50 protein-coding genes (1 of these 50 running past the window's edge) are annotated in these 57,671 nt (G+C 57.6%); 26 read left to right on the plus strand and 24 right to left on the minus strand.

From position 1 onward, the window contains the following. Nucleotides 1-33 precede the first annotated feature (33 nt). Both B2590_RS08845 and B2590_RS08850 read right to left on the minus strand, forming a co-directional pair. A complete protein-coding gene (locus B2590_RS08845) occupies nt 34-1,785 on the minus strand; it encodes an ATP-binding response regulator (protein WP_091643986.1) in 1,752 nt (583 codons plus the stop codon). A gap of 20 nt (nt 1,786-1,805) precedes the next feature. Continuing rightward, complete coding sequence (locus tag B2590_RS08850; RefSeq protein WP_075194613.1) at nt 1,806-2,435, minus strand: response regulator; 630 nt, start codon at nt 2,433-2,435, stop codon at nt 1,806-1,808. A gap of 259 nt (nt 2,436-2,694) precedes the next feature. Between B2590_RS08850 and B2590_RS08855 the strand changes: the two genes are divergently transcribed. The 7 genes from B2590_RS08855 (at nt 2,695) to B2590_RS08885 (ending at nt 14,144) form a co-directional block, all read left to right on the plus strand. Further along, entirely contained in the window at nt 2,695-7,860 is a 5,166-nt protein-coding gene (locus tag B2590_RS08855; RefSeq protein ID WP_127401991.1) for a hypothetical protein, read from the plus strand. 191 nt (nt 7,861-8,051) lie between these two features. Next, entirely contained in the window at nt 8,052-8,645 is a 594-nt protein-coding gene (gene betI, locus B2590_RS08860) for a transcriptional regulator BetI (RefSeq protein WP_036211644.1), read from the plus strand. Nucleotides 8,646-8,676: 31 nt separating this feature from the next. Then, nucleotides 8,677-10,143 (plus strand): betaine-aldehyde dehydrogenase, encoded by a 1,467-nt coding sequence (gene betB / locus B2590_RS08865; protein ID WP_091643991.1) that lies wholly within the window; start codon nt 8,677-8,679, stop codon nt 10,141-10,143. 21 nt (nt 10,144-10,164) lie between these two features. Then, a complete protein-coding gene (gene betA / locus B2590_RS08870) occupies nt 10,165-11,850 on the plus strand; it encodes a choline dehydrogenase (RefSeq protein WP_091643993.1) in 1,686 nt (561 codons plus the stop codon). A gap of 226 nt (nt 11,851-12,076) precedes the next feature. After that, nucleotides 12,077-13,294 (plus strand): choline transporter, encoded by a 1,218-nt coding sequence (locus B2590_RS08875; protein ID WP_091643996.1) that lies wholly within the window; start codon nt 12,077-12,079, stop codon nt 13,292-13,294. A 40-nt stretch (nt 13,295-13,334) separates the two neighbouring features. Next, a complete protein-coding gene (locus B2590_RS08880) occupies nt 13,335-13,544 on the plus strand; it encodes an acetyltransferase (protein WP_286811863.1) in 210 nt (69 codons plus the stop codon). 45 nt (nt 13,545-13,589) lie between these two features. Continuing rightward, nucleotides 13,590-14,144 (plus strand): YgjV family protein, encoded by a 555-nt coding sequence (locus B2590_RS08885; RefSeq protein ID WP_036211628.1) that lies wholly within the window; start codon nt 13,590-13,592, stop codon nt 14,142-14,144. Here the strand turns inward: B2590_RS08885 and B2590_RS08890 are convergent. Beyond that, the gene (locus B2590_RS08890) at nt 14,139-15,173 is read right to left on the minus strand and encodes a histone deacetylase family protein (protein ID WP_286811864.1); all 1,035 of its coding nucleotides are present in this window, start codon (nt 15,171-15,173) and stop codon (nt 14,139-14,141) included. The two genes, B2590_RS08885 and B2590_RS08890, sit on opposite strands and share 6 nt — an antisense overlap. 112 nt (nt 15,174-15,285) lie before the next feature. Here B2590_RS08890 and B2590_RS08895 point away from each other — a divergent pair, with 112 nt between their 5' ends. Continuing rightward, on the plus strand, nt 15,286-15,846 hold the full coding sequence (locus tag B2590_RS08895; RefSeq protein ID WP_286811865.1) for a TIGR00730 family Rossman fold protein: 561 nt from the start codon (nt 15,286-15,288) through the stop codon (nt 15,844-15,846). Here B2590_RS08895 and B2590_RS08900 read toward each other — a convergent pair. Next, nucleotides 15,819-16,709 carry a carbohydrate kinase family protein gene (locus B2590_RS08900; RefSeq protein ID WP_286811866.1) on the minus strand — a complete coding sequence of 297 codons (891 nt, stop codon included), beginning with the start codon at nt 16,707-16,709 and terminating at the stop codon, nt 15,819-15,821. The genes B2590_RS08895 and B2590_RS08900 overlap by 28 nt on opposite strands. Before the next feature lie 262 nt (nt 16,710-16,971). Here B2590_RS08900 and B2590_RS08905 point away from each other — a divergent pair, with 262 nt between their 5' ends. Next, complete coding sequence (locus B2590_RS08905) at nt 16,972-17,394, plus strand: RidA family protein (protein WP_286811867.1); 423 nt, start codon at nt 16,972-16,974, stop codon at nt 17,392-17,394. Between the two features lie 82 nt (nt 17,395-17,476). Here B2590_RS08905 and B2590_RS08910 read toward each other — a convergent pair whose 3' ends face one another. Both B2590_RS08910 and B2590_RS08915 read right to left on the minus strand, forming a co-directional pair. Then, entirely contained in the window at nt 17,477-17,731 is a 255-nt protein-coding gene (locus tag B2590_RS08910) for a Txe/YoeB family addiction module toxin (RefSeq protein WP_008938367.1), read from the minus strand. Continuing rightward, entirely contained in the window at nt 17,728-17,979 is a 252-nt protein-coding gene (locus B2590_RS08915) for a type II toxin-antitoxin system Phd/YefM family antitoxin (RefSeq protein WP_286811881.1), read from the minus strand. The genes B2590_RS08910 and B2590_RS08915 overlap by 4 nt, the downstream gene beginning before the upstream one ends. A gap of 200 nt (nt 17,980-18,179) precedes the next feature. Here B2590_RS08915 and B2590_RS08920 point away from each other — a divergent pair, with 200 nt between their 5' ends. From B2590_RS08920 to B2590_RS08930, 3 genes are all read left to right on the plus strand, one after another. Further along, nucleotides 18,180-18,797: a flavin reductase family protein gene (locus B2590_RS08920; protein ID WP_286811868.1), complete on the plus strand. Its 618-nt coding sequence runs from the start codon at nt 18,180-18,182 to the stop codon at nt 18,795-18,797. A gap of 169 nt (nt 18,798-18,966) precedes the next feature. Further along, nucleotides 18,967-20,493, plus strand: a complete 1,527-nt coding sequence (locus B2590_RS08925) for a flavin-containing monooxygenase (protein ID WP_151983061.1) — start codon at nt 18,967-18,969, stop codon at nt 20,491-20,493. Nucleotides 20,494-20,587: 94 nt separating this feature from the next. Beyond that, nucleotides 20,588-21,508 carry a lysophospholipid acyltransferase family protein gene (locus B2590_RS08930; protein WP_036211605.1) on the plus strand — a complete coding sequence of 307 codons (921 nt, stop codon included), beginning with the start codon at nt 20,588-20,590 and terminating at the stop codon, nt 21,506-21,508. A gap of 21 nt (nt 21,509-21,529) precedes the next feature. On the opposite strand, the gene B2590_RS08935 is transcribed toward B2590_RS08930, so the two are convergent. After that, nucleotides 21,530-22,597 (minus strand): transporter substrate-binding domain-containing protein, encoded by a 1,068-nt coding sequence (locus tag B2590_RS08935; RefSeq protein WP_269400238.1) that lies wholly within the window; start codon nt 22,595-22,597, stop codon nt 21,530-21,532. Between the two features lie 24 nt (nt 22,598-22,621). After that, nucleotides 22,622-23,998, minus strand: coding sequence for a membrane-bound lytic murein transglycosylase MltF (mltF, locus tag B2590_RS08940; protein ID WP_269400237.1), 1,377 nt, complete (start codon nt 23,996-23,998; stop codon nt 22,622-22,624). A gap of 146 nt (nt 23,999-24,144) precedes the next feature. Here mltF and B2590_RS08945 point away from each other — a divergent pair, with 146 nt between their 5' ends. After that, on the plus strand, nt 24,145-24,609 hold the full coding sequence (locus B2590_RS08945) for a DUF302 domain-containing protein (protein ID WP_228210594.1): 465 nt from the start codon (nt 24,145-24,147) through the stop codon (nt 24,607-24,609). A gap of 43 nt (nt 24,610-24,652) precedes the next feature. Here B2590_RS08945 and B2590_RS08950 read toward each other — a convergent pair whose 3' ends face one another. The 4 genes from B2590_RS08950 to B2590_RS08965 all read right to left on the minus strand — a co-directional run bounded on the left by B2590_RS08950 (nt 24,653) and on the right by B2590_RS08965 (nt 27,811). Continuing rightward, complete coding sequence (locus B2590_RS08950; RefSeq protein WP_286811870.1) at nt 24,653-25,969, minus strand: tetratricopeptide repeat protein; 1,317 nt, start codon at nt 25,967-25,969, stop codon at nt 24,653-24,655. 102 nt (nt 25,970-26,071) lie between these two features. Next, nucleotides 26,072-26,536: a hypothetical protein gene (locus tag B2590_RS08955; protein WP_041332918.1), complete on the minus strand. Its 465-nt coding sequence runs from the start codon at nt 26,534-26,536 to the stop codon at nt 26,072-26,074. Then, a complete protein-coding gene (locus tag B2590_RS08960) occupies nt 26,533-27,213 on the minus strand; it encodes an anti-sigma factor family protein (protein ID WP_041336465.1) in 681 nt (226 codons plus the stop codon). Before B2590_RS08960 ends, B2590_RS08955 begins: the two co-directional genes overlap by 4 nt. 13 nt (nt 27,214-27,226) lie before the next feature. Beyond that, the gene (locus B2590_RS08965) at nt 27,227-27,811 is read right to left on the minus strand and encodes an RNA polymerase sigma factor (RefSeq protein WP_227662332.1); all 585 of its coding nucleotides are present in this window, start codon (nt 27,809-27,811) and stop codon (nt 27,227-27,229) included. Nucleotides 27,812-28,088: 277 nt separating this feature from the next. Here B2590_RS08965 and B2590_RS08970 point away from each other — a divergent pair, with 277 nt between their 5' ends. The 4 genes from B2590_RS08970 to B2590_RS08985 all read left to right on the plus strand — a co-directional run bounded on the left by B2590_RS08970 (nt 28,089) and on the right by B2590_RS08985 (nt 36,124). Next, entirely contained in the window at nt 28,089-31,064 is a 2,976-nt protein-coding gene (locus tag B2590_RS08970; protein WP_278366655.1) for a hypothetical protein, read from the plus strand. 130 nt (nt 31,065-31,194) lie between these two features. After that, nucleotides 31,195-33,084 carry a DUF1302 domain-containing protein gene (locus tag B2590_RS08975; RefSeq protein ID WP_041332926.1) on the plus strand — a complete coding sequence of 630 codons (1,890 nt, stop codon included), beginning with the start codon at nt 31,195-31,197 and terminating at the stop codon, nt 33,082-33,084. A 29-nt stretch (nt 33,085-33,113) separates the two neighbouring features. Beyond that, nucleotides 33,114-34,475 (plus strand): DUF1329 domain-containing protein, encoded by a 1,362-nt coding sequence (locus tag B2590_RS08980; RefSeq protein ID WP_041332928.1) that lies wholly within the window; start codon nt 33,114-33,116, stop codon nt 34,473-34,475. A gap of 323 nt (nt 34,476-34,798) precedes the next feature. Continuing rightward, on the plus strand, nt 34,799-36,124 hold the full coding sequence (locus B2590_RS08985) for a DEAD/DEAH box helicase (protein WP_036211594.1): 1,326 nt from the start codon (nt 34,799-34,801) through the stop codon (nt 36,122-36,124). Between the two features lie 52 nt (nt 36,125-36,176). Here B2590_RS08985 and B2590_RS08990 read toward each other — a convergent pair whose 3' ends face one another. Beyond that, complete coding sequence (locus B2590_RS08990; protein WP_126810962.1) at nt 36,177-36,665, minus strand: winged helix-turn-helix transcriptional regulator; 489 nt, start codon at nt 36,663-36,665, stop codon at nt 36,177-36,179. A gap of 90 nt (nt 36,666-36,755) precedes the next feature. Between B2590_RS08990 and B2590_RS08995 the strand changes: the two genes are divergently transcribed. The 5 genes from B2590_RS08995 to B2590_RS09015 all read left to right on the plus strand — a co-directional run bounded on the left by B2590_RS08995 (nt 36,756) and on the right by B2590_RS09015 (nt 40,742). Beyond that, nucleotides 36,756-37,868, plus strand: coding sequence for an NADH:flavin oxidoreductase (locus tag B2590_RS08995; protein WP_041332930.1), 1,113 nt, complete (start codon nt 36,756-36,758; stop codon nt 37,866-37,868). Between the two features lie 129 nt (nt 37,869-37,997). Then, nucleotides 37,998-38,309: an outer membrane protein assembly factor BamE domain-containing protein gene (gene bamE, locus B2590_RS09000; protein WP_041332932.1), complete on the plus strand. Its 312-nt coding sequence runs from the start codon at nt 37,998-38,000 to the stop codon at nt 38,307-38,309. A gap of 25 nt (nt 38,310-38,334) precedes the next feature. After that, entirely contained in the window at nt 38,335-38,928 is a 594-nt protein-coding gene (locus B2590_RS09005) for an exopolysaccharide biosynthesis protein (RefSeq protein WP_075194639.1), read from the plus strand. 88 nt (nt 38,929-39,016) lie between these two features. Next, complete coding sequence (locus B2590_RS09010; protein WP_036211583.1) at nt 39,017-39,559, plus strand: hypothetical protein; 543 nt, start codon at nt 39,017-39,019, stop codon at nt 39,557-39,559. A 31-nt stretch (nt 39,560-39,590) separates the two neighbouring features. Next, complete coding sequence (locus B2590_RS09015; RefSeq protein WP_091644050.1) at nt 39,591-40,742, plus strand: patatin-like phospholipase family protein; 1,152 nt, start codon at nt 39,591-39,593, stop codon at nt 40,740-40,742. Here B2590_RS09015 and pntB read toward each other — a convergent pair. The 3 genes from pntB to B2590_RS09030 all read right to left on the minus strand — a co-directional run bounded on the left by pntB (nt 40,731) and on the right by B2590_RS09030 (nt 44,489). Continuing rightward, on the minus strand, nt 40,731-42,122 hold the full coding sequence (gene pntB / locus B2590_RS09020) for a Re/Si-specific NAD(P)(+) transhydrogenase subunit beta (protein ID WP_075194641.1): 1,392 nt from the start codon (nt 42,120-42,122) through the stop codon (nt 40,731-40,733). The two genes, B2590_RS09015 and pntB, sit on opposite strands and share 12 nt — an antisense overlap. Before the next feature lie 12 nt (nt 42,123-42,134). Further along, nucleotides 42,135-43,712 (minus strand): Re/Si-specific NAD(P)(+) transhydrogenase subunit alpha, encoded by a 1,578-nt coding sequence (locus B2590_RS09025; protein WP_286847926.1) that lies wholly within the window; start codon nt 43,710-43,712, stop codon nt 42,135-42,137. Between the two features lie 144 nt (nt 43,713-43,856). Beyond that, on the minus strand, nt 43,857-44,489 hold the full coding sequence (locus B2590_RS09030; protein WP_075194643.1) for a TetR family transcriptional regulator: 633 nt from the start codon (nt 44,487-44,489) through the stop codon (nt 43,857-43,859). A 315-nt stretch (nt 44,490-44,804) separates the two neighbouring features. On the opposite strand from B2590_RS09030, the gene B2590_RS09035 reads away from it, so the two are divergent. Further along, nucleotides 44,805-46,382: a flavin-containing monooxygenase gene (locus tag B2590_RS09035; protein ID WP_286847927.1), complete on the plus strand. Its 1,578-nt coding sequence runs from the start codon at nt 44,805-44,807 to the stop codon at nt 46,380-46,382. Between the two features lie 60 nt (nt 46,383-46,442). Here B2590_RS09035 and B2590_RS09040 read toward each other — a convergent pair whose 3' ends face one another. Further along, nucleotides 46,443-46,868: a hypothetical protein gene (locus B2590_RS09040; protein WP_036211569.1), complete on the minus strand. Its 426-nt coding sequence runs from the start codon at nt 46,866-46,868 to the stop codon at nt 46,443-46,445. Continuing rightward, nucleotides 46,849-47,352 (minus strand): nucleotidyltransferase domain-containing protein, encoded by a 504-nt coding sequence (locus tag B2590_RS09045; protein WP_273064687.1) that lies wholly within the window; start codon nt 47,350-47,352, stop codon nt 46,849-46,851. The genes B2590_RS09040 and B2590_RS09045 overlap by 20 nt, the downstream gene beginning before the upstream one ends. A 265-nt stretch (nt 47,353-47,617) precedes the next feature. On the opposite strand from B2590_RS09045, the gene B2590_RS09050 reads away from it, so the two are divergent. Then, complete coding sequence (locus tag B2590_RS09050; RefSeq protein ID WP_286811874.1) at nt 47,618-48,583, plus strand: threonine ammonia-lyase; 966 nt, start codon at nt 47,618-47,620, stop codon at nt 48,581-48,583. Nucleotides 48,584-48,601: 18 nt separating this feature from the next. Here the strand turns inward: B2590_RS09050 and B2590_RS09055 are convergent, their stop codons facing one another. The 5 genes from B2590_RS09055 to B2590_RS09075 all read right to left on the minus strand — a co-directional run bounded on the left by B2590_RS09055 (nt 48,602) and on the right by B2590_RS09075 (nt 55,566). Further along, nucleotides 48,602-49,375: an SDR family oxidoreductase gene (locus B2590_RS09055; protein ID WP_286811875.1), complete on the minus strand. Its 774-nt coding sequence runs from the start codon at nt 49,373-49,375 to the stop codon at nt 48,602-48,604. Nucleotides 49,376-49,404: 29 nt separating this feature from the next. Further along, complete coding sequence (locus B2590_RS09060) at nt 49,405-50,553, minus strand: acyl-CoA dehydrogenase family protein (protein WP_136634075.1); 1,149 nt, start codon at nt 50,551-50,553, stop codon at nt 49,405-49,407. Nucleotides 50,554-50,566: 13 nt separating this feature from the next. After that, nucleotides 50,567-51,754 carry an acyl-CoA dehydrogenase family protein gene (locus B2590_RS09065; RefSeq protein WP_286811876.1) on the minus strand — a complete coding sequence of 396 codons (1,188 nt, stop codon included), beginning with the start codon at nt 51,752-51,754 and terminating at the stop codon, nt 50,567-50,569. Nucleotides 51,755-52,215: 461 nt separating this feature from the next. Further along, nucleotides 52,216-53,397: an acetyl-CoA C-acyltransferase gene (locus B2590_RS09070; protein ID WP_278366649.1), complete on the minus strand. Its 1,182-nt coding sequence runs from the start codon at nt 53,395-53,397 to the stop codon at nt 52,216-52,218. A 72-nt stretch (nt 53,398-53,469) separates the two neighbouring features. After that, nucleotides 53,470-55,566, minus strand: a complete 2,097-nt coding sequence (locus tag B2590_RS09075) for a 3-hydroxyacyl-CoA dehydrogenase NAD-binding domain-containing protein (protein ID WP_278366648.1) — start codon at nt 55,564-55,566, stop codon at nt 53,470-53,472. 190 nt (nt 55,567-55,756) lie between these two features. On the opposite strand from B2590_RS09075, the gene B2590_RS09080 reads away from it, so the two are divergent. Together B2590_RS09080 and B2590_RS09085 are read left to right on the plus strand one after the other, a co-directional pair. Then, on the plus strand, nt 55,757-56,377 hold the full coding sequence (locus tag B2590_RS09080; protein ID WP_036211544.1) for a TetR/AcrR family transcriptional regulator: 621 nt from the start codon (nt 55,757-55,759) through the stop codon (nt 56,375-56,377). Further along, on the plus strand, nt 56,367-57,185 hold the full coding sequence (locus B2590_RS09085; protein WP_286811877.1) for a hypothetical protein: 819 nt from the start codon (nt 56,367-56,369) through the stop codon (nt 57,183-57,185). Before B2590_RS09080 ends, B2590_RS09085 begins: the two co-directional genes overlap by 11 nt. A gap of 4 nt (nt 57,186-57,189) precedes the next feature. Here B2590_RS09085 and B2590_RS09090 read toward each other — a convergent pair whose 3' ends face one another. Next, on the minus strand, nt 57,190-57,671 hold the 3' portion of the coding sequence (locus B2590_RS09090) for an alpha/beta fold hydrolase (RefSeq protein ID WP_041332957.1). 391 nt of this gene lie beyond the right edge of the window; 482 of the gene's 873 nt are visible here — the last part of the coding sequence; its start codon lies off the right edge, out of view; it ends in the stop codon at nt 57,190-57,192.

Below are 57,671 nucleotides of genomic sequence, written 5' to 3' on the forward strand. Positions count from 1 at the left end.
GCGATGAACCTTTTTTATGGGCGTCCCGAAACGTCAGTTGTGAGCGTATAACTGATGTTGAACAAGGCTGCGCAACTCACTGGGATTAATGGGCTTCTGCACCAGCCGGTAACCACTGGATCTGGCCTGCTTCAGTTTATCCGGATCGGTGGTGCCGCTGATAAGCACGCCGGGGATATTGGTGCGAAAATGATCTCTCAACTGGCTAATGATTCCAATGCCGTCGGGTCCTTTAAGCAGGCTCAGGTCGGTCAGGATGAGATCCGGAGCGGTTTGTGATTCGGGCATTTTTTGAAGCATATCAACGAGTGATTCAGCCACAATCACGGTGAGACCCCAGCGGGATAGCAGTGTGTGCATGGCATCCAGAACGCTAGGGTCATCGTCGATGACAAGCACGAGTTTCTGCCTGTCGTGCGCGTGGGGATGGTTGGCATCGTGCTTGACATGATTCTCTGCCTGGGCCTCGCTTCCTAGAGGGCAGCGGATTTCGAATGTGGATCCGTACCCCACCCTGGATCGTAGTGAAAGCGGGAGGCCCAGCAATTCACACAACCTGCGTACGATGGCCAGGCCGAACCCGAGTCCTTTTTCCTGTTCCTGGCCTGCATTGTCCAGTTGCTGAAACTCGATGAACGCCGTTTCCTGCTTATCCGGCGGTATCCCTGAGCCGGTGTCGATCACCTGGATGAGGACGTGGTCTTTGCGTCGTCGGGAGGCAATGAGTACGCCACCGGTGTTGGTGTAGCGCAGAGCGTTTGTTATCAGGTTTCGCAGGATGCGCTCCAGCAGCGCGCGGTCGGAATAAACGACGGTTCTTGATGAATGCATACGCAGGCTAAGGTGCCTGTTCCTGGCTTCCTCCCGGTATTCGCGCTCTAATCCTTCGAGACACTCTGCAATGTCAAAGTGATAGGGTTCCGGCTGCACGGCGTTGGCGTCCAGTCTCGAAATATCAAGAATGCCGTCAAACTGTTTTCTCAGTATGCCCAGACAGGTATCCAGGCGTCGAAAAATCCGATTGCCTTCCTGTCGGTTGTGTTTTGGCGTATCTCTTAGTGCATCAATGTACAGCGAGATGGCGTGTAATGGCTGGCGCAGATCATGGCTTGCTGTAGCGAGGATTCGCGATTTGGCGAACACAGCCTCCTGGGCCTCTCTGGTCTTGTGTTGCAGCTCACGGGCGAGATCAGCGCTGGAATAGTGCAATCGCATTTCCGAGCGAACGGTGGCGTTGAGCTGCTTTGCGATGTTTATCGCCGTCAGCAAGGCCAGCACCATAAGGCACGCGAGTGCAAGGTAAGGCAGGCTGCCGACGAAGGCCAATCTCAGTATCAATGCGATCAGAATGGGGACGCCGTACACATAGTATAGCGGCAGCCAGTGCGTACCGGAGGTAATGGAACCGATGCCAAGCGTCACAGCAACGGTAATCATGAACACCTGGTGAGGAGCAGAATGTTCATCAAAAAACGCAAAAGTCGCAATTACCCAAAGCGAACCCATGAAGGCGGTGCTCAGAAGCAGCCCCACGTGCCACTTGCTGGCGCTCTTGTCTCGTGAGGCGTGTAACTGGTAGTGCCGGGATAACAGGTATTTCGCGTAAATGCCCGCCATTGCAGCCAAAAACCAGCCAATCAAGAGCGTTGCTTCATTGCGGGGCCATAGAACGATCACGACTGTGAGTGGCACGATCGCGGTTACGATCGACCACCTGCGCAGACTTGGAAAATACGGAGAGAGCGACTCAAACGTAATGCGTTCCTCAATGTCCAGTGCAGACATAGCGGCCTGGCTCCTGCGGTTCAGCGTTCGATAAGATCCCGTGTTCTGGCGATATGAACGCAATCGGTGCGGTTGACCGCATTCAGCTCAAGTAGCAGGGAGCCCACATGGGCTTTGACGGTGTGTTCGGTCAGGAAAAGCGCGGTGGCAATCTGGCGATTGGAATAGCCCCTGGCCATCAGTTCCAGAACCTGGCGCTGGCGTCTGGTGATATTGCCGGCGAGCGGCGTCCGTCTTGGTTTCAGGGTATCGATCTGTTTCTGGATGCCGGGTGGAATGTAGGTGTCACCTGACAGTACGCAGGCCAGCGCGGCCAGCATTTTCTGGCTGCTGTAGCTCTTGGGAATAAACCCGAGGATGCCCATTTCCAATGCCGTCTTGATGGTTCGGGCGCATTCCTCGCCGGATACCACGACGACGGGATACCAGATCCCCTGCTCATGCATTCTCTGAATAATCGATAGGCCATTAAGTCCCGGCATCACAAGATCAATCAGTACCAGATCAAATGATTCGTCAGACTCGAGTTGCGCAATGGCCTGCTCGGCACGGCTTGCTTCGGTGATATCAGGCTGGGGATGAATTTTCTGGAGAACGTGCCAGATGCCGTCGATAAAGAGCTGGTGGTCGTCCACGACGAGTATCTTCATAGCAATCGCCTGATCTGGGCCATCGAAACTGAGCAGAAGTGTAGCAAATACGCTGGCAAATACCCCTATTCCGTTGAAATTAGCGCTTATGGCTAATGATTCGTTCGCGCTCCTTACGGATACTTGTTTAGTTACAAATTGTTAACAACAACCATAAACACGAAGGTATCGTTCAGTCTGTTGAGCTTGGTCTGCCGTAATTATGGCTGCATCAGCTCCGAACCATACCAGCGTACGCTGAACGGAACTCGGAGCGATGATGAACACCCCCACTGTGAATAGCGGCAACGGATCAATGCAGGCCGGGTATGCCCGGTCTGGCCCTGTTTTATCCCCTGGAGTCTGGAAGAAACTGTCCCGCCTGACGGTTCTGGCGTTTGTGCTCCTGCTCGGCGCCTGCGGTGGCAGCAGTAGCGATGATGACACAGATTCAGCAAGCCAGATTGAACCGAATGCCGAGGAGCTTCCACCGGTCAGCGACGTCAAATCGCTCAGCCAGCGGTATGTTGAGGTGACGTTTGAACGGGCGGCCTCCGAAGACGCGGCTGAAAACATAAAAAACTACAACGTTGTACTCTCCAACGGAAACTCTGCGCCGGTTGTTGCGGCAAACATGGCGGCAGATGGCAGAACGGTGCTTCTTGAGATTGCCCCCGCCCGGTCAGACCTCCAGTTGGTGCCCAACGGCACCCTGGAGTTCGATCTGGTGGGCGTGGATGATCCGGCAACGGTGTTCACCGGCAACGGCACAAATGAGCCGATCATTGAGTCCGTCGCCTCCCTGAGCGATACGGTGGTCGAGGTGCTGTTCAATGAGCCGGTGTCAGACAATGCGGGCTTTCTGGAAAACTACCGGATTGAAACGCCAGGGGGCGAAACGCTGGAGATTCTGGCGGCCACTATGGGCGCTTCCGGTGATAGCGTGATTCTGACCACCGGGCCGCAGGACGATGTGCCCTACACCGTCACGCTGACCGGCGTTTCTGGCAAGGTGAGCGCTCTACCACTGCTTGCGTCCGCCAGTAACCTGAATTTCTCAGGCCTTTCCCGCAATACGGCAGCGTCCACGGCTCCTGCAGTGACCAGCGCGCGCTCGTCTGGCAATACTGGTGTGGTGATTGACTTCAACAAGCCAATGGGAATAAGCGCCATCAACCCGGCCAACTATGCGATTGGCCAGGAAAACGTTAATCCTGAAGCCAGTGGCCTGACGGTTGTCTCTGCTGAATTCTCCGGCGCTGATCGCAGTGCCGTTGTGCTGACCACCCGTTCCCAGAATTCGCTGACCTACCGGGTGACGGTGGGCAACGTCCGGGATATTAACGGCCAGTCGTTCAGTGTCGCTAATGGCACCCTCGATGTGATTGTCGCCAACAGTACCACCTTTGCCGGCACCGGGCCGGACGCCGGTACGCTGGTTGATACCGACGGCGATGGCCTCTACGACAACGAAGAACAGAGCGGTTATACCGTGATCATTGAGATGGCCAACGGCGACATCGTAGAACGCCAGGTCACCAGTGACCCGGACGTGGCCGACACCGATGGCGACGGTGTCAGTGATGGCGCGGAACTGCAGTACGGCATGAACCCCCGCGCCACCGACACCGATGGCGACGGCCTCGATGATAACCTCGAACTCAACACTATTTTCAGCAACCCGTTTGCGCAGGACTCTGACAACGATGGCTTGCAGGATGGCTTCGAACACTTCGACTTGAAGACATCGCCACTGCTTGCTGATACCGACGGTGACCAACTCTCTGACTATACCGAACTGTTTGAGTTGAACCGGAACCCACTGCTTGCGGACCTGCCCAAACTGCGCATTGATGTGGGGAATGTTCGACTGCAGATTGACGAGCGCTACAGCTACACGGACGAGACCGGCGAAGTGATCTCCCAGGAGTCAAGCTCCAATTCGACGCTGGCGACCAGCGAGAGCACTTCGTTTACAAGTTCAAGCAGTGATACCACGGAGTGGGGCGTCGAGGCGTCACTTCGGGCGGGACTTGGAAGTGGCAATTTCTTCGGCGGGAGTAGCAATAACTTAAGTGGTGGCGCTGAGCTGACGGTTACTGGCGGTTACAGTGCGTCCAGCACGGTGGCCACGGACGACGAGTCGGCGCAGGAAAGCCAGGAAGTTTACGAGAACTCCCTGGTCAAGGGGGCAGAGCTGTCCACTACCAATACGGTAGCGAGGGAAGTCGTCGGGGCCCGGATTGATGTTGATCTGTCGATTCTCAATCTTGGCAACGTTCCTTTTAACGTGAGCGATATTGAAATTACGGTGTTGCAACAAGTCGGTAGTAGGACCAACTTCCTGCCGGTCGCTACGCTGGTGTCGAACTCAGAGCTAATTTCAGGGACGCCACTGAGTGTTAGCCTGGGGGCGTTCAGCACCGAGCGCGGACCATTTTTGTTCGCCAGCCGTGAAGTGTTCCCGAACCTAGTTGAGGACATAATGCGCAAGCCGGACGGCTTGGTCTTTCGAGTGGCCAATTACCGGGTGACCGATGAACTGGGCCGTACCTATACCTTTATCAACCAAGTGGCCCGCGACCGCACCGCCCGTATCGCGCTAGATTTTGGCGATGCAGATTCAGCAACGGATTATCTGGTCGCAACCAGCGGTGTGTTGGATGATGGGGGGGTCTCCGGTGGCGGGTATCTGGGAGGTTATGCCCCAAATGGCGACGCGATCGGTTTGCCGATTGGTTATGTGCTGGAGGCTATCATGGACGTTCCGCGGCACGACACCACGCTTGACCGAATCGTTTCCGGTGTTAATGGTCTTCTTGACACCGATAATCCGACATCGGTGGGCGGCGACGACATCGTCACCCAGTTTAATGGAGAGGCGGTGGTTACTGTTGGTCCGAATGGGTGGTTGGACAGCCGACCTGCAGGCGATGATTTAATCCTCAACCCTGATGTCGCCAGCGGCATTGTTGCAGGTTTGAACAAACGCGCCGACAGTCTGGCTCAGGGGGACGATGTCCAGATTGTGCCCCGAGATACCACCGGTTTAAGTATCGGAACGCTGGTGATCGGTCCAGGAGCCAACGGCAGATTGGACACGGGGCGCTTCGGCGACGATCAAGTTGAGTTTGTGAGTGGCTATGAGACCAGTCGCACTTGTGCGGTTAGCTCCAACAAAGCGGGTGACGTGTGTCGGGTCGCTGCAGACTGCGGGTGCGAGGCAGGCGACTCAGACGTTCGGTGCCTGGTTCCGGTTGTGGAACCGGTCAATGCCTGTAGCGGACCGGAACAACTGGTGCGCATTAACACCATGCGCAATGGTGACTTGAACCGGGGCTGGGTCGTACTGACGGCTGAAAGCCTACCGCCTGCAGCGGATTTCAATGAAATTCTGGTGGAAGCGGGCAACGACCTGTTTCTGGCGTTTCTGCAAGACTTGGACGGGGATGGTCTGTTTGCCCGCAACGAGTTCCTGTCAGGATCCACGGACAGCGGAACGGACAACTACGTCAACGGTTCCTTTGGGGAAGGTTTTGATCCGGATGTGGCCGGAGGGTGCCCGCTGCCGGAGCCTTTCTGCGACGGCATCCCGGATTCCAGGGATACCGACCGGGATGGCCTGGGAGATTTCGCAGAAATCAATGTGGGCTGGAAGGTTGCAGTGGACGGCGGCAACCTGAGGCAAACCTTCTCATCACCGCGCTTTCGGGATACCGATGGCGACGGGTTGCTCGACCCAGTTGAGCAGGACTTGCGTCGTTACTGCGAGGCGAATGACTCCCGAACGGACGCTTTGTGTGCATTTTTACAACGAGACCCTGTGGTCATAGATCAGGCCATTGGCATTATTGCCGGCAGAAATGGTGTAGCAGAGAGCCAGGCGAGCGATACCGATGAGCAGTTGGTGCCGGTGGGGGCCATCGTGGCGTATGGTACGGCGGTGGTTGGTCCTGGTACGGATAACATTCTGACAACCAGCCTGGCGGGCGACGATCTTTACGAATCGATCAACAGCATCCCGCCGGCGACGGACCCGACTCAGCGGGATACCGACCGGGATGCCATTTCGGACTTCATCGAGCTTGAGGGGTTTGATGCTGGACTGGCGATCGTGGATGGTGGCAACGGAATTGCCGATTCGTTAAAGAATGGTGACGATATTCAGCGCGTGTTTTCAGGCAACCCTGTCTATCCGGAAAGTGTTGTTATTCTTCCTGGAAACAATCAGTTGATTGATAGTGTCACCAAAGGTGATGACAGAGTTCGCCCTGCTATTGAGGGCCTGGTCAGTGACCCGTTGCGACGGGATACTGATGCGGATACTTTTGTAGACGGCCTGGAGCTGGCGCTGGGGTCGAACCCGACCGAGTTTGACGGTTCTGACTTCATCGATTCCGATCTCGATGGTCTTTCAGATCGGGAAGAAGACACGCTGGGATGGGTGGTGAGCGTGAACGGAGCCATAGGCCGTCAGGTTAATTCGAGCCCGTCGCTGCCCGATACCGATTTCGACGGCTTGCCGGATGTGATTGAGCGGGACCTGCGGACCGACCCCAATAATCAGGATACTGATGGTGACGGACTGTCTGACTACGAGGAAGTGAATGACCTGAGAAAGTATGCCGAGCTTGGGCAGCTCTATCCGGTTCTGGATTTCCCGAGCTCGACCGGGGGCCTGGGAACCAATCCGTTACTTTCCGACAGCGATTCGGATGGCTTGTCGGATAAAGCAGAAACGCAAGAGGGTTTTCTCCTGCTTATCCCTGGCCGCTCGACCGCAAGTACGTTTTACACCAACCCATTGCTGGCTGATACCGATCTTGATGGCGTGAACGATGGTGACGAGGTGAATCGCGGCGGATTGAATCCTGAGCCAACGGATCCGACAGATCCCGATACGGATGATGACAATCGTAATGACGGTCAGGAAAGGGCAGCGAGCAGCAATCCGTTTGTTCCCGATGCAGTGGTCACTCTTCGCTACACTTTCTTATCGTTGAATGCTGCTGGCAGTGACAACGAATGGGATTGGACATTTTATGCCCAGGGAGGCGGCGATCGTTATCCAGGTAGAGTTGTCGTAAACACAAGAGAATTCACCGATAACTCTTCTTTCGTGTTAGTGGAAGCACCGGCCTGCAATTACATTGAAGTCGGGAACCTTGCGACTCTCTACTTTAGCGGCAGTTATGCAGACCAGACGTTTGTGATGCAGGCGGGGGATGCCATTGTGTTAAACGGGACAGTCAGAGAGATCGACGGGAGCGGTGGATTTTGCCCTGCTGGAGCTCCTGTAGAGGTCGATGAGCTAGCTACTTTCGAAAAGGTTCTGACCTTTGAAGACATTGTTGGTAGTGCTGCAGGTCGAAACGGGACTATTACAACGGTTGCATTAACGGGTAGCGCGACGCCGAATGTTGGCTGGCAGGTGCTGGTCGAGTAGCAGTCAGTCCGAAGTCGAGAGCTTCTCGAAACAGACTGGCTACAAATTCCGCCCGTTGTCCAGCTTCTGGATAGCGGGTTTTTTTTGTGGACGTCTATTCCGTGCACATAGGCCAGGTTGAATGGTTCGATTACTTTCTGTACACTTTATTTTAATTGAACGTTCAATTAATAAAACGGACAGGAAGCGCGATGCCGATTGTTGGCGTGAAAGACACCCGAAAGCAGCAACTGATTGATGCCACCATGGCGTCTATTGCCGAGCTGGGGCTGCAGAACACCACCATCATCTCCATCAGCCGTCGTGCCGGCATGTCGTCCGGCATCATCAGCCACTATTTCGGCGGTAAGCAGGGGCTGATCGAAGCCGCGTTGCGTTATTTGCTGGACCAGTTGGGGAAGGAGCTGCGGGAGCGGATGGCTCGCACCGACGGGTCGCCGGAACAACGCCTTCAGTGCATCGTGGAAGCCAACTTTTCCGAGTTCCAGCGTACCGATCTGGCGGCAAAGACCTGGCTCAGCTTCTGGGCCCGCTCCATGCACGAGCCGGGTTTGCAGCGCCTGCAGCAGATCAACAACGCCAGGCTGTACAGCAATCTCCGTTACTCCTTCGCCCAGCGTTTGCCAAAACAGGCCGCCACCGAAGCCGCCCGCCAGCTGGCGTCGATGATCGACGGCTTCTGGCTGCGAAGTGCCCTGAGCACCGATCCCCAGGAAGGCTTCTCGGCGGCGGAAACGCTGTGTAAACGATTTGCGTTGAACGCACTCGAATCCGCCCTTAATTAACCCCGAATTCACACGATCAGGTTTGAATCCCATGACTGAATTGCCCCGTTATCAGAACTTTATCAACGGCCAGCCCATGGCCAATGCCTCCGGTGAAACCTTCCCGGTTGTGAATCCGGCCACGGGCGAAGTGATCTATGAAATGGAAATCGCCGATGAAGCTGTCCAAAAGGCCGCGATAGACAGCGCCCAGGACGGCTTCAAGGTCTGGTCTGCGATGACCGGTGCCCAGCGTGGCCGTATTCTCCAGCGTGCCGTGGCGTTGCTGCGGGAGCGTAATGACGAACTGGCTGCCCTGGAAGTTCAGGACACCGGCAAACCCTGGCAGGAAGCCCAGGTCGTAGACGTGGTAACCGGTGCAGACACCCTGGAGTATTTTGCGGGGCTGGCGCCCTCGGTAGAGGGCAACCAGCAGGACCTTGGCGGGGATTTCTATTACACCCGTCGTGAGCCGCTGGGCGTGTGCGCTGGTATCGGTGCGTGGAACTACCCGCTGCAGATTGCCTGCTGGAAGTCCGCCCCGGCCCTGGCTACCGGCAACAGCATGATCTTCAAGCCCTCGGAGGAAACGCCAATGGGCGCCCTCAAGCTGGCGGAGATCTTTGTCGAAGCCGGCGTACCGGCCGGCGTGTTCAACGTGGTCCAGGGCGCGGGTGATGTCGGTGCCTGGCTGACCCACAGCCCCGATATCGCCAAGGTGTCGTTCACCGGGGAAGTCGGCACTGGCCGGAAGGTAATGACCGCGGCTGCCTCCACCCTGAAAGACGTCACCATGGAACTTGGTGGTAAATCACCGCTGATCGTTTTCGACGATGCAGACATCGATAACGCAGTGTCCGCAGCCATGCTGGGTAACTTCTATACCCAGGGCGAGGTCTGCACCAACGGGACGCGCGTGTTTGTGCATGAAGACATCTATTCGGAGTTCATGGACCGCCTGCTGGAGCGGACACTGAACAATATACGTATGGGCGATCCCACCGATCCGGACACCAACTTTGGCGCATTGATCTCGCAGAAGCACCAGCAACTGGTGCTGGATTACATCGAGAAAGGCATTGCCGAGGGCGCCACCCTCAGCCACGGCGGTAAGGCCGCGAAGCCGGCCTCCGCGCCCGGGGGTTACTTTGTGGAGCCCACGATCTTCACCGACTGTACCGATGACATGACCATCTGCCGCGAGGAAATTTTCGGGCCGGTGATGTCGGTACTGACCTTCTCCGACGAGGAGGAAGTGATCGACCGTGCAAATAGCACGGATACGGGCCTGGCAGCCGGGGTATTCACCAGCGACATTCGTCGGGCCCACCGTGTCATTCATCGCATCCAGGCTGGCATCTGCTGGATCAACAGCTACGGAGCATCGCCTGCGGAAATGCCGGTGGGTGGCTACAAGCTCTCCGGTGTTGGCCGCGAGAACGGCCGAGTCACACTCGACCACTACACCCAACTGAAGGCGGTGTACGTGGGCATGGAAGACATAGACAGCCCTTTTTAAGCGGGTTGTCAGGAGTTGCGTATGAAAGAAGTGAACTACGATTACATCATTGTCGGCGCGGGGTCTGCAGGCTGTGTGCTGGCCAACCGGCTTACCGAGGATGGCCGCCACCGGGTGCTGCTGCTGGAAACCGGCGGCAGCGACAAGAGCATCTTTATCCAGATGCCCACGGCGCTGTCCATCCCCATGAACACCAAAAAATACGCCTGGCAGTTTGAGACCGAGCCGGAACCCTACCTGGATAACCGCCGCATGCACTGCCCCCGGGGCAAGGTGCTGGGCGGCTCTTCCTCCATCAACGGCATGGTATACGTACGTGGCCATGCCCGTGATTTCGACGAGTGGCAGGAGCAGGGCGCCGAGGGCTGGGACTATCGCCACTGCCTGCCCTATTTCAAGAAGGCGGAAACCTGGGCCTTTGGCGCTGATGACTACCGTGGTGACCAGGGCCCGCTGGGCGTGAATAACGGCAACAACATGCAGAACCCGCTCTACAAGGCCTTTGTGGATGCGGGCGTGGATGCCGGTTATTTCGCCACCGACGACTACAACGGCGAGCGCCAGGAAGGTTTCGGCGCCATGCACATGACCGTCAAGAATGGTCGCCGCTGGTCTACTGCTAATGCTTACCTGCGCCCCGCCATGGCGCGGGACAATCTGACCGTGGTCACCCACGCGCTGGTGCACAAGGTGTTGCTGGAAGGCAAACAGGCCACCGGTGTGCGCTACGAGAAAGACGGCAAGCTGGTGGACGTTACGGCGTCAGAGGAAGTGATCCTGTCCGCCGGGTCTATCGGTTCGCCTCATCTGTTGCAGCTTTCCGGCATTGGCAATCGCGGCGTACTGGAGCAGGCCGAAATCCCCGTCAATCACGAACTGCCCGGTGTCGGCGGTAACCTGCAGGATCATTTGGAGTTTTACTTCCAGTTCCGCTGCAAGCAGCCGGTCTCTCTCAATGGCAAGCTCGACTGGTGGAACAAGCTCAAGATCGGTGTTCGCTGGTTGCTTAAGAAAGACGGCCTGGGCGCCACCAATCACTTCGAGTCCTGCGGCTTTATCCGCTCCAAGGCGGGCGTCGAGTGGCCGGACCTGCAATATCACTTTTTGCCAGCGGCCATGCGCTATGACGGCAAAGAAGCCTTCGATGGCGACGGCTTTCAGTTGCACGTTGGCCACAACAAGCCGAAAAGCCGCGGCTCGGTATATGTGCAGTCAGACGATCCCCGTCAGCCGCCGCGCATCCAGTTCAACTACCTGCAGCACGAGGATGACCGCGAAGGCTTCCGTGATTGCGTGCGCCTGACTCGTGAGATTGTCAGCCAGCCGGCGATGGACGCCTATCGAGGCTCCGAAATCCAGCCCGGCGTTGATGTGCAGAGTGACGAAGACATAGACGCCTTTGTCCGCCAGGCGGTGGAAAGCGCCTATCATCCATCCTGCACCTGCAAGATGGGTATGGATGACCAGGCAGTGGTAGGTCCCGACACACGGGTTCATGGCCTCACCGGCCTGCGGGTAGTGGACTCGTCCATCTTCCCCACCATCCCCAACGGCAATCTCAATGCCCCCACCATCATGGTGGCGGAGCGTGCCGCTGACCTTATTCGTGGCGTCGAGCCACTGAATCCGTCCGATGCCGCAGTGGCGATGGACGGGCAATGGCGTGATCGTCAACGCCCCGGAGGGGCCAGACGCGGGACCGCCTAGTACCTTTCCCGGCGGCACAATGGCCGCCGGTAGTTATGCAAACCATCAGGACTTACCTATCGTCGCTGCGGCGCGATAACCGTGCCGTTCCGAGCGCGCGATAGTTAAGTGTTGACCCGTCAACGCGGGGGTTTGTGTCCGATTCGAATGAACACGTGCTTCAAAGTAGAGGAGGAACACCCATGTTGTCCCATATAATAAGTAATGCCAGAAACTGGAGGCATGTATGACACTCTGGTTATCCACAGGCCTGATTTTCACTTTCGCGGCTATCGCGCTGATCCTGTTCAAATGGTGGGACCTGAAAGTCATCGGCGTAACGCCGGTACGCACCTTCACGTTTATCGCCATTCTGTTTACCTCGGGCCTGGACGTCGGCCTGATCATGTTTCCGCTGACGGAATTTGCCGGTTACGGCAACCTGACGGAAAGCCCCGAATACGGCTTTGCTAACCCACTGGCGATTGAGTTCGGGTTCTGGGCCTTTCTGATCTGGGGGTTCTACTTCCTTACCTGCTTCTACTTCTGTGTGATCGAGCCGCGGGTGAAGTTCTTCGACATACCGCTGGTGCGAGTGGTCAACAATGTGGTGATCATCGGCACCTGTGCCTTTACTGCGTTCCTGTTGCTGGTCAACCTGCCCTGGTATCTGCCGGAAATTGGTGACGGCGAAACCGTCGTGCCTACGTTCTACCTGATCGTCTTCGCGGCGATTGCGGCGGCGGTTTATTCCAGCAGTAAAATCAAGTATGTGCGCATACTCAGCCTGGGTTCCAGTTGGCTGTTTATCGCGCTGATTGCGGTAATGTGGGGCCGTGCCTTCCTGACGGGCAACGGCAGTGTCGGCGACTTCTTTGGCACGGCAGGGTTGATTGGTGAGTACTTCAGCAACCTGCATCACTTCATGTTGCCGTTGAACGACTACCACGAGTTTTATCTGTTCTGGTGGTTCTCCTGGAGCATCATGATCGGCCAGTTCACTGCGCGCTTTGTCAGTGGCCTGCGCACCTGGCAGTTGATGATCGCCATGCTGGTGTTTCCGTCGATTGCCATCGGTACCTGGTTCTCGGTGCTCTACCATTACCACGCTGAGGGCCTGAACATCGCCAGCTACATCAACATAGCCATGATCACGGTGGGTATCCTGATGGTGATCAACTCTCTGGACTCGCTGATCCGGCTCTACACCGACAATCTCAACCTGACCGCAAGCCGGCTGGGCCAGTGGAAATATTACTTCGGTAACCTGATTGCGATGTGTGGTTTGACGCTGCTGTTCCAGTTGGACTTCCTGCGCATTCAGTGGGTGGGCGCGCTGGTGATTGCGCTGTACTTCGGCTGCTTCGTATACATTGTCACGAAACGTCGTGCTGAGGTGATGGGCATTGAAGGTTCGCCCAAAGAGAATACACTCGACTTCAGGAAGATTGAGTTAGCGAGCTAGATAGCTTTACACATCATCAGGGGAAACCCGGGAGGGCTTTATGTTTCTCGCCGAAAAATCGACCGGACACATGATCGAGGTGTTGGATACCAGAACGCTGTTTGATCCTAACGAGTCCACCGTGAAGGGCAGTCTGCATTTTGGTGAAGAAGCCCAGGACCCGGAGTTTTTCGACAAGGCCGGCCTGAATTTCCCCTCCGGGGAATCCCTGCCGCAGTGCTGGACGGACCCGGATTACCGCAGGCGGTGATCCGGGTTAACCGCAGCCATCAAATGCCAGGTCGGGCTGCCCGCGATGTTTGAGGGAATGAGCCTGACAGAGATGGCGGGCCAGGCGGTCAGCCTGATTGCACTGGGCTTCTGCATTGTCGGCTTTGCCAGCAAGCGGGATGACCGTTTGATGGTGCTGCTGATCTCCGCGAATGTGGCCTTTGCCCTTCAGTTTGCCCTGTTCGGCAGTTGGACGGCGGCGGTGCTGAGTTTGCTGGTGATCGGCCGCATCGTGCTGGCCCGGCGATATCTGGGCAACTGGAAAGTCATGCTGGCGGTGCTCGCGGTAAACCTGCTGGCAGCGGCTCTGACCTGGCGGACGCCCGTCGATTTCTTCGCCATTGGCGCGGCCATGTTCGGTACCGTCGGTATGTTCATGCTGCGCGGCATTCCCATGCGGCTGACGCTGGCCGCTGCTGCGATCTGCTGGATGTTGAACAACCTGCTGATTGGCTCTGTCGGTGGCACGCTGGCAGAGGGTATGGTGGTGGTGACCAATTTCATCACCATCTTCCGCCTGGCGAGAATGAAGCGCCGTTATCCGGAGGCCTTCGCCAAACTGAACGAGCCGGACTCATAGCCGGCCGCGTTCAAAACCCTTCAGTACGTTCACCACATTCACGCCAATGGCATCCACATCGTAGCCTCCTTCCATGGTGAACAGGGTGGGCAGGTTCAGTTTCGCCAGCCGCTCCCCCATCGACAGGTAGTCTGCGGACGTCAGCTTGAAGAAGGAAATCGGATCGTCCTCGAAGGTGTCTACTCCCAGGGCGATCACCAGTGCTTCGGGCTGGTATTCCGTAATGCGCTGACACGCGGTTTCCAGCCCTTCGCGCCAGACCTTGAAGGGCGTGCCGGGTGGATACACCAAGTTCTGGTTATAGCCGTTGCCGTCGCCTTCGCCGGTTTCATCCTCAAACCCGAGAAAATGAGGGAACACCAGGTCTGGGTCGCCGTGCAGGCTGATGGTCAGGACGTCGCTGCGCTGGTAGAAAATGGCCTGGGTACCGTTGCCATGATGGAAGTCGACATCCAATATCGCCACGCGTTTGGCGCCCTGGTCTCGAAATGCCTGGGCGGAAATAGCCGCGTTATTGAAAAAGCAGTAGCCTCCGAACAGGTCGGCATGGGCGTGATGCCCGGGTGGGCGGCATAGTGCAAACGCGGCAGGGTCTCCGTTGGCCACCAGTGACTGTGCGGTCAGCGCTACGTTTGCTGAGGCGCAGGCAGCATCCCAGGTACCCTCGGTGATCGAGGTCTCGGCGGCAAAGCTGTAGTAGCCCAGGCGGCCGTCGATGTCTTTGGGTACCCTTTCCCGCATACCCCGGCCCGGCCAGACGGCGGGAATGGCCTCGCCGGGTTTGTTCTCGGCTTCCCAATCCTCCCAGCAGATTTGAAGGAAGTTCACGTAATCCGGGGTGTGCACGCGCAGAATCGGTTCCAGGCCGAAGTCTTCTGGCGGAAGGACGTCTCCCAGTTGTTCCTGTTTGACCCGGCTCAGTATGGTTTCCGCCCGGGAGGGCTTCTCGTGGGGCGCGATAAGCATGCCACCGTCCAGCTCAGTTGTGGCGGTACGGCGGTTGTGCAGTGGGGAAAAAACGGTCTTCATGGAAAACGATTCAGTGTTGGTTGCAAAGTGTCGTTCGCTGGCGGTCCCTGGCCGATATCTGACAGTATATTACCCATCTAACCAAACAACGAACCTGTTACAGGATGCCGTCATGAAAATCGCTGTCTTCTGTGGCTCCAGCCGGGGCAATGATGTAGGTTTTGCTGAAGCCGCCGAAGTGTTCGGACAGTACATGGCCAGCCAGGGTATGGATCTTGTGTTCGGCGGTGGCAAGGTGGGACTGATGGGGGTGGTGGCCGATGCGGTGCTTGCTGGCGGCGGTCAGGTGTACGGGGTGATCCCCGAGTCTTTACGTGATCGTGAGCTCGCCCACCAGGGGCTGACCCGGCTGGATGTGGTTGGCTCGATGCATGAGCGCAAAGCGCTGATGGCAGACATGGCCGATGCGTTCGTGGCTTTGCCCGGTGGGCCAGGCACCATGGATGAAATCTTCGAGGCCTGGACCTGGGGCCAGCTTGGGTACCACAGCAAGCCGTGTGCCTTCTACAACGTCGATGGCTACTACGATGATTTGCTGGCTTTCATCCGCAAGATGTCGGGCGCCGGCTTCCTGAAACCGGAGTACGCCGAGATGGTCATCGTGGCGGACCAGCCAGTGGATCTGGTAACGGCGCTGAAAAACTATCAGCTGCCGTCCCGCAAATGGTCGTGAAGCTGCTGTAGGCTCAGGTTTTCCGCCGCCAATGAGCGCGAAGATACGCAGAGTGCACCGCAGGCGGCCCCGAGTCGAAGGCAGGTTTGCAGGTTTTCACCGCGCAGGTAGCCGCACAGAAAGCCACTGAAGAATGCATCACCTGCTCCATTGGTATCCTGCACCTGGCGAACCTGAAAAGCCGGTTGTTCAACCCATTGCCCGTCTCGGCTCAACAGCGTGGCGCCGTCACTGCCGTGAGTGCATACTACCAATTCCTTACCATCGCCGATCATCCTTTCCATAAACCCGCGATAGTCCGGCAGGTTGTCACTGGACAGGAAAATCACGCTGGCGGACTCAATAAACGGCTGATGGTGGGGGTTACGGCCGTCGTAGTCGTGAAGGTCCGTCCAGATGGGCTTGTTGGCGTTTTTTGCCAGTGTCATCGCCGGCTTGGTGTAGCCCAGTATATTGATCACCACCAACGTACAGTCGGAGATTGCGGCGGCCACCGGTACCCAGTCAACGACAGCTGGATCAGCCGGTGGCTGTACAAACAGGGAAATCCGGCCACCGTGAGGGTCCATCAGGTTCACGTGCTGCTCTGTCGGCGTGTCGGTGATTTCTGCAAGCAGCTCGATGCCGGGTTTTGCCAGTGCGTGGCGCACCCGATCGGCTTCAGTATCCTTTCCCAGCAGGGTATGGAGGACAACCGGATGCCCCAAAGCTGCCAGATTCAGCGTTTTGCCGGCACCGGTGCTGCCGACGGCTTTGTAACTGTGCCTGGGCCACAGTGTTTGCGGTGTTGGCGTTGGCAGGGCATCCAACTGGACGATGGTATCCAGTGATGCACCACCGATAATCACGATGGAGTTTTTCATGGAGCTGGTCTCTGCAGGAAGATCCGTTCAGCTTACCGGGTGTAAAACTGGTCAGGCTCCTCCCCACGACTACGCCCCTGAACGATCAGCCAGCAGCGTGGTGCGATCTTTGGCCTCCCTTGCCGCCGCGATAAGCCTGACCGACTCATTGAGCTGATCAATAACTTGCATCGCTTCGTCATGGGTAAGCACCACTGAATTTGTGTGGCCGCAGCACCATTGCGATGCACCGCTATCCAAGATTTCCCTATGAGGCGATGAGATGAAACGAGTATTGGTATCGAACGGCAATCCGATGGAATCGATTGTTGGATTTTGTCGCGCTGTGAGAGTCGGCCCTTATATTTCTGTCGGCGGAACGGCACCTGTCGATTCGGAAGGAAAAACTGTCAGCATCGGAGACCCTGCCGCACAGGCTAGACGGTGCCTCGAAATCATCAAAGAAGCATTAGAAAACGCGGGATCTAGAATGGAGGATGTTGTCCGAACGCGAGTAATGCTTACCAATATTGAAGACTGGGAAAAGGTAATTGATGTACGCGCAGAGTATTTCAAAGACATCAAGCCAGTAGACACCATCGTGCAGGTGTCACGATTTGTGAATCCTGAGTGGTTGGTTGAATTTGAAGCAGATGCAGTTGTGTCGGACGGAACAGAGCCTGAAACAGTCGGGCCAAAGAAATGACCGGAGCAGATCGGTATAACAAACGCATGCAGTTGAATGCAGCAAAGCTGCGCTGATCATGCCCCTAAACAAATGCGTTAAATCAGTAGTGGTACCGGAGCTGGGCAATGAGCAAGGCGTCATCCGTGACCTTGTAAACGATGCGGTGTTCTTCGTTAATTCGTCGGGACCAGTAACCAGCGAGGCTGTGTTTGAGGGGTTCCGGTTTGCCCACTCCCTCGAATGGTTCTCGTTTGGTCTCCTTGATAAGCTTGTTGATTCGGTTCAGGATTTTTTTGTCGGTTTTCTGCCAGTACAGATAGTCTTCCCAAGCGTTCTCGGAGAAGATGAGTTTCATTCAAGAAGTTCCTTTTCCTGACCACCGCCTTGCTCCAGCTCGGCAACAGATTCCAGCAAACGTCGAGTGTTTTTGGGTGCGCGCAGAAGGTACGCGGTCTCTTGCAACGCTTCATAGTCCTCAAGAGATATCATCACCACGGATTGTGACTTGCTCCGGGTGATAACCACCGGAGAATGGTCTTCACAGACCTGCTCCATGGTTTTTGCTAGATTGGTTCTAGCGGCTGTGTAGCTGATGGCATCCATAAGGCTGATCCTGTACAGAATATTGTTCATGTTCAGGATACCGTACAACTAAGGATTTAACAATCGGCTGCGCAGCGACCGGTTTTCCGCCGTTTCGCGGCTCCAAACCGGCGCGTGAGCCGGACGCTATAAGTGTCAGTCATTGTCTCCATTTACGGTAGGCTCCTTTCCCTACTTTTCACTGCATGAAGGAAACACGAATGCTTATAGACCTCGAGTCGATCGAAGCAAAGCACATCCACCCGATCCTGACCCAGACCGTAATCCCGCGGCCGGTGGCGTGGGTGTTGTCGCAGAACCCTGGAGATGACTACAACCTGGCGCCCTATTCGTTCTTTACCGTGGTTACCGGTAAACCGCCGATCCTGATGGTATCTGTGGGCAAGAAACCCAGCGACAGCAGCTTCAAAGACACTCGAGTGAATATTGAGGCTCGTAAGCAGTTTGTGGTGCACATTGGGAGCCGCAGCCAGGCTCAGGCCATGACGGAGTCGTCCCGCCATCTGGACCACGGCCAGTCTGAACTGGACCGACTGGATATGAAGTTGGTGCAGGAAGAAGGCTGGCCGATGCCCCGGGTCGAGGGGTGCCTGGTGGCGTTTTACTGCGAGTTGCGAGAGGTCATTGAAATGGGTGACACGCCGCAGTCGCTGGTGTTTGGCAATATCAAGAAGGTGTTTGTGGACGATCAGGTTGCCAGCATTAACGATCAGGGGCGTTACGTTATTGATGCCAAAGGCATCGACCCTATTTCGCGGCTGGGTGGCAGCGAATACGGCACCCTGGGCGATATTCTCAACGTGCCGCGCCCGGACTGAGGCAGACTGCAACAGGCTCAAACGAGCTGACAGAACTGACCGAAACGGCGCCGAATTCATCGCATGGGGCCAATTTCGGCGTTTTCCCTCCTGGGCTATTCTCATCCTGTTGGCGTGTGATCCGCGCTGAAATGTTGATAAAACAACGGCAAATGCCGACAGGGTGGTTATGAGCGAACAACATGTAGACGTACTGATTGTCGGCGCCGGCGTTTCCGGCATTGGCATGGCCTGTCACCTCAAACGAGAGTGCCCGGGTAAGTCTTTCACCATCATTGAGCGCCGTGAGTCCCTTGGAGGCACCTGGGATCTGTTCCGCTACCCGGGTATCCGTTCCGATTCCGACATGTATACCTTTGGCTACAACTTCCGCCCCTGGACCGGGGGCAAGGTGTTGGCGGATGGCCCGTCGATCAAGCAGTACGTTCACGATACAGCCAGGGAAAACAACGTTGAACAGCATATCCAGTATGGCCTGGCGGTTGTTTCCGCTGAGTGGTCAGGCGCAGACAAGTGCTGGACACTGACGGCCCGCAAGGAAGCCACCGGCGAAACCGTTACCTTTACCGCCAGCTTTCTGGTGGGCTGTACAGGGTATTACAACTACGATGCCGGCTATAAGCCTGACTTCCCTGGCGAGGCCGATTTTGGCGGCCAGATAGTGCATCCGCAGCACTGGCCTGAGGACCTGGACTATACCGGCAAACGTGTGGTGGTGATTGGCAGTGGTGCCACGGCCATCACCCTGGTGCCAACGATGGCGGAGAAAACCGCTCACATAACCATGTTGCAGCGTTCGCCCACCTATCTGATGCCGCTGCCATCCCGGGACGCCGTGGCGCTGGGCCTTCAGAAGGTTCTGCCCGCCAATGTCGCCTATCGGCTGACCCGTGCCCGTAACGTCAGCATTGCACGGCTGCTGTTCAATCGTTCCCGCAAGAACCCCAAGGCCATGCGGCGGTTGTTCCTGGCCATGGTACGCCGGCAACTGGATGGCAAGGTCGATATGCGCCATTTCTCACCCAGCTACAACCCCTGGGATCAGCGCCTGTGTGTGGTGAAGGACGGTGATCTGTTTGAGTCTATCAAGGCGGGCAAGGCGTCGGTGGAGACGGACCATATCGAACGCTTTACCAAGAACGGTATTCTGCTGAAATCCGGCAAGGAACTGGAGGCTGACATCATCATTCCGGCGACGGGGCTGGATATCCAGATGCTGGGTGGCATGGACCTGGTGGTGGATGGTCATCCGGTCACGCTGCGGGACAAGGTGATCTACAAGAACGTAATGGTGGAGGGCGTACCCAACGCCGGCATGATTTTCGGGTACACCAACATCTCCTGGACCCTGAAAGCCGATATCGCGGCTGAATACCTGTGCCGCCTGTTCAATCATATGGACAGCAAGGGGCAGAGCGTCTGTATACCCCGTGACACCGGCGACAGTCGCGCCGGAGACACCATGATGGGCGGCCTGGATTCCGGTTATATCCGCCGGGCTGACGACAAGTTGCCAAGGCAGGGAACCCATGGCCCCTGGAAGGTCAGCCAGAACTATCTGGAGGATGTGAAAACCCTCAGGTTTGAGCCTATCGAGGATGGTTACCTGGAGTTCGATGGTCGCCGGCCGGTTCAGCAAACCAAACCGAAACGCGGTTTCATGAGGCCGTTGCGTTCAGCGCTGTTTGGCTCTTGAAGGTGTGACACAGCTCGATCATTGATGAATGCAACTACAAATCTGCCGCAAAATATGGCAGTCTCATTGCCCGTTTTTGAACAGGCAATGATGTATGTCCGGCCGTAAAAATAAGAAGAATATGCCGTTGTGGCATCCGGTTCTCTGGCCTTCGTGGCTTCTGGTCTTCACGCTTTATCTGCTTGCCCTGCTGCCAATGTCGGCCAAACAGCGTTTTGGCCGGCGGCTGGGCTGTTTTCTGGAAGGCAAGCTGACGTCACGGGCCAAGGTGGCCAATACCAATATTGCGACCTGTTTTCCGGAGCTTGATGACGCCGCTCGTGAGCGATTGGTGCGGGATAACTTTGTGGCCTGTACCCGTGGTTTCCTGGAAAGTATTCACGCCTGGTGGCGGGATATGTCGGGTTTTTGCGAGGGCGCCGAGGTTCAGGGGCTGGAGCACCTGCGAGAAGCCCAGGCCAGAGGTAAAGGTGTGCTGTTAATCGGCGGACACTACAGTATTTTCGACTTTGCGCTTCCGCTGATTGCCTGTCACCTGAAGAAACCGGGGTATATGTACCGCCCCAACAATAATCCGGTGATTGACCGGATGATTGAAAACGGTCGCCGGCGTCACTTCGGTATCCGCCCGTTCACCAAGCGTGAGTTGAGGCCGTTGGTGTCGTTCCTCAAAAAAGGCGGGGAAGTCTGGTTTGCCTGCGATCAGGACTTTGGCAAGAAAACCGAGCTGTTTGTGCCGTTTTTTGGCACCGAGGCCGGGTGTATTACCTCACCCAGCTACATTGCTCGCGTGTCCGGTGCCTCAGTCATCTGTGTGAGCCATCTGCGGATGCCTGATGGTCGTTACCGGGTGATATTCTCGCCAATCCAGGAGGGATTTGGTGTCTGCAAACAGAGCGATACGGAAACCTGGAGTCGTTACATCGAAGACACCGTTCGTGAACAGCCAGACCAGTACCTATGGCTGCACAAGCGCTTCAAAACCCGGCCCGAGGGGTGTGCCAAGGTCTATTGATGCCTCGGGCTGTTTTCAGGATTACTCGCGGCCCAGGTAGCGCCGGACAATGTCCTTCCAGCCTGATGATTCCGTGACCTCAAGAATCTGCTCGGACACCGGCCCACGCAATGGACTTTCGGACGGCAGGGCCAACCCATAGAGTTGCTGCTGGAAAATACCGGGCAGCAGGGTCAACCTCTTGTCCCCCAGTTGCAGGTTGCGGTATTGCAGCAGGGCCCTGTCGTAGACCACGGCATCGGTTTCACCATTGGCGACTGAGAGCATGGCGCTGGTCAGGTCTGGATAGAGTTGGTGCCGAATGCGCTGATCTTGCAGATACTGCTCGCTGGCGGTGTTAGCGATGGTGGCTACGTTGGCGCGGTTGAGGTCGTCGGGGCCCTGAATCTGATATTGCAGGTTGCTGACGGTGAGCGATGAGGTAATCGCTGCGGTAAAACTCGCCACCATGATCAACCCGGCAAACATCCACACCAACGCAACCATTCGGCCCGCCAGCGACACCGGAGCCTTGTCACCATAACCAACAGTGGTCATTGTCACAGCCGCCCACCAGAAGCTCGCTCCTATTCCCTGTACCGCGGTGCCACCAAACTGCTCCGGATTGCGCCGACGCTCAAACAGCCACAGCACAAATCCCACAGCCAGAAGCAAGCCACCCAGGGCGATAACCACGCTCATAAATTGCCAACTGATCAGCGCGCGAAGGCTGGCGAGCAGCCCCTGCTCCGGCGCCGGAGGTACTGCGATGGACAGGCCTGTCTGGTAGAAGGGGTGGGTGAAGTCGAATGCCGCTTCCCGTTCGGCGGTCATGGTGAGAGCGCCCACCGCCACGTCGACTTGTCCGCTTTCGACCTGCGTCAGTAGATCACTGAAGGAGAGAGGAACGAATGTGTATTCCCGGTTCAGGCCATCGGCAACCTGGCGCCACAGATCGATACTGATGCCTTCCCATTCGCGGCTGTTGGTTTCCATGACAAAGGGCGGGACAGTGGTGATGCCGACTTTGATCGGCTCCGGTTGCCCCGCCGCCTGACTGGTAAACAGCAGCAGGAGGGGCAGGGCAAGCCGTGAGATCCATCGTTTCATGGGTAAGTCCGTGTTGTCAGGAAGTTAGTCAAACGCTGAGCTGATCACATCACGGTAGTTCCGGATGCGCTGTACATAGTGTACTGGTTCGTAGCCACGGGCGTAGCCGTAGCGGGTACTCGGGTAGTAGCGCTTGTCGGCTTTCAGTGGCAGGACTTCTTTCATATCGTCCCAGGAGTCAGGGTTTTTGCCCAGCTCGCGCGCAAGCTGGCGGGCATCCAACAGGTGACCACGGCCAATGTTGTAACTGGCCAGGGCAAGGAAGGTGCGGTCTGGCTCAGGAATGGTTTCGGGTAATCGGCGATGGCGATCCGCCAGGTAGCGGGCACCGCCATCAATGGCCGCCACGGGGTCCAGACGGTCCATTACGCCAAGGGATTCGGCGGTGTTCCGGGTCAGCATCATGATGCCGCGAACGCCGGTGGGTGATACGGCAGCCGGGTCCCAGTGGGACTCCTGATAGGACAGCGCCGCCAGCAAGTCAGCCGGCATGCCGGTTGTGGTTTCTGCTTCGGCGAAGCGATCAATAAAGTTGGGAAGTCGCTCATCTATCCGGCGGTTGAGGGCGCGCAGGTCGACGAAATCGAATTCGCCGATGTACGCGTAATAGCGGCTCTCGATATAGCCGATGGCTTCGTCACCGTCAGTGCTGTTCATCCATTCCCGGGTGGTTCCCGCCAGATCGTCGGAACCGGCTGGTAGGTACCAGCCCAGGTTATTGCCCTGGGTGAGGTTCATGGCCACTTCCAGGTGGGGGAAGTGGCGGCGCATGACCTGAACGATGTTGGAGTCAGCGACGGTGCAGTCGATGTCCTGCTCAGCGACTTCAGAAAGCAGAACTTCGGTCGTTCTGCTGTCATCTTCGGTGAACGTGATACCTTCGTGTTTGCTGGCGAGCTTGTTCAGAGTTTCCACGTAGCTGGAATCGGCGGTGACCGCAATGCTGACCTCAGGCATGCTTTCCGGTTTTCTGGGCATGGGTCGCATGTCGCGATGACACACCAGTTGCTCGGTGATTTCGGTGTGCGCGGGCCCGCGTGTGAACCGTTCTGTCCGTGATGGCAGGTGGGTCAGCCCGGCGGCCGCCAGATGCGTGTTGCCAGCCTCCAGCGCCTGCAAGACCTCGGCGGTTGAATCGTGCATGGTCCAGTTGACGGTCCAGCCTTTGCTCTCGGCGAAGCGTGACACCAGGCTGAACTCTGGGCCAATGGGGTTCTGGTGGCGGTCGAGATAGTAGGTGGTGGCGCCGTTGCGAGTTGCCACCTCCAGTACGCCGGTCTCTTGCGGCGGCGCGAGTTGTTCGGCCGTTTTACTGATGGATGCGGTTTCAGATTCGCCCTGGCTACAACCAGCCATGATGGCAATGAGCGGAAGCAGGGCTCCCTTCAGCGCATGAGTCATAAAGACCTCGTTTTTTGGATTTATAAAATTATAAGGGTTTCTACGTACTCTGTGTGGAAACGTATCACTTTGATTTTGAGCGGCCTGTGCAGGCCCGGGTTAACTGGCCTATGCTGGAGTGGTTCGATATTCCAAGGAGATGCGTAATGAAAGTCTGGACCAGAATCCCGATTCTTGCAGCTTTGCTGATTCTGCCACTGGCCGCGATCGGTGCCGATGGGGCTGATGGAATGGTAACGACGCAAAGTAATTACAGCGTTGCGATGACGGCGGACAAGCTGGTCTCGACCCTTAAAAGCAAGGGTATGACGGTGATGAACCGCATTAACCACACGGAGGGGGCCAGCAAGGCGGGGCTGGAACTACGCCCAACCGAGGTGGTGATTTTTGGCAACCCGAAGGTAGGGACGCCCCTGATGCAATGTGCCCAGAGTGTGGCGATTGATTTGCCGCAGAAAGCGCTGATCTGGGAAGACAGTGAGGGAACGGTCTGGTTAGGCTATAACGACCCGGAGTATCTGAAACAGCGTCACGACATTGAAGGCTGTGATCAGGTCATCAAAAAGATAGAGGGAGCACTGGCCGGTTTCGCAAAAGCGGCAACGGAATAACGTTTACTGATGCCCGGCAGTCACGTGTGGACGTGGGTTGGTATCAGAATCCGACGGCCAGGCTGGCGGTGACGGTGTGGCGATCGTAGCTGTAGCGATCGATGTTGCTGTTGTTGTCGATACGGTCCAGATCCAGACTGAGAGATGTTCGACGAGAGAAACGATATGTGGTGCCAACGGACAGTGTATGACGCTTGTCTTCACGACGTATCGTTTGTCGGCCCTCGGGAACAATCAGTTGGTGTGGCGTACGATAGTAACTGAAGCGAAAGCCCGCCCCCGCTTCAACACTCAGTTGGTCAGTCAGGTCGTACTCAATGCCTGCATCAAGGCCATGTCGCTCGGGCGACACACTGAAGAACTCCTCTCCGGTATCCAGATTGTCCCGGTCATTGTAGTCAGCCCGGTATTTGAGTTCCGCTGTCCAGTTCCCGGGCCGGAGACGGTAATGGGCATCAAGCCGGTACATCTGGCCCCGATAGGCATCGAATCCAGGTAACGGAAAAATCTGGGTGGCCTCTGCTCTAACCAGGCATCGCGCGCCGGGGCCTGGGCAGTCGAGGGTGGTTATGCCGGCCATCAGGCGAGCGCGACGTTCCCTTGATCGCCGATCCCGCCATATATAGTCGCCGCCAAGGCCTACGCTGATCACTCCCGGTGCGGTTTTCTGAACCCATTTTGCACCCGCCTGAATCACCTGCAGGTCAAACGTGTGCTCGGAAGGGTACTGACGCGAATAGAACTTGATGTCCGAACGCAGTCCCGCCGAAGAGTCGCCATAGAGGTAATAGGAGGCAGCCGCCAGAGTTTCCACAAAGCCGCTGTCGAGCTTTCGGGGGGCGGTATCCGGGAACAGCGCAACGTTGTCTTCATAGCCACCCCCGATGGAAACCAGGCCAGCCCAACGTTTTCTGGGTGAGGCAGCATGCATCGTTGGATCGAGGCGTTCAAGTTGACGGGTGGCGAGCGATATCAGGTTGTCGTCAGGATCGGACGCAAGCACGTTCTGGAACGCTTTTGTTGCGGCGTCCTGATTTTCACGGGCCAGGGCGGTCAACCCGATGTTGTAGTAGGCAAGCGCTTTCTGACGGGTGGGGATAAGGGTCCGGAAGGTTTGCTCCGCCTCCTCGTAAAGCCCGAGTTTGTAATAGACAACGCCCAGGTTGTAATTGAGTGAGCGGGAGCTCAACCCCTTCGAGACGGCGGACTCAAGTAAGCGGCGAGCTTCATCCAGGTCACCGGCGTTAAACGCCTGGATACCCGCACGGAAGAGCGTCTTAGCCTCGGTCGTATGCTCCTGAGCATGGGCGGTTGACAGCGCGAGACACAACACCAGTGCGATGGTCAGAAGACGGCGCAAATACTCTCTCCGGAATAGTCTGAACTCGGACTCAGAGTATAACAGCCATTGGACGGGCGAGCGCCAGTCCTGAAGGGATCAGGTGTGACGTCTGTATCTAATCTACTGCTGTCCGGTTTCCTCCAGATTCAGGCCACTGTCGTTTAACAGGTCCAGATCGGTATCGCCGGTGCCTGGCAGGTCCAGTCCAGGGTCTTCGATGCCCGGCAGGTCCAGTTCTGGCTCGTCTTGGATGATCTCGCCAGGCAGTTCGATGCCGAGCGCGTCACGAGACTCCCGTGACTGTTCGGAGAGAGTGCTCTCGATATCCAGCATGTCTTCCCGGGTATCGGAAGCGAAGTCGCCGGAATCCGTCTGCATATCACCGAACCCGTTTGCGCCCGCGGGCGCGTCCACGGACTCCGGAAGCTCAAGTTGTTGCACAAAGGAATCGTCCAGCTCCTGATCGTCCGCGACCATTCTCATGGTCACATCAAGATCGTCCTGAGCCCAGGACAGAGCCGGTGTAGCAAGCAGAAGGCCGAGCATGGCCGGAGCAAGCCAGCGTATATGGGTATGTCTTTTCATGATGAAGGCTCCGTGTTTCCTGGAATGGCGGTGCTGAACGTTTTGCGCCGGGTTCCATCGTCCAGGTGCGCAACCAGTTTGCCGGAACCAGGGAACAGTACGTTGATGGGCAACGCCAATACGTTATCGCCTTGCTTGAGATCCACCGTCCAGCTGATGGTCTGGCGCCCCGGGAAGGGTGCCAGTTCTGCGTTGGGCGGTAGTTCCAGGGTCAGGGTGACGTTGTCCATCGCCTTGCGGGAATTGAACGCCAGCCTGACGGTTTTCAGTTCCGCTCCACTTTCGGGTTCAGCAACGGTTTCTGTTGCTGTCTGCCCGGGAGCATCTGCGATGTCTTCGGGCAATCCCGTATCTGCCGGGCCGACCTGCATACCGATGAAGATACCGAGTGCCAGCACGGCGGCAATTGATGAAGCCCAGAGTGACGTTTTGCGTAACGTGGAATTCCGAGGTGTCTCGCCAGCGAGTGCCATTGCACGAACGCGGGATTCGAAATCGTCGTCGGGCTCTGGAACGGTCTGGGCCATGATGCCTTTTTGCAGGCGTTGTTCATCCTCCCAAAGTTCTGAGCAACTGGCACACGTCGATGCGTGAGCTTGGAGGGCTTCCTGTTCATGCAGCGGAAGATCGCCGCGAACCAGGCTGTCGACCTCCTGATGGAACTGACGACACGTCATGGCATTCACCTCTTCACCCTTCACGTTGTTGCTTTTCGAAAGGTTCCATTTGTTTTTTCAACCGTTCCCGCATAAACGCTCTGCTGCGATGCAGGCGTGATTTTATCGTACCAACAGGCACATCCAGAACCGTTGCAATGTCCTCCTGGCGCCAGCCATCCGCGTCGTGAAGCAATAACAGGGTTCGTTGGTCTGGTGGCAGGGTATTCAGTAACCGCTTGACGGTTTCGCCAATGCGCGTTTGGTCGATACCGGCGGAGGCATCCGGGCTTGCCTCGCCGAGGGATTCTATAAAGGCGGTCTGGCTCTCCGCAGCGACCAGTGTACTGACGCTGATTTCTCTTTGGCTGGATTGTTTTCGGGTGAGGTCAACAAAGTGCCGGTACAACACACGGTTGAGCCATGGCTGGGGTTGCTGCACGTTTTCCAGTTCGTCCAGCCGGGGGTACATCTTGACCACGACATCCTGCACCAGATCCTCTGCATCCTGTTTCTGGCCAGTCAGGCGGTAGGCGAAAATATACATGCCTTTCATGTAAGGCAGAATCAGCCGGTCAAATCGCTTTGACGACGACGAACGAAATGGGAGCAAAGCCAATCTGATTCCCTCGGTCTGTGGTTGGCACGGTTTGGCGGGTGCCCCGTCCTCAGGCCATTCTTGTAGGTGTTCGGATGTCAGATTCTGAACATACCATCATTATTGCCTTTTGTTCGAGACAAATTTCTCGCTACAAGAACCAGTTAGCCCTTCCTTTTGCGATTTCTCGTCTATTCGGGAAAATTTTTTTGGAACCACCGCAATTAGACTTCCGTGTTAGGCCGAAAGACACAGGACGAGTCTCGAACTACAAAAAAACGTACAGAGGTAAACAAGTATGTTCATGCGCCAAACGCGACTGATGTCGATGGTCATTTTGTCGGTCAGCCTGACGGGTTGTTTTGAAAGCAGCAGCCAGACTACAAAGAATGCGGACCCAGACTACGACATTACCAATCCGGCCGTGGAGCGGGGAACTCACCCATTATTTGACCCGTTGACCACCCAATTCCCGATTCCAAGCGATTCCCTTTTCTATCTCAGTGAGGTTGACGACGGCACCATGCTGAACGGCAGCGATCCTGCCAACCCAGTGACCACGGGCATTGGATTTCTCGATGGAAATTCAGTACTGGCACCCATTGATATCAAGATCAGTGGCAGCCTGGACAGCCAGCAGACCCTTGATGCACGTGACTTTATCTCCGTGGAGGGCGAAGTTGTCCCCAACCCGGATCAGAATGTGTTCCTGATTCCCCTGGAATATGCCGGTGGCGATAGCCTCCGTCAAACCTCCGGAGAGGTCGCCGGAATTTCATCGGCGATTCAGTACCGGCGGGCACTGGCACTTGAGGAAAGCGGTAATACCGCCGAAGCCGATGCGATTTTCGATGCCCTGGTTGAGGACAGACTTCGGGTTGAGCTGCTGGATATCGATGGTGGCCAGAACAATATGATCCGGATTCTGCCGGTCAAGCCACTGGCTGAGAGAACCCGGTACGCCCTGGCCATCACCGATGACATCGTGGACACCAACGGCGACCCGCTCGTTGGCGCTCCGACCTACCAGTCGGTGGCGGACCCGGAAGCGGTGCTTTCCAATGTTGCGTTCGAGCCATTCCGCGAGGCGTTGTTACCTGCCCGCCGACTCGCTTCCGACTATTTTGAGTTCAAGCAGGCGTTTTCCATCGCTGGATTCCCAAAGACGTTCGATGACGTTGTGTTTTCCACAACGATCACCACAACGGCGGTAGACGACGTGCTGCTGGCAAATACAGCCCCGGTGACGTTCTTCCGCAACAGCCTGGGTATTGCTGCCCGACAGGAAGGGCTCCAGCAGTTGATCTCCGGATTCTACAACCTGACTCAACAGCCGCTGGAGGGGGCCGCGACGGCGGAACAGCAGAACATCAACGATGAAATCCATGCAACGCTGACGGACACAGATTTCCGCCTCTACGACGCCGAGCTCGCCGGCCTGCTCAGTGATGCCCGGGACGCTGGCATGGTTGTTCAATATCAGGACCTTGTCAGCAATGATCAGGCGGACCGCAGAGTCGCCTATGCTTTGCAGGCCGCAACAGCGATGGCCGTCGATACTGTCGCCGACAACGAGGGTGACGCGCTGGCGCTTGCAACCGCCGCTGACAACCTTATTGATGCCCCGAAGCCGCGAACGGTAAGGATGTTCAACCAGCGCGACGGTGGTGAGATAAATCCGGCGTTGGCTCAGGAAGTTCAGGGCACTCCTCTTAATATCCATGTCTATGAGGGCGAGATTACCCTGCCGTATTTTCAGGGCGTGCCGGAGGCGACGGATGGGTCAGCCCTGCGCTCGGCCAGTTGGCTCCCGGCGGACTTCAGCGCCGAAGAGTCGCTCGATCAGGCTCCCTCCGATCGGGTGACCTACCGCTTCCCGTTTGCTGAAAAGTCCGGTGAAACAACGGTTCCCATTGTGGTTGCCGCGCCCGACACCAACCAGGCCTTGATTGCCCCGCAGACCCCGGCAAATGGTTTTCCGGTGATCATCTATCAGCATGCCGTGACCACCGACCGTTCGGCGATCCTCCCTCTGGCGACAGCCGCTGGTTTGTCCTGCGCCGACCCTGGCAATACCTTTGACTGCTTCGTCACCATCGGTATCGATCAGCCGCTGCACGGTATTTTCGGAGAGGGCGTGGTTGGTCTTAATCCCATCACCACTCAGGATGGTGCTTCGGCGGACGCCGTCGAGCGTCACTTTGGCTTCGCCGCTGACGCGGATCTTAATCCGGTACCGGCGGGTGAACTGCAGGAGCCCGAATCGGGAAGTCTGTACCTGAATTTCACTAACTACGCCAACACCCGTGACAACATGCGCCAGGGCACCCTCGACCTGCTTAACGTGAACGCCTCGTTGCAGGCGATCGAGGACGCCATCAGCGCGTGTCAGGCCGCCGGCGATTGTGCCCAGGGCCTGAGCATTGATCCGAGCCGGGTCTATTTCATGAGCCATTCGCTCAGTGGTATGGGTGGCGCGGCCTTCCCACCGGTTAACAATGCAGCGAGTGCTGCGGGCAACTCCAATCTCAGCCCGGTTCTGGCCTCTAATCTGCTGAACACCGGCGGTCAGTTCACACGTCTGTTCGAAAACTCGCAGTCACTGGCACCACAGCTTCTTCCCGTGCTGGACGCCGCCTCTGATGGCGTGCTGGCGCAGGGACGTACGGAACTCAACATCTACTTCAATGTGTTTCAGTCGCAGCTGGATTCGGCAGACCCTGTCGCCTATGCCGGCTTTTATCAGAACACCAACACGTTGCTGACTGAAATCGTTGGTGTTGATGATGACCCTGAGCGCCCAACTGACGACACGATTCCCAATGCCGCGGATGATCAGCTTTACGCCATGGGGCCCCTTGAAACCACGGTTCCGGAAACCGGATTTGTGATCAGTAGTGAGCGCGCACCTCTGGCGGGTACGGATCCCCTGGCTGCGGGTATGGGCGCTGAGTCAACGCCGCTGGCAAGTGGCCTCCCAGCTATAACCCGCTATCTGGAAGGGTCACATGGCAACCCCGTGTCTGCCGGTCAGAAAGCGGCGGATGCCTTTTCTTCACGTGCGGTTTTCGACGAGATGATCGCGCAGATGCTGGAGCTGTTCAGTGATGGCACCGTTTCTGTCAGCAACCCCTGTGTCGTAGAGGATGCCGATACCTCAGGTACGGACTGCTCCGCCGAGGGCAACACCGATCCAGGCAGTGAGCCGGACGGCGGCGGAGATGGTGGGGGTGATGGAGGTGATGGTGGCCTGATTGGTGGCGGCCTGATCTAGAAACCCAACGGCCAGACAACCAGCGCTTCGGAGATCCCGGAGCGCCCGTTCCCGATAAACACGTGTATGTCGATGGCGATTCTCTCCATCAATGGGGAAGCTTTGCCTGAAAAACTGGAGCTACAGACCAATGACAACAAAAAACCGAGACCGTAAACGCCTGGCGCTGGCTATCGGCGCAATCGTATCCACAGCCCCGGCGATGGCATTCGATTTCGACATCTACGAGATCGACGCCTCGCTCTCAACGACCCTGACGGCAGGGATTGCCTATCGGTTGGAAGATCAGGACAAAGATCTGATCTCCCAGGGCAACCTGGGCCCGGAATTCGCATTCAGTAACACGGGCGCCTCGTCCAACAACTTCGACGACGGCAACCTGAACTTTGAAAAGAACGAGCCATATTCCCAGATCCTGCGTGGCCGTAGTGAACTGTTCCTGGACTACACCCCCGACAGTGACACGCTGACACGGGTCGGGGCGCTGGTGCGAGGCACCTATTATTACGACCATGAACTGAAGGATAACCGTCGCGCCAAGGACCCGGTCGGCCAGCGACGTGAACTGAACGATGAGGCCAAAGATAACGCCTCCGGTGTGGATCTTCTCGACGCCTACGTGTTTACGGACTGGTACTTCGGCGATACGCCGGTGTCGATCCGTTATGGCCGTCAGGTGGTGAACTGGGGCGAAAGCACGTTCATCCTGGGCGGTATCAACGCGGTCAATCCGATCGACGTTCCCGCGTTTCGTGCTCCCGGCGCGGAGCTGAAAGACGTATTGTTACCGGTGGAGATGTTGTATACGTCAGTTGGCCTGACGCCTGAAATCACCATGGAGGCGTTTGTTCAGACCGACTGGGAAAGCTTCAGGATTGACGACTGTGGCACCTATTTTTCCTCCGCCGACGTGGCGGCCGATGGCTGTGGCCCGGTATTACTGGCGGGCCAGGTGCCTGATTCCCAGGCACTGGAAGAGGGATTCGTGTCTCCGCGCCTGGGCGACCGCGAGCCCGGGGACAAGGATCAGTTCGGTGCCGCGTTGCGTTGGTATCTGACCGACCTGGGGGCCGAGCTGGGGTTCTACTACACCCGTTATCACAGCCGTCTTCCGTACATCAGTGGTGTGGTCAACAACCCTTCGGACCCATCGGCAAACCAGAAAAGCGACCCCAACCTGCCCAACTCCAGGTTTCCCAGCTATTTCATCGAGTATCCGGAAGACATTGATCTCTACGGCATCAGTATCAACACCACACTGCCAACGGGCACTTCGCTGGGGGCGGAATACAGCTTCCGGCCAAATCTTCCCATCCAGTGGAACACGTTTGAGCTGATCTACGGGGGCTTGCAACAGCGTGGTCCGGATGGACAGGTAGTGAGCAAGCTGGAGCAACGCCAGCGTGAGAAGGATCCCAATTTCAACTATGCCGGTAAGGCTGTTGATGGCTACGACCGTTACAACGTTTCCCAGGCCCAGGCCACATTCATTCACTTCATTGACCGGGTAATGGGCGCCGCCCGTTTCATCATTGTTGGTGAGGTTGGTGCCACCTATATCCACGATCTGCCCAGCACCTCGGAAGCCCGCTACGGGCGATCGGGCATCTACGGTGTGGGGCCGGTGCCGCTGGAGGGTGACAACTTTACCGGTGACTACTGCAGCCAGGGCACAGACAGTGACCCGCGTTTGAACATCAACCCCAGCAACTGTGGAGGTGGTGGGTTTACCACGTCCTTCTCCTGGGGCTATCGCACGCTGTTTGTCTGGGACTATCCGGATGCCGTCGCTGGCGTCAACTTGCGCCCCCGGCTCTTTTTCTCTCACGACGTGAAGGGCTACGCACCAGATCCTGGTGGCAACTTCCAGGAAGGCAACAAGTCACTGGGCCTGGCCGTCGAAGCCACCTATCAAAACGCCTACAAAGCCAATCTGAGCTACACCAACTATTTCGGGGGTGATTACAACGTCATCAATGACCGGGATTTCGTGTCGGCCTCAGTGTCCTATTCATTTTGAACCATTGTCTGAAAACCGAGGAGTAATCCATGATTAACCGAAAAAACCTGCTTTACAGTGCATTAGCGTGCTCGATGCTGTATTCCGCATCAGCCGGCGCAGCGGTGTCGGCCCAGGAGGCCGCCAAACTGGGAGATACGCTCACGCCAATGGGCGCCGAGAAGGCCGGTAATGGCGATGAAATTCCTGCCTGGGACGGGGGGCTGCTTCAGGCACCGGGTGCCTACCAGGGCGACGGCCGATACGTGGACCCGTTTCCCAAAGACAAAGAGCTGTTTCGTATCGATCAGAGCAACGTTGACCAGTACGCGGACAACCTGACGCCCGGCCAGATTGCGATGATCAAGACGTACGACAATTATTTTATGCCGGTCTACCAGACCCGGAGAACGGCGACCTATCCTGCCGACGTGCTGGAGAAAACCAAGGCCAATGCCACCGAAGTGGAGTTGGTGGAAAGCGGGAACGGTCTCAAGAACTACAAAACAGCGACCCCGTTTCCGATCCCCCAAAATGGCCTTGAGGTGATTTTCAACCATATCACCCGCTACCGCGGCGGTTCCTTTACCCGCAATGTGGCACAGGTAACACCGCAGCCAAATGGCGATTTCAGCCCGGTCAGGTTCACCGAATCGTTTACCGAGCGGGTGGCGCTGGAGGATTTCGATCCGAGCGAAGATCCCAATGTGATGTTCTATTTCAAGCAGGCCATCACCGCTCCGTCTCGCCTCGCAGGCAACGTACTGCTGGTGCACGAGACCATCAACCAGGTTAAGGAGCCCCGCCGCGCATGGTTGTACAACTCCGGGCAGCGTCGTGTTCGCCGTGCTCCCAATGTGGCCTACGATGGGCCGGGTACCGCCGCAGATGGTCAGCGCACGTCTGACAACCTGGACCTCTACAATGGCGCGCCAGACCGTTACAACTGGGAACTCAAGGGCAAGAAAGAGCTGTACATTCCGTACAATTCCTATCGCCTGACCGACGAGAGCCTGAGCTATGACGACATCATAAAGCCCGGCCATGTCGACCAGGGCCTCACGCGTTATGAGCTGCACCGGGTATGGCATGTAACAGCGACACTCAAGGATGGTGAGCGGCATGTCTACGGCAAACGGGACTTCTACATTGATGAGGATACCTGGCAGATTGCAGCGGTGGATCACTACGATGGTCGTGGCAACCTGTGGCGTGTTGCCGAAGCGCACGCGATGCAGATCTACGATGCCAACATTCCGGCCTATGCCTTTGAAACCCTGTATGACCTGTTGTCAGGGCGCTATCTGGTGATGGGGCTGACCAACGAGGAAGACGAGCCTTACCAGTATGGTACCGAGCGTCGCTCCCGTGAATACACGCCGGCTGCGTTACGCCGGGACGGCGTGCGTTAATCGTTAATGGCGGACCGATAACCCTGCCTGGCTTGGCAGGGTTATCCCCGACGGGGGACCACATCAAAGATCCCTGCCCGGTAAAGTTCCTTATAGCTATTCCCGAATCACTCTGTTAGTGTGCCCAGCATCCTGCCTCTAGGGATTTCCGCAATTCAAGGCTTCAAGCCCGTGCGAACCATCCATACGACCTGTCAGAGGACGTCACCCCGTTAACGGTGTGTGGCCGTAGTCGTCTTTTATTCCATGAATCTTCATGGCATCTGCCCGCATTCGCCGAGATCGGTGTTCGTGGAGGCAGACTAATCAAGAGTTGATCCACTATGAGTTTTTCTTCACTCGGTTTGTCCGAGCAACTGGTCCGTGCCACTGCCGACCAGGGTTACGAAACCCCATCACCCATCCAGGCCAAGGCCATTCCCGCCGTTTTATCCGGCAGGGACGTGATGGCGGCTGCCCAGACGGGTACCGGTAAAACCGCAGGGTTCACCCTGCCATTGCTGCAGCGCCTGGCGGAAAACCCCCGCACTGGCAAAGGCCCGCGTGTACTGATCCTGGCGCCTACCCGCGAGCTGGCGGCCCAGGTACATGACAGTGTGGCCCTTTACAGCCGATACATGCCGACCAAGTCCGCCGTGGTATTTGGTGGCGTAAAAATCAATCCGCAGATGATGAAGCTGCGTAAGGGCCTGGACGTGCTGGTGGCCACACCCGGCCGTCTGATGGACCTGTATCAGCAGAATGCAGTTCGCTTCAACGAAGTGGAAATCCTGGTGCTGGACGAAGCCGACCGCATGCTGGACATGGGCTTTATCCGTGACATCCGCAAGATTCTTGCGCTGTTGCCCGCCAAGCGCCAGAACCTGTTGTTCTCCGCCACCTTCTCCAATGAAATCCGCACCCTGGCCGAAGGCCTGCTGGATAACCCGGTGCAGGTGGAAGTGGCAGCCCGAAACACTGCTGCGGAAAGCATCAAGCAGTCGGTCTATCCGGTTGATCAGAGCCAAAAAACCGCCTTGCTGAGCAAGCTCGTGCGAGACAATGGTTGGGAGCAGGTGCTGGTGTTCACCCGTACCAAACACGGTGCCAACCGCCTGACCCAGAAGCTGGAGCGTGACGGTATTACCGCTGCTGCGATCCATGGCAACAAGTCACAGGGTGCTCGTACCCGCGCCCTGGCTGATTTCAAACAGGGTGAAGTGCGTGTACTGGTCGCAACCGACATCGCAGCCCGTGGCCTGGACATCAAACAGCTGCCCCAGGTGGTGAACTTCGAATTGCCGAACGTGCCGGAAGACTACGTTCACCGCATTGGCCGTACTGGTCGTGCCGGTGAAAGCGGCCATGCACTGTCGCTGGTTAGCGCCGATGAGGGCAAGATGCTTGCCGGGATTGAGAGGCTGATCAAGAAGCAGTTGCCGCGCAAGTCTGTTGAAGGCTTCGAGCCCCAGAACAACCTGCCATTGAAGCCAAAAGCCAAGGCAGACCCCAGCCGGGCCCGTGGTCGCGGCGGTAACGGTGGTGGCAATGGTAAGCCCGGCGGAAATGGCCGTAGTTTTGGTGGCAAGCCGGGTGGTCGCAGTGGCGGCCGTAGCCAGAATGGCAACGGTGGTCAGGCAAGGCGCTCACCCCAGCGCGAAAACGCGTAGTCCTGCCTACTCCACGAAAACGGGGCCCCAGGGCCCCGTTTTGGGTATTGGCTCAGGCTGACTTTTTGCCGTCCGGTGTCTTTTTCTCGAGGCCGGTGTCGGCGCCTTCCGGCACAAACACATCACGTACGGTCAGCGGCTTGCCGTCGGCATCCTGAACTTCAACCGGTAAAATGGCACGCCCGGTTTCGCGGTCCCTCAGGTCCAGCGGTGTTTGATCTGGCGCCGGATTCCATTTGTCGCCCCACTGGCGAAGGGCGATCACAATCGGAAACAGGTCCCGGCCTTTTTCGGTCAGTCGGTACTCGAATCGTGAGCCGTGTTCGCCCACATCCACCTTCTTCAATACCTCGTTGTCCACCAGCCTCGCTAACCGGTCGCAGAGAATGTTGCGGGCAATACCCAGCTCTTGCTGGAAGTCCACAAAGCGGCGGGTGCCATACATCGCGTGCAGCACTACAAGCAGAGACCACCAGTCACCCACCTCGTTAAGGGCGCGGGCGACGGAGCAATTGGAGTCATCAAAACGTTTTCTGGCCATGTTTCGGAGTGTACCTAATAGGGTTGCATTTTAAAACCAGATTCAATATGGTTGCTTAAAGAAACCAGATTAGTAAGGTTGCGATCTACCATGAGCATGAATCTTGGCCCTTTGTTTGAACCCTTTGAACTCCACAACCTGACCCTGCGCAATCGCGTGGCGATGGCTCCGATGACCCGCAATTTCTCGCCGGGCAACGCCCCGAGCCAGGATGTGGTGGACTATTATCGCCGCCGCGCTGAAGGCGGTGTTGGTTTGCTGATTACCGAAGGCACGACAGTGAATCATCCTGGCGCCAACGGTTATCCGAATGTGCCGTTCTTTCATGGCGACACAGCTCTCGCCGGCTGGAAGGATGTGGTTGATGCGGTCCACGAGGCTGGCGGGGCCATTTTCCCGCAGTTGTGGCACGTGGGTGCCGTACGCAAGGAAGGCACCGAGCCGGACCCATCCGTACCCGGTTACAGCCCGTCCGGTCTGTTTTCACCGGGCAAACCCAACGGCAAGGCGATGAGCAAGGACGACATTGACGACGTCATCACGGCGTTTGCCGACGGTGCTCAGGATGCCAAAGCGTTGGGCTTTGACGGTGTGGAGATTCACGGCGCCCACGGTTATTTGCTGGATCAGTTCCTGTGGGAAGGCACCAACCAGCGTGATGACGAATACGGCGGCAGTATGGAGAACCGTCTGCGCTTCGTGGTTGAGATCGTTGAAGCTGTCCGCCATCGGGTAGGCCCGGACTTCCCCATCATGCTGCGTTTTTCCCAGTGGAAACAGCAGGATTATGAAGCGAAGCTGGTGAACACACCCGAGGAACTGGAGCAGTTTCTAAAACCGTTGGTGGATGCCGGTGTGGATATCTTTCACGCCTCCACGCGCCGCTTCTGGGAGCCCGAATTCGAAGGCTCTGACCTGAACCTGGCAGGGTGGACCCAGAAACTGTCTGGCAAGCCGACCATGTCGGTTGGCAGTGTGGGCCTGACGGAGGACTTCATCAGCGGTACTTTCGCCAGTAAGAAGGAAGCGGTGGAGCAGTCCGGCATCGACGAACTGGTTGAGCGCATGAACAACAGCGAGTTCGAATTGATCGCCGTTGGCCGCGCATTGCTGCAGGACCCCGAGTGGCTGGTGAAAGTGAAGGACGGCCGTATTGGCGAGGTCGAGCCGTTCGCGAAAAAGTCGCTGGCAAAGCTCTACTGATCAGACAAGGCGTTGACAACAGGCCCCGGCGAGACACCGGGGCTTTTTTGTGTCTGTCCGGGCTGTAATTTAACCTGTTGCCGAAACCCGTATGATTAATGCTCTTGTTTTCAACTAAAGGGATACACCATGAAGTCTGTAACTTCTCTTTCAGCCATTGTCCTGCTTGCGTTGACTCTGGTTATGGCCGGCTGCGCCACGGTCGGCCAGGACTTTGCCACCCATAACGTTGACCAGATCGAGATCGGCGATACCACCCGCGCCGATATCCAGGAGATGTTTGGTGAGCCCTGGCGCACCGGTATCGAGGACGGCAAGCGCACCTGGACCTACGGCAAGTATCGCTGGTCTGCTTTCGGTGACGCCGAGACAACGGACCTGGTGGTGCGATTCAACGAAGATGGCACAGTGTCTTCCTACGTCTACAACACCACCAAGTAACGATCAGATTTCCGGAGGCTGGTGAATGGATGACCAGGGTGATCCGGCGGATATCGAACAGTTACTGGACCGTATAGAAGCAGGGGCCGCTGGTCGTTCTCACGTTTCCATCGGTGAAATGATGGATGCAGTCGGGCGCCGGACCTTTGGGCCGCTGGTGCTTCTGGTTGGCCTTATTCTGGTGACGCCCCTCAGTGGCGTGCCGGGAATGCCGACCCTGTTGGGCCTGCTCACACTGCTGACGTTGGGGCAGGTTCTGTTGGGTCGGACCCAGTTCTGGCTGCCCAGCTTGTTGCTCCGGCGTCAGGTTCCCCGCCAGAAGCTTGTACAGGGGCTCCATTTACTGCGCCCGGCCGCACGGCGGATCGACCGCCTGATACGCCCAAGATTCACTTTCCTCGTCAAGGGTCCTGGCCTCTACGCCATGGCGCTTGCGTGCATGGTGATTGCGATCGTGATGCCGGCGACGGAGCTCGTGCCATTCAGTGCCAGTATTGCTGGCGTGGCGCTGATGACATTCGGCCTTGCGATGATTTCGAAAGATGGTCTCCTTGCCGTGCTTGCCTGGGGTGTTTCGCTGGCGGGGCCGGTGATGTTGGTGCGAACCATCGGCAGCTGAATAAGGCCAGATTACGTAAAGTCGGGGGTTATGAACTAAATTGTCAGTAGAAGAACGCCTCATTCACAGGCGAAAGAGGAGAAACACCATGATACGTTTATTCTATCTGGTATCTTCGATTGACAGTGCAAAAGAAATCTCCGACGACCTTCACGAGCACGACGTCACTGACTGGCGCTTCCACATTGTCAGCAAGGACGAGGCCGGCCTCTACACTCACCAGTTACACACCGCGTCCATCCTGGACCGAACGGATCTGCCCAGGTACGTGGAGCGCGGCGCCATAGCCGGCTTTGTGCTGGCGCTGGCCTTCCTTGTACCGTTGGCCTTGCTGGAAGTTCTGAACATGCCGGCGGCCGCCTGGATCGCCCTGTTTATCTTTGTGGTGGTAGCGGGCGCCTGGGTTGGTGGCTTTGGTGGTATCCAGAGTGAAAACTACCGTATCGAGCCGTTCCATCATGATATTGAGGCAGGGAAGTACCTGATCATGGTGGATGCCCCGAAGGACCACATTCCCAAGGTCAAGGAACTGATGGCGAAGAACCACCCCGAGGCCAAGTTGCAGGGCAAGGATTCCAGCATTAACAATCCGTTTGCCGGCCGGCGTCGGCATAAGATCAAACAGGCCTGATGCGAGGCACTGTTCAAAACGGAATGGTTTCATGACAAAGAACGGTGTCATTCTCACCGGCGGTGGCGCGCGGGCGGCGTATCAGGTCGGCGTGCTTCGCGCTATCGCTGACATGTATCCGGACTGGAACCACCCGTTCAATGTCATTATCGGTACCTCGGCCGGGGCGATCAATGCCATGGCCCTTGCCGGTAACCGGGGGCTGTTTCGCCACAGTATTGATCATCTCGATAAAGTCTGGTCGGAACTGACCATGGACCGGGTATTCCGGGCGGATACCTTTAGCCTGATGCGCAGCTTCAGCGCCATCGCCCGCAAGATGATCAGTCGCCCCATTGAGAGCGGGCCGGTTTCCTTTCTGGATAATTCGCCACTGCGGGAATTGCTGGAGCGGGAGATCGACCTGCAGAGCATTCGGCAAACCATTCAGGAGGGCCACATCGACGCTGTGGGCCTGAATGCCTGCGGTTACGCGACTGGCCAGAATGTGTGTTTCTTTGAAGGGGCTGAAGGGCTGCAAGGCTGGTCGATCGGACAGCGTGGTGGCACCCGCACAGAGTTGGCAGTGGACCACATCATGGCGTCTGCGGCTATTCCCACTCTGTTTGCGCCGGTGAAGATCAACCGCGAGTACTTTGGTGATGGCGTGACCCGCCAGATGGCCCACATCAGTCCGGCATTGCGACTGGGTGCACGCAAGGTGCTGGTGATCGGGGTTAGTGCCAACGCGATGTGCCCATCCAGGCGCCCGGAAAAACCCGGTATGCCAACGCTGACCCAGGTACTGGCCCACGTGTTCAACGGCATGTTCCTGGATACGCTGGATTACGACATCGATCGCTCACGGCTGATCAACCAGTTGCTGGAACTGATCCCCGAGAAGAAACTGAAGGAGTCCGGGCTGGACCTGAACCCGGTGGATATTCTGGAAATTTCCCCTTCCGAGCCCATCAACGAAATCGCCATGAAATACATTGACGCCATGCCGCTGGTGTTGCGACGGTTGACCGGTGCTTCGGACAACGCGCCTTTTTCCAGCGCCAATCTCGCCAGCTTCCTGCTGTTCGACAAACGCTTCTGTCGCGATTTGATTGAGCTGGGCTACCGGGACGGCCAGAGCCAGTCCCGGCAGATTGAGCGGTTTTTTGAGAAGGAATCCGGGGCTGAAGAATCAGCCCCTTAACCCACCAACCAGCTTGTCGATGCTTTCCTTGGCATCGCCAAACAGCATGCGGGTGTTGTCTTTGAAGAACAGCGGGTTTTCCACGCCTGAATAACCCGTGGCCATGCCCCGCTTGAGGACAACCACCTGGCGCGCTTTCCACACCTCAAGCACCGGCATACCGGCAATCGGGCTGCCCGGGTCTTCGGCGGCGGCCGGGTTTACGGTGTCGTTGGCACCGATAACCAGCACCACATCGGTGCTTGGGAAATCGTCGTTGATTTCGTCCATTTCCAGCACGATGTCATAGGGCACATGGGCCTCGGCGAGCAACACGTTCATGTGTCCGGGCAGGCGACCCGCCACAGGGTGAATGCCGAAACGCACGTTGACGCCACGGTCCCGCAGGATTTTCGTCATTTCGCTGACGCCGTTCTGGGCCTGCGCCACAGCCATGCCGTAACCCGGCACGATGATCACTGAATCGGCATTGCGCAGTTCCTCGCACACATCATCCGCGGAGGACTCATAGACAGACTGGTCAGTATCGGCCGCGCTTGAGCTGCTGCTGGTCTGGCCGAAGCCGCCCAGGATGACGCTGATAAACGACCGGTTCATAGCCTTGCACATGATGTAGCTGAGGATGGCACCGCTGCTGCCTACCAGGGCACCCACCACAATCAGCAGGTCATTACCCAGCATGAACCCGATAGAGGCCGCCGCCCAACCGGAGTAGCTGTTGAGCATGGACACCACCACCGGCATGTCGGCACCACCGATGGCCATGATCAGGTGAATGCCGAGCACCGAGGCGATGACCGTCATGATGACAAGGGAAATCAGCCCCAGCGCCATGCTGTCGGTACCGAGGAACCAGGCACCCAGCAATACGCAGGCAATGATGGCCACCAGGTTCATCAGGTGTCGGCCCGGCAGGGTCAGGGCTTTGCTGTCGATGCGCCCATCCAGTTTGCCGCAGGCCACCAGCGACCCGGTGAAGGTCACGGCGCCGATAAAGATACCGACAAACACTTCCACCAGCTTGATGGTGTGTTCGGCACCCGTGGTGGCTACCAAGGGCTCGATATAGCCTGAGAAACCGACCAATACCGCCGCCAGGCCCACAAAACTGTGCAGCAAGGCCACCAGTTGCGGCATCTGGGTCATTTCCACCTTGTTGGCGATGGGGATACCAATACCGGCGCCCAGCAGCACCGCAATCACGATCGCGATAACACCACCGTCCACGCTCGCCAGGGTGGCGCCAACAGCGATGATGATGCCGGCGACACCATAAAGGTTCCCGCGCCGGGCGGATTCCTGATGGCTAAGGCCACCCAGGCTGAGGATAAAACAGATACTTGCGACCACGTAGGCCACGCTCACCAATCCTGTGCTCATATCGGGCGCCTCCTACTTGCGAAACATTTTGAGCATGCGATGGGTGACCCGGAAGCCGCCCCCCACGTTGATGCTGGCAATCAGCACCGCGAAAAAGGCCATGATGCCAACGGCCAGATTCTCCGCCTGGGCCAGGTGGAGAATGGCACCGATCACAATGATGCCGCTGATGGCGTTGGTCACGCTCATCAGAGGCGTATGCAGGGACGGGGTCACGTTCCAGATGACCTGCCAGCCGATAAAGCAGGACAGGACAAACACCGTGAAGTGCTGCAGGAAGCTTTCCGGCGCATGGGCACCAACCCCGTAGAGCGCCAGGGCCGTGACCAGCAGCAGCGCGCCCTTGCCAAACTGGTTGCGGCGTTTGGCGTCTTGCCTCGCGGCCTCCTTGTCGGCAGCCGTGGGTTCTTCAGTGCCGGGCGCCGGCTTGGGGCTGACCGGCGCTTCCGGTTGAGGTGGTGGCCAGGTAACGTCGTTCTCCCGCACCACCGTCAGGCCACGGATCACATCGTCTTCCATGTTGACCTGGGGCTGGCCGTCTTTCTCTGGTGTCAGTTCAGTGATCAGGTGTACCAGGTTAGTGGCATAGAGATCGCTGGCCACCTTGGCCATACGGCTGGGCAGATCGGTGTAGCCAATCAGCGTTACGCCATGATGGTGAGCGACCTTGCCGGGCTCCGTCAGCTCGCAGTTGCCCCCGCGTTCCGACGCCAGATCGACAATCACACTGCCGGGTTTCATGGATTTCACCATATCGGCGGTGATCAGCTTGGGCGCAGGCTTGCCGGGAATCAGGGCAGTGGTGATGATGATATCCACCTCTTCGGCCTGTTCCGCGAACAGCGCCATCTCCGCCTTGATGAACTCGTCGCTCATCTGCTTGGCGTAGCCGCCGCCACCGCTGCCGTCCTCGTCGTCGAAATCCAGCACGAGGAACTCGGCGCCCATGCTTTCAACCTGTTCTTTCACTTCCAGACGGGTATCAAACGCCCGCACAATGGCGCCCATGCTGTTTGCGGCGCCGATTGCAGCGAGGCCAGCGACGCCGGCCCCGATCACCATGATCTTCGCCGGTGGTACCTTGCCAGCCGCCGTCACCTGGCCGGTAAAGAACCGCCCGAAGTTATTGGCCGCCTCAATCACCGCGCGGTAGCCGGCAATATTGGCCATGGCGCTCAAGGCGTCCATCTTCTGGGCACGACTGATGCGGGGCAGGCTATCGATGGCGAAGGAAGTAATCTTTTTGGCCGCCAGTTTCTCCAGCAGCTCGGGATTCTGCGCTGGCCACAGGTAGCTGACCAGGAACGCCCCTTCCTTCATCAGATCCACTTCGTGTTTCTTGAGCGAAGGGTTTTTCATCGGCGCGCGAACCTTGAGGATAAAATCCGCGTCCTGCCAAAGCGATTTGGTGTCCGCCGCAATGGTAGCGCCCACTTTTTCGTAGGCGTCGTCCGTGTAATTCGCGGCCTCACCCGCACCGGCTTCGACCATCACCTCATAGCCAAGGCCTATCAGCTTGTGCACCGAGGGCGGCGTTGCCGCTACCCGTCGTTCATCCTCGAAAATCTCCCTGGGGATACCGATCTTCATTGTAAGTACGTCCTCCGGAATGACCGATTCACTGAAAATCTCGGTTTTTACTTATAGGTAGACGCTAACAGATTTACAAAGGTTTTCCTAAAAACGAACAAAGCGAAAAAACGGAAAGGTAAAACGAAAAAAATAATAAGCCCGTTAGAGGTCCTTCTCTAACAGTGCCTGTACCTCACTTTCGGCCAGCCCATCCAGCATTGCCCCCCGAAACTGGCGGTTGATAAACCGCTCGGTTTCATGTTGGATCATTGCCCGCTGCGCCGGTTTCTCGATGTAATCCATTGCCCTGAAAAGGATATAGCGAATGGTCATGCGGGAGATCTCATGAATCGTCTCCGTCGGCACAGCACTGACCAGCCGCCGCTCGATAATATCCTCCGCCATCTCGCGCGCGCTGGCATCCAACTGCGCCTCAAGCGCCCTGCGCAACAAAGCCGACGGCCCGTGAAGCTCCCGCACCGCCACGGTCGTCGCTGCCGGGTTGGCCAGGAAGTAGTGGTAAACAAACGTCACCGTATCGTGGGACGCCTGCTCCGACGACTCCGCCATCCGCCGCAACTCCCGCACGCCGGCTTTCATGTCTTCGGCAATGTACCCAAGTACCTGCAGACCGAACTCGTCCAGATTCTTGAAGTGCCGATAAAAAGTATTGGGATTCAGTCCGGCCTCACGGGCCAGTTCCCGGAGACCGAGAGATGTCAGGCTGCGGCTCTGGGTAATCAACCTGAGCGCCGCCTGAATCAGCTTCAGTTTTCCACCACTTAAAACATTCATGAAGCATCACCAAAGTTCGAAGGGGTAATTGGGAAGGCTTTTCCGAAACTGTGCGGAGCCATGGATGGCGGAGCCCAAGCGCCACATGGATGTGCTCGAGCGTGTTTCGGAAAAGCCTTCCCAATTGCCCCAGCCCCCGAAGTTTGATCTGGGGGACAGTTAGTTATCAAACGAGGCCAAACAGCCAGATCCAGATGTTTGGAAGTATACAACTGTCTACTCTGTTGGGTATACATGTGTCTACCGCCAATCATCATGGCGAAACAGACAACAACAGGCAAGGCCAAAAGGCCAGCGAACAACGAGGTGGAAAACATGAGTCAGACAGCAAAAATCGCCATCATCGGCACCGGATTCTCCGGCCTGGGCATGGGGATCAAACTCAAGGAAGCCGGATACGACAACTTCGTCATCCTCGAACAAAGCGACGACGTCGGCGGCACCTGGCACGAAAACCACTACCCCGGCTGTGCCTGCGACGTCCAATCCGCCCTCTACTCCTTCTCGTTCGAACAAAACCCCAATTGGACCCGCATGTTCGCCCAGCAGAAAGAAATCCAGGCCTACCTGCGAAGCTGCGCCGAAAAATACGACCTCATGAAACACGTGCGCTTGAACACCCACGTGGCGGGTGCCCGCTTTGACGAGAAAACCCAAAGCTGGACCGTCGAAACCTGCGACAGCCCCAAACTCTGGGCCTACATGCAGGACAAGGGCCTGAACCCCGGCGACAAACTCAACCGCAAAGACAAGGGCCTGCCCAAATTCAGCACCTTCAAGGCGGATGTTGTGGTTTCCGGCATGGGCGGCCTTAGCACCCCGGCATACCCCAACATCAAAGGCATCGACACCTTCACCGGCAAAAGCTTTCACTCCCAGGACTGGGACCATGACTACGACTTCAAGGGCAAGCGCGTAGCGGTGATTGGCACCGGCGCCTCAGCCATTCAGTTCGTACCGGAAGTGGCCAAAGACGCAGCTCACCTCGACCTCTACCAGCGGACTCCACCATGGATCGTACCCAAGCCTGACCGCGAGATCCGCTCGCTGGAACGGATGATGTTCCGCAAGTTCCCGCAGACCCTGAACGCCTTTCGCCAGAGCATCTACTGGATGTTGGAAGCACGGGTACTGGGCTTTGTAGGCAATCCGCGAATCCTCAAAATCGGCGAATTACAGGCACGCCGCCATATCCGCAACCAGATCAAGGACAAGGAACTGCGCAGGAAAGTTACCCCGGATTTTCACTTCGGCTGCAAGCGGGTGCTGATTTCAAACAACTATTACCCGGCGCTGGCCCAGAATAACGTCGACGTGCTGACCGACGGCATCCGCGAAGTGCGTGGCAATATGATCGTGGATAACAACGGCCATGAGAGGGAAGTGGACTGCATCATTTATGGCACCGGCTTCAAGGCCCAGGACCCGATACCCGCAGGCATGGTACATGGCCGTGGCGGCCAGGACCTGCTGGATGCATGGAAAGGCGGTGCCGAAGCCTACAAGGGTAGCGCCATTGCCGGCTTCCCCAACTTCTTCATGCTCATGGGCCCCAATACCGGCCTCGGCCACAGCTCCATGGTCTATATGATCGAAAGCCAGACCCAGTATGTGCTGGATGCCCTGAAGAAAATGGACAAGCACGGCTGGAAGAGCGTGGAAGTGAAGGAAGACGCCCAAAGCCAATACAACGCCTCTATTCACGCCAAGCTCGGCGACTCCGTGTGGCAGACCGGCTGCAAGAGCTGGTATGTGAACGAGAACGGCAAGAACACCACGCTGTGGCCGGGCTTCACCTGGCAATTCCGCCAGCAGACGAAGCGGTTTGATGCGGGGCAGTATGTGTGTGAGCCAGAGGCAGAAGGCGTGCGTGAGGTAGCGCCGGCGCTGTAAGTCGTCGACCAAAAATTACCCAATATGGGCATTAATTTACCCATATTGGGTATTTATAGGCTAGCAGCTATTCCCCGTTAGCTTAATAGCTGCCAGTTTCACTTCTTCGCAAACCCGAAGGAGGCTGGTAACCAGGCTTTCGTCCACGTCGATGACCCCTTCGTACTCTGCAAGGTTTCGTTTGCGATGTGCCTGATCAAGAATGCGCCATTTTGCAGGAGGCAGGTCGAGTGTGTGCTGCAGACATTGGAAAACGAGGTATCGGTTGTCAGAACGATAACCAAGATGACGTAGTGCTGCGAGTGACAACGCATGAGCGGCGTTGTAGGCCAGATCAAAGCGGCTTTCCTGGCTGAGGGATTCGAGATGAGCGTCTTGCAGCCGGATAGTGCCGGATTGCAAAAGGCCATTTACTTCGATGACATCCGCCGCTTCGTGATGGAGTTTGCGGATGTCCACCAGATTCTCAAGTGCTTCCTTGTTCATCAATGATTCCCTTCAATAGGAGGTACGGTCCATTCAGTACCTTTCTGATAAACGGATTATCGTTTGCCCGGCGCTTTTCGAATTCGTGCCGTGTGTAGAGCGTGGGGTTCACAGGCCGCGACATTTCCTGTTCCACAGGTTCCAGCGTCGCAAAAACATCTTCAAGGGTTAACGTATCGGAAACCAGCATAAGATCAATATCGCTGTTCGCCCGATCAGTGTTCTTGGCAACCGAACCATAGATCAGCGCCACGTCGATTTCGCTTTCGATGGGTCTGAGAGCGTTACTGACGAACTGAGCCGGCCCAAGGGTTTTGGCAACCAGGGAACACAACTCCGGAAAGATAGGGGCATTCTGATTGGCTCTGTATCGTTTCTGACGCCCCCTGATATCCACAGTGACTAGCCCGCTGTCCACCAGGCGACTAATCTCCCGTTGTACCGCGCCTGATCCGGCTCTTGCCCGTTCGATCAATTCGGCCATTGAGAAGTCCTGATCAGGTTGCATGAACAGTAAACCCAGAACTTTTTGCCGGGTGCCTGAAAACAGGGCATCTGCAAGGCTGGAATTTGAGGTTGTGCTTGTGGTCATTGGGCTGATTCGCGGCATACCTAATTTGGGTAACTTTATACCCATATTGGGTATCTCGTAAAGTCAGTTCCCTGATTGCCATCCAGTTTACCAAAAGCTTGATAGAAAGCTTTGTCTGAATCATGGTTTGTGAAAGGGAGCAAATGGAGCACGCACCATGACCAAACCAATCCTTCCTGACCTATCCCAAATTCAGGCAGCAGAGCAGCGCATTCGACCGAAGCTGGGCGAAACACCGCTCCTGACTGTGCCTGACCTGAACGCCGCAATCGGCCAGCCACTGGGTCTGAAATGCGAGAGTCTTCAGCGCACCGGCAGCTTCAAGGCCCGGGGTGCCCTGAACTGGCTGCTGACCGCCAGTGCTGACGAACTCAAGTCCGGCCTGGTGACGGTTTCCGCCGGGAATCATGCAATCGGCCTGGCCTGGGCGGCGGCCATGCAGGATGTTCCGCTCACGGTGGTGATGCCGGAAGGTTCCAGCCCGTTGAAGATTCACCGCACCCGGGCGCTGGGTGCCGAGGTTATTGTGCACGGTAATATTCAGCAAGCGGTGGCCCGGTGCCACGAATTACGGGACAACAGCGGGTTAACATTGGTCCACCCTTATAACGACGTTCGAATTATGGCCGGGCAAGGCACCGTTGGTCTGGAATTGCTGCGCCAGCAGCCGGATGTGGATCGGATACTGTGCCCCATCGGAGGCGGCGGTTTGATTTCCGGGCTGGGGCTGGCCATTAAGGCACAAAAGCCGGAGGTGGAACTGATCGGCGTGGAGCCGGAAGGCGCGGCCACCATGTTCAACGCCTGGCACAAGCAGGATGCCAGCGCCAGCCTCGACTCGGTGGATACCTGGGCCGCCAGCCTGGCACCGGCAGTGGTCGGTGACTGCACCTATGCCGCGTCCCGTCAGGTGGTGGACCAGATCGTGACGGTTACCGAGTCGGCTATCCGGGAAGCCACACGTCGCCTGCTGACTGAAGCCAGGCTCTATGTAGAGCCTGGTGCCAGTGTCGGGCTGGCGGCGTTACTGGAAAACCAGGTTGCGCCTGATCCGGACAGGGCCACGGTTCTGATTATCACCGGTGGCAACCTGGATCCGGAACAGGTCAGTCAGTGCCTTTGACCGTCTGAATAGGCTGGCTTAGCTGACCAGCGTTCCGCCATCCACCGCCAGGCACTGTCCGGTAATGTGTCGTCCGGCTTCAGACGCCAGCAACACCGCTGCACCTTTCAGATCTTCTCCGCCACCAAAGCGTTTCAGTGGAATGCGCTCAAGCATTTTGTCGCCTTGTGCATCCAACAGTCCCTGAGACATCTTGGACGGGAAGAAGCCTGGACAAAGCGCGTTCACATTGATGTTGTAATGACCCCATTCGGACGCCAGGGCGCGGGTGAAGTTCACCATGGCGCCCTTGCTGGTGTTGTAGGCGATGGTCTGCATGCCCTCCGGGTTGCCAGATAGCCCGGCAATGGAGGCGATATTGATCACCTTGCCGGTCTTGCGCGGGATCATGCAGCGCTTGCCGACGGTCTGGGTGAGGAAGAAGCTGGCGTTCACGTTCAGGTTCATCACCTTCATCCAGCCTTCGGGCGGATAGTCTTCCGCCGGGGCGCCCCAGGTGGCGCCGGCGTTGTTCACCAGAATGTCGATGTCGCCGAGCTGCTCGATCACCTGATCCACCACCTTGGGAATGCCTTCCAGATCGCCCAGGTCGGCGGCGATGGTCACCACCGTCACGCCCTGGCTTTCCAGGTGTTCTTTCGCCGCGTCCAGCTCGTGCTGTTTGCGGGCGCTGATGGCGATCTTCGCGCCCAGTTCACCAAGCGCCTCGGCCATTTGCAGTCCCAGGCCGCGGGAGCCGCCAGTGATGAAGGCGACTTTGCCGGACAGGTCCAGTAGTTGTTTTACGCTCATAGTCGATTCCTTGTAATCAGTCCGAAGGTTCAGGCGCTGGCGGCCAACAGGCCGTCGCTGACCTGGGCCAGATGATGGTCCGCGTCGCCGAACAGCAGGTTGATGGTGGTCAGCCGCTTGAACATGTGAGCGGCAAACATCTCGTCCGTCACGCCCATACCACCGTGCAGCTGCACACCTTCCTGTGCGACATAGCGGGCACCCTGGCCGACCAGGGTCTTGGCCATAGACAGCGCGTTGCGGCGCTGGGCCTGGTCGTCGGAATCGGCGGTGTTGGCCGCCAGAATCGCCATGGATTTGGATTGTTCCGTCTGAATGAACATATCTGCCATGCGGTGCTGCAATACCTGGAATTTGCCGATAGGTACACCGAATTGCTTGCGGGTTTTGATGTAGTCCAGCGTGGTTTCGTTCATGGCTTCCATGGCCCCCACGGCTTCGGCACAGACCGCCGCAATGCCCAGATCGGTGGCTTTCTCAATGTGCGGGAACGCCTGGTCCAGCTCACCCAGAAGATTGTCGGCGCTGACGGCGACATTGGAGAAACTGATGTCTGCGATGCGGTAGCCGTCATGGGCGGCGTAGTCGTCAATTTTCACGCCTTTGGCATTGGCATCGACGATGAACAGGGACAGTCCGGTCTCATCATTGGTGTTGCCGCTGGTGCGCGCAGAGACGACCAGTTGGTCCGCCTGGCCGCCATGGATGACTGCGGTTTTCTGGCCGCTGACCATGAAGTGGTCGCCGTCCTTGCGGGCAGTGGTCTGTACCTGGCTCAGGTTGTAGCGCGCGCCGGGTTCGTAATGTGCAAAGGCCATCTTGCGCTCGCCGGAAGCGATCGCCGTCAGGTACTCGTCTTTTTGGGAGTCGTTGCCCACATCACGAATCAGCCCGCCGGCCAGAACGACCGTAGCCAGATAGGGCTCAACCACCAGGCCGCGACCGAAGTTTTCCATCACCACCATGGTGTCGACGGCGTTGCCATCCAGACCGCCAAAGGCTTCGGGGAAGGTGAACGCCAGCAGGCCCATATCCGCCAGGGCGGCCCAGGTGTTCGGGTCGGTGCCATTGCCGGATTCGATGAAGGTGCTGCGCTTTTCAAAGCTGTACTCGTTGGTCACAAAGCGGCGCAACGAGTCGTTCAGCATTTGCTGTTCGTCGGTAAGATCGAAATTCATAAGATCGCCTCCTTTAAAGACCAAGCACGAGCTGGGCGATGATGTTGCGCTGGATCTCGTTGGACCCGCCAAAGATCGACAGCTTGCGCATGTTGAAGTAATCGCCGGCCGCCGGGGTGGCGTCAATGGATCCGGCACGGGGGCCGCTGTAGTCCAGTTCCAGGGCGTCCGGAATATGCGCGATGGCGTCCTGCCCGGTGGCTTCCATTAACAACTCAAACAGCTTCTGGCCGATTTCGGTGCCACGGATTTTCAGGATGGACGCCTGCGGGCCGGGGCCGCGTTTGTCGGTCAGGACCCGCAACACGGTCAGCTCCAGCGCGCGCAGTTCGATGTCCAGTTGCGCCAGACGATCGCGGAAGCGGGTGTTTTCGATCAGTGGGCGCTGGCCGTCCTGTTCCTCGTTGGCCACGACTTTCAGGCGCTTCATCAAGGCTTTCCACTGCCCGACGTTCGCCAGCCCGGTACGCTCGTGCCCAAGCAGGAACTTGGCGTAGGTCCAGCCCTGGTTCTCTTCGCCGATCAGGTTCTCGGCGGGCACTTTCACGTTATCGAAATAGACTTCGTTAATCTCGTGCTCGCCGTCCAGCATGATGATGGGCTTCACATCGATGCCGGGATCGTTCATGTCGATCAGCAGGAAGGAAATGCCCTGTTGCGGCTTGCCTTCGTTGCTGGTGCGCACCAGACAGAAGATCCAGTCGGCGTGCTGGCCCAATGTGGTCCAGGTTTTCTGGCCGTTGACGATGTAGTGATCGCCTTCGCGCTTTGCGGAACAACGCAGTGACGCCAGATCGGAACCGGAACCCGGCTCGGAATAGCCCTGACACCACCAGTCTTCGCCGCTGAGAATGCCCGGCAGAAAGCGTTGTTTCTGCTCGTCGTTGCCAAAGGTCATGATCACCGGGGCGACCATGCGCAGGCCGAAGTCTAGCTGGCGTGGCGCACCGGCGAGGGCACACTCTTCTTCAAAGATGATCTGTTCAATCGGGCTCCAGCCCGGGCCGCCGAATTCTTCCGGCCAGGTGGAGGCGCCCCAGCCTTTGTCGAACAGAATTTTCTGCCAGCGCTGGGTCATTTCTTTATCGTGGCGCAAGCGTTTCTGAACGCGCTCGCGGATGTCGTCCGGGAGGTTGTCGTCCAGGAACTGGCGAACTTCGGCGCGGAAGGCCTCTTGTTCCGGGGTGTAATTCAGGTCCATGTTGCACCTCTTGTCTGATGGCTGAGGTTAATGGTTTTAACTTGTGAGTGGCCTTTTGATTTTTGATGCCGGGCCTACGAACTCGGGGGCGGCGCCGAATGGGTATCCCCTTTCAAAACACGCTCCTTCGGCCCATCCATGGGGCGCTTGGACTCCGCCATCCATGGCTCCGTACAGTTTTGAAAGGGGATACCCATCCGACGCTTTGACTCCGCGCTTGCCTGTTATTGAAAAAGCTTTAACGAGCACTCGCACTGCGTTTAATGGTTGCACCTGTTTGCCTTTGCACACAGCTCTGGGTGGCCGTTGGGAGTGGGTGTCCAAAACCGTGCGGAGCCATGGATGGCGGAGCCCGAGCGTCACATGGACGTGCCGTAAGGAGCGTGTTTTGGACACCCACTCCCAACGGGCACTTTCACCCAAGCCAAGGGCAACCGAGGCTTCAGGCAGCAACCAAAGCCTTAGGCAACCTCAAACAACCCAGCAGCACCCATACCAGTACCGACGCACATAGTGACCACGACGTATTTTACGCCCCGGCGTTTGCCTTCGATCAGGGCGTGGCCGACCAGGCGGGAGCCGGTGGTGCCGTAGGGGTGGCCGACGGCGATGGCGCCACCGTTGACGTTCAGGCGGTCCATCGGGATGCCGAGTTTGCGCTGGCAGTAGAGGACCTGCACGGCGAAGGCTTCGTTGAGCTCCCACAGGCCGATGTCATCCACGGTCAGGCCGGCACGCTTCAGTAGTTTGGGAACGGCGTACACGGGGCCGATGCCCATTTCGTCGGGCTCGCAACCAGCAACCGCGAAACCACGGAAGATGCCCAGCGGCGTCGCGCCGCGCTGTTCGGCCACTTTGCTGTCCATCAGCACGCAGGCAGAGGCGCCGTCGGAGAACTGGCTGGCGTTGCCGGCGGTGACCACGCCGCCTTCCATTGCTGAGCGGATCTTGCTGACGCCTTCCAGGTTGGTGCCCGGGCGGATGCCTTCGTCCTGGCTGATGGTGACTTCCTGGCTGCTGAGCTGGCCGGTGGCCTTATCCGCCACACCCATGGTGGTGGTGATGGGTACGATTTCGTCGTCGAACTTGCCGTCCTGGCGAGCCTGATCGGCCAGGTTCTGGCTGCGGACGCCGTATTCGTCCATGTCTTCTTTCTTGATGTCGTAACGCTTGGCCACGGTTTCCGCCGTGTCCAGCATGGACCAGTACAGCTCCGGCTTGTGCTTCGCCAGCCAGGGTTCCATGAAGTAGTTCTGGTTCACGTTGGCCTGAACGGTGGAGATGGATTCCACACCGCCGGCAACCATCACCGGTACCCGGTCAACCGCAATGTGGTGGGCGGCCATGGCGATGGCCTGCAAGCCGGAGGAACAGAAACGGTTGATGGTGGCGCCGCCAACGGTGACGGGCAGGCCAGCACGGATGGCGCCCATGCGAGCGACGTCGTTACCAGTGGAGCCTTCGGGCAGGGCACAGCCCATCAGCACGTCTTCGATTTCGTTGGGGTCGACTTTGGAGCGCTCGACCGCGTGCTGGATGGCGTGGCCCGCCAAAGTAGCGCCGTGGGTCATGTTCAGGCCGCCGCGCCAGGATTTGGCCAGGGGCGTGCGGGCGGTGGATACGATGACAACATCATTAGACATAACAATTCTCCTTCGTTCGAAGCGCCTGTTTATCGATAAAGGGCAGGCGCCCCGAGGGTATTTGTGGACCGGTTATTTGGCGTCGAAACCTTTACCTTCCTCAGCGCGCTTGGCCAACAGGGCCGCGGGCTCCCAGAAACCAGGCTGGGTGTGGCGGTCTTCGGTGAAGGCCTGCATGGCGCGCACCACGTTGGGCAGCCCGACTTCCTCGGCGTAGTGCATGGGGCCGCCGCGGAAAACGGGGAAGCCGTAACCGGTCAGGTACACCATGTCGATGTCAGAGGCGCGCTGGGCGATGCCTTCGTCGAGGATCTGGGCGCCTTCGTTTACCAGCGCATACACGCAACGCTCGACGATTTCCTTGTTGCTGATCTTGCGCGGGGTAATTCCCAGTTCGGCGCGAACCTCGTCCACCACCTTGTCTACTTCCGGATCGTGCAGGGCGTTGCGGTTGCCCGGCTCGTAGCGGTAGAAACCAGCGCCGGTCTTCTGGCCGTAACGGCCCATTTCACAGATGCGGTCAGCCAGCACCATCTTCACCATGTCCGGGTTTTCTTCGTACTGGCGCTTGCGGATGGCCCAGCCGATGTCGCCGCCGGCCAGGTCGGCCATGCGCAGCGGGCCCATGGCAAAGCCAAACTTCTCGATGGCCTTGTCGATCTGCTGCACGCTAGCGCCTTCTTCCAGCATCAGCAGGGCTTCGCGCTGGTACTGGTTGATCATGCGGTTGCCGATGAAGCCGTCGCACACGCCGGAGACCACGGCGGTCTTCTTGATGGTCTTGGCGAGTTTCATGGCGGTGGCCAGTACGTCCTTGGCGGTTTTGTCGCCACGTACCACTTCCAGCAGCTTCATGATGTTGGCCGGGCTGAAGAAGTGCAGGCCGATGACGTCTTCCGGGCGCTTGGTGAAGCTGGCGATCCTGTTCAGGTCCAGGGTGGAAGTGTTGGAGGCCAGGATCGCGCCCTGTTTGCACACTTCGTCCAGCTTTTCGAACACGGACTGTTTGACGCCCATTTCCTCGAACACGGCTTCGATCACCAGGTCAACACTGCTCAGATCGTCATAGGTGAGGGATGGGGTCAACAGAGCCATCTTGGCTTTGGCGTCGTCCTCGCTCATGCGGCCTTTCTTCACGCGGCCTTCGTAGACCTTGCGGATGGCTTCAACGCCACGGTCCAGGCCTTCCTGTTTCATCTCTACAATCGTTACCGGGATACCGGCGTTCAGGAAGTTGATGCTGATACCGGTACCCATGGTGCCGCCGCCAATCACGCCGACAGACTTGATGTCACGGGTCGGGGTGTCAGACGGCACGTCGGCAATCTTGCTGGCCAGGCGTTCGGAGAAAAACGCGTGACGCAGGGCGCGGGATTCCGGCGTTTGCATCAGATTGACGAAAGCTTCGCGCTCCACTTCCATGCCCTTGTCGAATGGCATGGTAACCGCGGCTTTTACGGCTTCCACGCACTTCAGCGGGGCCGGGTAGTTCTTGGCCATGGCGCCGACGGTGTTCTGGGTGAACATGAAGAAGCCTTCCGGGTTCGGGTGCTTGGCTTTCAGGTCGCGCACTTTTTTCAGTGGCAGGTTCTCGCTGACCACCTTGGTGGCGTAGGCGATGGCCGCGTCCAGCAATTCGCCGTCGATAATCTCATCGAACAGGGCGCTGCCCTTGAACTGTTTGGCAGGTACGACGCTGCCGGAGACGATCATATTTACAGCGTGCTCAGCTCCGATGACTCGTGGCAGGCGCTGAGTACCGCCGGCGCCTGGCAGCAGGCCCAATTTTACTTCCGGCAGGGCGATTTGTGCGTCCGGCTTGGCGATGCGGTAGTGGCAACCCAGGGCCAGTTCCAGTCCGCCGCCCATGCAGGCGCCGCTGATGGCCGCGATCACTGGCTTGCGGCTGCTTTCCACGTAGTTGACTACCGTGTTCAGATTGGGTTCGGCAAAGGCTTTGGGAGAGCCGAACTCGCTGATGTCGGCGCCGCCGGAGAAGGCACGGTCGGAGCCGATCAGTACCACGGCTTTCACTGCATCATCGGCTTCTGCCTGCTGGATACCGTTAACAATACCCCGGCGGAGTTCAAGGCCCAGGCCATTGACGGGCGGGTTGTCGAGTCGGATGACGGCGATGTTGCCGTTCACATCGTAATGGGCAGTACTCATGTAGCAGCTCCCTGATACTGGCATTGGATAGTAGGCGGTGTACGGAAGACCTGTTGAATTATCCATACACTGGTGTATTGTTTGTCCATACACTAATGTATGTTTTGGGCGGGGTCAACGCTTTCAAACATGGCTCCGCTGTTGATGTAGAATTCACACCCAACAGCCAGTAGCAGGACCAGATTCCACCATGACGGATGCCAAACCTCAGAAACGCCGCAGCCGCAAGACGCCGGAAAAAGCGCAGTTGACCCGCGACGACTGGCTGGATGCGGCCGCCGGCGAGGTTGCAGCCGGTGGTTTCAGCAACCTGAGGGTGCTGACCCTGGCAAAAAAGCTCGGTGTGACCCGTGGCAGTTTTTACTGGCACTTCAAGGACCACGAAGACCTGGTGGTGCGTTTCCTCAACCGCTGGCGGGACCGGCGTCTGCACGAGCTTCAGTACTGGAAACCCAAGGGTGGGGATGTCGAAACCGAATTGCGGCAAATTCTGGAACTGTTGCTCACGGATGCGTCCCGTAATATCCGTCGCCTGCAGGTGGAGCTGGCGGTGCGGGATTTTGCCCGCAGAAATGACTACGCGGCTGATCTGGTCACGCAGGTGGACGAAGCGCGCATCAACCAGAACTGCGAGCTATATGAACGGCTGAGCAGCGATCCCCAGCGCATTCGCGATCTGTCGCTGCTGATGTACGTGGCCACCATCGGCTCCCAGGTGGTGCTTACGGGGAAGAAGGGCGATGCTGAAACCATACGCCGGGTGGAAGACTTGATGGCGCGCGTGGCGTTGGGGCAGCGTGATGACGGTTAGATGGCTGGCCCTGATCCTGCTGGGGCTCTGTGCCGGTGCCGTTCATGCAGCCGGAGATGAATGTATGGACGGCGCCACCACTGAACTGGAACAGATGTATTGTCGCGTAGTGAGCGAAGGGCTTGGCGGGGGCTTGCCGTCCCCCACGGATTTCAAGCGCAACGATCCGCAGGTGCAGGCATTGCTTCTGCGGCGCCCTGCCGGGCGACTGGGCCTGGAAGTGCCTGAGCCGGGTGCTCCCGCGCAAGCCGACTCCAGCCCCGGATCGTCTGGCGCGGAACCGGAACCCGTTCGAACCGGGTCTGAAGAAGACCCGCCGCAAAGCGGGTTGCTTTCGGATTGCCAACTGGAAGGCCAGCGCATTGCCTGTCCTCGGCAGCGCTATGATCTGGTCTCAAACCAGCCCAACAGCCAGCTGGCGGAAGGGGCCCTGGCGGAGGATAACCGCCTTGGTCTGCGTCCGTTCGAGGGCAACCGCGATGATTCAGAGGCCGTGCGCCGATACCTCTCCGAGGCCTACGACCGCTACATCCCCAAGATGGTGGACATCGGCCTGGGCGCCAACACCATGAGCTTCACGGCGTTCCACAACGCCTTTCACACCATTGAGGATGGCGGCGTCGACTTTGCCCGGCGTATGGAGCAGACCTTCACCTTGCTGAAGCAGGACAAGAAAAAACTCGCGGTAAAAGCCCGTTACCACAACGAGCTTCCGCAGGACCTGTCCCTGTGCATGGTGATCAACCGCGAGATCGTGGTGTGTGACAACGTCGGCACCAACTGGGTGTACGTCAGCCCGTCGAGGTAATAGCTCAGGCTGTGTCCAGGAAATCGTTGAGATACCCGGCGACGGCTTCGGGTTGCTCTTCCTGCAGGAAGTGGCCAGCCTCCACCTCCTTCACTCGCAGGTCTGCGAAGCATTCCTCAATATGATTGAGGTACTCCGGAATGATCACCTTGTCCTTGTTGCCGTAGATATACAGGGCGGGCATGGGCCACGTATGGTCTGCCGTGGTGGCCCAGCGTTTGGCGTCTTCGTGGAAGGTGCGGTAGTAATTGGAGCTGGTACCCGGCGTTCCCGGAATCCGGAAGGTGCGCACGTATTCGTCGAATGCGTCCCGTGGAAACGGGTCGCGGTTCCAGGTGCGCAGGAAATGCCCCAGCCAGGTCTCTTCGGCGCCCGGAATCATCGCTTCAGGCAGGCCTGGCGTCTGCATGAAGTGCTGATACCAGTAGGCTGCACCGCTGCTGGCGCGGACCTTCTCGATCACTTCCTGGTTGCCCTTGAGGTTGT

This window comes from Marinobacter sp. UBA3604 (assembly GCF_002375325.1).
Classification (GTDB): domain Bacteria; phylum Pseudomonadota; class Gammaproteobacteria; order Pseudomonadales; family Oleiphilaceae; genus Marinobacter; species Marinobacter salarius.

Coding starts and splice junctions, on each gene's coding strand:
- B2590_RS08920 (WP_286811868.1), top strand. CDS start 18,180: ATGCTTATAGACCTCGAGTCGATCGAAGCAAAGCACATCCACCCGATC.
- B2590_RS08975 (WP_041332926.1), top strand. CDS start 31,195: ATGACAACAAAAAACCGAGACCGTAAACGCCTGGCGCTGGCTATCGGC.
- betB (WP_091643991.1), top strand. CDS start 8,677: ATGACTGAATTGCCCCGTTATCAGAACTTTATCAACGGCCAGCCCATG.
- B2590_RS09005 (WP_075194639.1), top strand. CDS start 38,335: ATGGATGACCAGGGTGATCCGGCGGATATCGAACAGTTACTGGACCGT.
- betI (WP_036211644.1), top strand. CDS start 8,052: ATGCCGATTGTTGGCGTGAAAGACACCCGAAAGCAGCAACTGATTGAT.
- B2590_RS08905 (WP_286811867.1), top strand. CDS start 16,972: ATGAAACGAGTATTGGTATCGAACGGCAATCCGATGGAATCGATTGTT.
- B2590_RS08980 (WP_041332928.1), top strand. CDS start 33,114: ATGATTAACCGAAAAAACCTGCTTTACAGTGCATTAGCGTGCTCGATG.
- betA (WP_091643993.1), top strand. CDS start 10,165: ATGAAAGAAGTGAACTACGATTACATCATTGTCGGCGCGGGGTCTGCA.
- B2590_RS08875 (WP_091643996.1), top strand. CDS start 12,077: ATGACACTCTGGTTATCCACAGGCCTGATTTTCACTTTCGCGGCTATC.
- B2590_RS08855 (WP_127401991.1), top strand. CDS start 2,695: ATGAACACCCCCACTGTGAATAGCGGCAACGGATCAATGCAGGCCGGG.
- B2590_RS08985 (WP_036211594.1), top strand. CDS start 34,799: ATGAGTTTTTCTTCACTCGGTTTGTCCGAGCAACTGGTCCGTGCCACT.
- B2590_RS08955 (WP_041332918.1), bottom strand. CDS start 26,536: ATGAAAAGACATACCCATATACGCTGGCTTGCTCCGGCCATGCTCGGC.
- B2590_RS09060 (WP_136634075.1), bottom strand. CDS start 50,553: ATGAATTTCGATCTTACCGACGAACAGCAAATGCTGAACGACTCGTTG.
- B2590_RS09055 (WP_286811875.1), bottom strand. CDS start 49,375: ATGAGCGTAAAACAACTACTGGACCTGTCCGGCAAAGTCGCCTTCATC.
- B2590_RS09015 (WP_091644050.1), top strand. CDS start 39,591: ATGACAAAGAACGGTGTCATTCTCACCGGCGGTGGCGCGCGGGCGGCG.
- B2590_RS09065 (WP_286811876.1), bottom strand. CDS start 51,754: ATGGACCTGAATTACACCCCGGAACAAGAGGCCTTCCGCGCCGAAGTT.
- B2590_RS09035 (WP_286847927.1), top strand. CDS start 44,805: ATGAGTCAGACAGCAAAAATCGCCATCATCGGCACCGGATTCTCCGGC.
- B2590_RS08910 (WP_008938367.1), bottom strand. CDS start 17,731: ATGAAACTCATCTTCTCCGAGAACGCTTGGGAAGACTATCTGTACTGG.
- B2590_RS08960 (WP_041336465.1), bottom strand. CDS start 27,213: ATGACGTGTCGTCAGTTCCATCAGGAGGTCGACAGCCTGGTTCGCGGC.
- B2590_RS08935 (WP_269400238.1), bottom strand. CDS start 22,597: ATGAAACGATGGATCTCACGGCTTGCCCTGCCCCTCCTGCTGCTGTTT.
- B2590_RS09070 (WP_278366649.1), bottom strand. CDS start 53,397: ATGTCTAATGATGTTGTCATCGTATCCACCGCCCGCACGCCCCTGGCC.
- B2590_RS08970 (WP_278366655.1), top strand. CDS start 28,089: ATGTTCATGCGCCAAACGCGACTGATGTCGATGGTCATTTTGTCGGTC.
- B2590_RS08915 (WP_286811881.1), bottom strand. CDS start 17,979: ATGGATGCCATCAGCTACACAGCCGCTAGAACCAATCTAGCAAAAACC.
- bamE (WP_041332932.1), top strand. CDS start 37,998: ATGAAGTCTGTAACTTCTCTTTCAGCCATTGTCCTGCTTGCGTTGACT.
- B2590_RS08995 (WP_041332930.1), top strand. CDS start 36,756: ATGAGCATGAATCTTGGCCCTTTGTTTGAACCCTTTGAACTCCACAAC.
- B2590_RS09045 (WP_273064687.1), bottom strand. CDS start 47,352: ATGGCCGAATTGATCGAACGGGCAAGAGCCGGATCAGGCGCGGTACAA.
- B2590_RS09085 (WP_286811877.1), top strand. CDS start 56,367: ATGACGGTTAGATGGCTGGCCCTGATCCTGCTGGGGCTCTGTGCCGGT.
- B2590_RS09025 (WP_286847926.1), bottom strand. CDS start 43,712: ATGAAGATCGGTATCCCCAGGGAGATTTTCGAGGATGAACGACGGGTA.
- B2590_RS09050 (WP_286811874.1), top strand. CDS start 47,618: ATGACCAAACCAATCCTTCCTGACCTATCCCAAATTCAGGCAGCAGAG.
- B2590_RS08850 (WP_075194613.1), bottom strand. CDS start 2,435: ATGAAGATACTCGTCGTGGACGACCACCAGCTCTTTATCGACGGCATC.
- B2590_RS08845 (WP_091643986.1), bottom strand. CDS start 1,785: ATGTCTGCACTGGACATTGAGGAACGCATTACGTTTGAGTCGCTCTCT.
- B2590_RS08925 (WP_151983061.1), top strand. CDS start 18,967: ATGAGCGAACAACATGTAGACGTACTGATTGTCGGCGCCGGCGTTTCC.
- B2590_RS09030 (WP_075194643.1), bottom strand. CDS start 44,489: ATGAATGTTTTAAGTGGTGGAAAACTGAAGCTGATTCAGGCGGCGCTC.
- B2590_RS08990 (WP_126810962.1), bottom strand. CDS start 36,665: ATGGCCAGAAAACGTTTTGATGACTCCAATTGCTCCGTCGCCCGCGCC.
- B2590_RS09075 (WP_278366648.1), bottom strand. CDS start 55,566: ATGAGTACTGCCCATTACGATGTGAACGGCAACATCGCCGTCATCCGA.
- B2590_RS08895 (WP_286811865.1), top strand. CDS start 15,286: ATGAAAATCGCTGTCTTCTGTGGCTCCAGCCGGGGCAATGATGTAGGT.
- B2590_RS08885 (WP_036211628.1), top strand. CDS start 13,590: ATGTTTGAGGGAATGAGCCTGACAGAGATGGCGGGCCAGGCGGTCAGC.
- mltF (WP_269400237.1), bottom strand. CDS start 23,998: ATGACTCATGCGCTGAAGGGAGCCCTGCTTCCGCTCATTGCCATCATG.
- B2590_RS08930 (WP_036211605.1), top strand. CDS start 20,588: ATGTCCGGCCGTAAAAATAAGAAGAATATGCCGTTGTGGCATCCGGTT.
- pntB (WP_075194641.1), bottom strand. CDS start 42,122: ATGAGCACAGGATTGGTGAGCGTGGCCTACGTGGTCGCAAGTATCTGT.
- B2590_RS08945 (WP_228210594.1), top strand. CDS start 24,145: ATGAAAGTCTGGACCAGAATCCCGATTCTTGCAGCTTTGCTGATTCTG.
- B2590_RS09010 (WP_036211583.1), top strand. CDS start 39,017: ATGATACGTTTATTCTATCTGGTATCTTCGATTGACAGTGCAAAAGAA.
- B2590_RS09080 (WP_036211544.1), top strand. CDS start 55,757: ATGACGGATGCCAAACCTCAGAAACGCCGCAGCCGCAAGACGCCGGAA.
- B2590_RS08890 (WP_286811864.1), bottom strand. CDS start 15,173: ATGAAGACCGTTTTTTCCCCACTGCACAACCGCCGTACCGCCACAACT.
- B2590_RS08880 (WP_286811863.1), top strand. CDS start 13,335: ATGTTTCTCGCCGAAAAATCGACCGGACACATGATCGAGGTGTTGGAT.
- B2590_RS09040 (WP_036211569.1), bottom strand. CDS start 46,868: ATGAACAAGGAAGCACTTGAGAATCTGGTGGACATCCGCAAACTCCAT.
- B2590_RS08900 (WP_286811866.1), bottom strand. CDS start 16,709: ATGAAAAACTCCATCGTGATTATCGGTGGTGCATCACTGGATACCATC.